Consider the following 57,671-nt stretch of genomic DNA (forward strand, 5'->3'; position numbering starts at 1 on the left):
ACGCGTTATGAAATATCTGAGAGGCGAGACTTTGGATGTGGAGGATCTTGTGAAGCCGAAAGACAAGGGATGGTATCTGATCTGTGTGGATGGATATCCGCTTGGTTTTGGAAAGCTTGTGAATCAGATGCTTAAGAATAAGTACCTTCCGGGATGGCGGTGGAACTCATGAAACTGAGATTGGATAAATATCTGGCAGACATGGGAATCGGAACACGTACAGAAGTGAAGAAAGCAATCACAAAAGGACAGGTTCGAGTTAATGAAGAGACGGTAAAACGTCCGGAAATCAAGATTGACACAGAAAAAGATCATGTGTTTTACCAAGGACAGATGGTTGCTTATGCAGAATATGAATACTACATGTTAAATAAGCCGGCCGGGGTGGTTTCTGCAACGGAAGATAAAAACGACAGTACTGTATTAGATTTGATTGATGAAAAGCAGAGAAAGGATCTCTTTCCTGTCGGAAGATTAGATAAAGACACAGAGGGACTTTTGCTGATCACAAATGATGGCGAACTTGCACATCAGCTTTTGTCACCGAAGAAGCATGTAGATAAAGTCTATTTCGCCAGAATCGATGGAAAAGTTACGGAAGAAGATGTGAGAAGATTTGCAGAAGGACTTGAAATCGGGGAAGAGAAACTGACACTTCCGGCTCATCTGGAAATTCTGAAAAGTGAAGAGATTTCCGAAATCCGACTGACGATCAGAGAGGGAAAGTTTCATCAGGTGAAACGAATGTTCCATGTAGTCGGAAAAGAGGTTATTTATCTGAAACGCCTGCAGATGGGAAGCCTTGTACTTGATCCGTGGCTTGCATTAGGAGAATATCGAGAATTAACAGGACAGGAACTGGAAGCATTGCGTGACTGTTCATTATTACGTTAAACAGGGAGAAAGCATGAAAGAAAATTTTTTACCAATTACCAGAGAAGAGATGAAAGAGAGAGGATGGGATCAGGTAGATTTTGTCTATGTATCAGGAGATGCCTATGTCGATCATCCATCTTTTGGTCACGCAATCATTACACGTCTTCTGGAATCCAGAGGATATCGTGTTGGGATTATTGCACAGCCGGACTGGCGTAAGCCGGAGAGCGTGCAGGTGTTCGGAGAACCAAGACTTGGATTTCTTGTCTCTGCAGGAAATATGGATTCTATGGTAAATCATTATTCTGTATCCAAAAAGAGAAGAAAGACAGACGCCTATACACCGGGCGGCGAGATGGGAAAACGACCGGACTATGCCTGCGTAGTATATGGAAATCTGATTCGTCAGACTTATAAAAAGACACCGATCATTTTGGGCGGTATCGAAGCAAGTCTTCGAAGAATGGCACACTATGATTACTGGTCAGACAAGCTGAAACGTTCTGTACTGCTCGATTCGGGTGCAGATGTGATTTCTTATGGAATGGGCGAACATTCAATCGTAGAGCTTGCAGAAGCACTGGATGCCGGGATACCGGTTGAGGATATCACGTATATAGCCGGTACGGTTGTAAAAACGAAATCATTAGACAGTATTTATGATGCGGAAATCCTTCCGTCCTTTGAAGACCTCAAAGCGGACAAGATGAATTATGCCCGCAGCTTTTACACACAGTATCTGAATACGGATGCATTTAACGGAAAACGTCTTGTAGAACCGTATTCTGAACATCTGTATGTAGTACAGAATCCGCCGGCAACACCACTGACACAGATGGAGATGGATGATGTTTACTCCCTTCCTTATCAGAGGACTTACCATCGTCTTACGAGGCAAAAGGCGGAGTTCCTGCAATCAAGGAGATTAAATTCAGTCTGATCAGCAACAGAGGATGTTTTGGAGGATGCAGTTTTTGTGCATTGACGTTCCATCAGGGAAGAATTGTCCAGGTAAGAAGTCATGAATCTCTGATTGAAGAAGCAAAAGAAATTACAAAAGATAAGGACTTTAAAGGATATATTCATGATGTTGGCGGTCCGACAGCAAATTTCCGGCATCCATCCTGCAAAAAGCAGATGGAGCATGGCGTTTGTAAAACGCGTCAGTGTCTGTTCCCGTCCCCGTGTAAGAATCTGGACGCAGATCACAGAGATTATGTCAGTCTGTTGAGAAAGTTGAGAGATATTCCAAAAGTTAAGAAGGTGTTTATCCGTTCAGGATCCGCTTTGATTATCTGCTCGCAGATAAGAAGCAGGAGTTTTTAAGAGAGTTGTGTGAATATCATGTCAGTGGACAGTTGAAGGTAGCACCGGAGCATGTGGCAGGGCCTGTCCTGTCTCTGATGGGAAAACCGGAGCACAAAGTCTATGAAGAGTTTACAAGACAGTTTTATAAGATGAATGAGAGAATCGGGAAAGAACAGTATCTGGTTCCGTATCTGATGTCCTCCCACCCTGGTTCTACTCTGAAGGAAGCAGTAGAACTTGCAGAGTACTGTCGTGATCTTGGCTATATGCCGGAGCAGGTGCAGGATTTCTATCCGACACCATCAACTCTTTCCACCTGTATGTATTATACCGGGGTAGATCCGAGAACGATGCAGAAGGTTTATGTTCCGAAGAGTCCGCATGAGAAGGCAATGCAGAGAGCGTTGATCCAATATCGTAATCCGGAGCTGTATGATTTGGTGATTGAAGCACTTCATAAAGCAGGAAGATCTGATCTGATCGGATTCGGACCGAAATGTCTTGTGAGACCGAGACAGATGCGTGGTTCAGGAAATGATAAAAAAGCCGGCAGAAAGGAACCGAAAAAAGGATCAAAAGGTTCGAATGGTCAGAAAAGACAAAACAATTCTGAACACAGAGGAAGAGTTGAAGGGAAAAATAAGAAGAAATCTATCAGAAATGTTCATTCTAAGAAGAATAGAAAATAGGTACATTTAAGTATCTGACAGACAGGATTCAAGAAAGGAAGCAGGATGAAAATTGCAATCGTAACCGGAGCATCTTCGGGAATGGGAAGAGAATTTGTACGTCAGCTTGGATATTTTTATAAAAATCTGGATGAGATCTGGGTGATCGCCAGGCGCAAAGAGCGTCTGGAAGCGCTTGCGAAAGAAAGCAGAGTTCCTCTTCGGATTTTTGCGGGTGACCTTCAGAAGAAAAAGGTATATAAGGAATTGAGAGATGCACTTGAGAAAGAACAGCCGGATTTACGAATGCTTGTGAATTCAGCAGGATTTGGCAAGTCAGGAAGTGTAGAAGAGATTTTGTCTGAAAAATTCCGGATCCAGACAGATATGGTGGATGTAAACTGCCGGTCTCTTACAAGAATGACATTGCTGTGTCTGCCATTTCTGCGTGCTGGCAGCAGGATCGTCAATCTTGCGTCCGCATCTGCATTTTGCCCACAACCGTATTTCTCAGTATATGCGGCAACGAAGTCTTATGTCTTAAGCTTCTCCAGATCATTGGGAGAAGAACTGAGAAAAAAAGGAATTGTCGTCACAGCAGTCTGCCCGGGTCCGGTTGATACAGAGTTTTTCAAGTTTTCCGGGAAACCGCAGAATATCTTGAAGAAACTGACAATGGCGAAGGCAGACAGAGTGGTTCATCAGGCGTTGAAGGACTGCAGATCCGGGAAGTCAGTCTCCGTTTATGGAATCCCAATGAAATTAACTTACTTTGGAACAAAACTGCTGCCGCATGGATTTCTCGTGCGTATGCAGCAAATATGAATTTAGAATAGGATGAAAAATGAAGAAAATACAAAAAGGAAAACCAGGTTATTTGAATTATAAAAGAAAAGTGGAGATTTTAAGAACGGTTATTTATTTTGTAATCGTTCTGGCAATTTTTGCTCTTGGTTACTGGCAGACACATACGAGGCTAAATCTTCTGACAGTTGTTGCTATCCTTGGATGTCTTCCGGCATCAAAGGCACTTGTAGGTGTGATCGCACGTTATCCATATCAATCAATTGAACTGTCACAGGCGAAGGAAATCGCAGGAAAATCAAAACATTTAACAGTTTGTTATGATCTTATAATTACAAGCAAAGAGCATATCATGCCAACAGACTGTATCGTAATTTCGGGACACAACATTTACGGATACACACATTATGAGAAAGTAAATACAGATGAACTTGGAAAGCATATCAAGACAATCCTTGCGCAGAATCAGTACACAGGTTTTACTGTTAAGATCTTAAATCAGTATACACCGTTTCTGGCCCGCGTGGAGGGACTTGAAAATATTGCTGTAGTAGAGCAGGAAGATACGAAAGCAAGAGAACAGGAAATCCGTAATCTTATTCTGAATATATCAATGTAAAGAGGAAAAGACGATGAGAGAGATCAGCATCCAGAAAAATGAGGCAGGACAGCGCATGGATAAATTCCTTGCAAAGTATCTCAATAAAGCGCCAAAAAGTTTTTTCTATAAGATGATGAGAAAAAAGAATATTACCCTGAATGGAAAAAAAGCAGTTGGAAATGAACAGCTGAAACAGGGGGATGTGATTAAGTTATTTCTTGCGGAAGAGACGATTGAGAACTTTATCGATCATTCACAGTTTTCGAAGAAAAAAGCGTCCTCTGCAAGAAAACAGACAGCGGGAAAGAAGGTACAGTTAGATATCTTATATGAAGATGAGGCTGCTGTATTTATCAATAAACCGGTCGGAATGCTCTCCCAGAAGGCATCCCCGACGGATACTTCTCTTGTGGAGTATTTTATTGATTATCTGTTGGAAAATGGGAAAATCACGGAAGAAGAACTGCATACATTTCATCCATCTGTCTGTAACCGTTTAGACAGAAATACAAGCGGAATTGTGGCAGCAGGAAAAACACTGCAGGCATTACAGGGATTAAGCGAGATGTTCCGTGACCGTACACTTAAGAAATATTATCTTTGTCTGGTAAAAGGGCAGGTAAAAGAGAATCAGAGGATTCATGGTTATCTCGTCAAGAATGAAAAGACAAATAAAGTTACGGTGAGTCAGAAAAAGCCGGCTGAACAGACAAAAGATGGGAAAGAAGCATCAGCGATCGATACCGAATACAAAGTACTTGCACGAAATAGAGAAACAACACTTCTTGAAGTGCATCTGATCACCGGTAAGACACACCAGATCCGTGCACATCTGGCATCCATTGGGCATCCGATCGCAGGGGATTACAAATACGGGAACCGGCCATTTAACGATGCTTTGAAAAAGGAATACGGACTTCGTTCCCAGCTTCTGCATGCTTACCGTCTGGAATTCCCGGAGAACTGCGAGGGAGATATCAAACAGCTTTCAGGAAAGATCATCAAAGCACCTGTCCCGGCCTTATTTGAACAAATCTGTAAAGCGCAGGGAGTGATGTGAGATGGCAACATGGAACTCGAGAGGACTTAGAGGTTCGACACTGGAGGAATTTATCAATCATTCGAATGAAAGATACAGTGAGATGGGACTTGCACTGATGCAGAAAATCCCGACACCGATCACTCCGGTACGTATGGATAAAGACCACAGACAGATCACACTTGCGTATTTCGACAGAGCAAGTACGGTAGACTATATCGGAGCAGTGCAGGGAATTCCGGTCTGTTTTGATGCGAAAGAGTGTAATGTAGATACCTTCCCACTTCAGAATGTACATGAGCATCAGATGGACTTTATGGAAAAGTTTGAACGGCAGGGCGGGATTGCTTTTTTTCTGATCTATTATACAGCAAGAAATGAGCTTTATTACATGCAGTATACACAGATCCGTAAGTTCTGGGACCGCGCGCAGAGTGGGGGACGCAAGAGTGTCCGGCTGGAAGAATTAGATCCTGAATGGTTTTTTCAACTGAAAAATGGCTATTTTGTGCCGTATCTGGATTTAATTCAGAAAGATTTGGAAACGAGGGATTGACAGAATCCTACAAAGTCCGTATAATTACAAACAGGTTTTAACGTGGTAGCACACTAAAGTGAAAAACCAAGAAAAGACAGGAAGGTGAACGAGCCATGGAGCAGAAGTTACATACCCCGGAAGGCGTTCGGGATATTTATAATAGAGAATGTGCCATTAAGTTGGCATTGCAGAAAAAGCTGAATACTGTATTGCATTTATATGGATATCAGGACATACAGACACCGACATTTGAATATTTTGATGTATTCCGCAAGGAAATCGGTTCGACATCGATTAGAGATCTTTATAAATTCTTTGATAGAGAGGGGAATATTCTGGCGTTGCGCCCGGATATTACACCGTCCATTGCAAGAGCAGTAGCAACACTGTTTGAGACAGAGAATTTTCCAATTCGTCTGTGTTATGCCGGAAATACATTTATCAATCATTCCAGTTATCGTGGACGCCTGAAAGAAAATACGCAGCTTGGTGCAGAGCTGATCGGTGTGGATTCTATCGAGGCAGATGCAGAAATGCTCGCAATGGTTGTGGACGGACTTAAGAAAACCGGACTAAAGGAATTCCAGGTAAGTATCGGACATGTTGATTTTATTCAGAGTCTTTTCGAGGCAACGAATCTGGAAGATGAACAAAAAGAAGAGATCCGTACATTGATTGCGAACAGAAACTTCTTTGGTGTGGAAGAGATTCTCGATCATTATGAGATTGCCGATCAGGTGAAAGAAGCGTTCCATCAGCTTCCGGAACTGACAGGTGGACCGGAGATTCTTGCAGATGCAGGACGCATTGCTCCGGGTGAAGCAGCAAGACTTGCGGTAGAACGTCTTCGCCAGATTTATGATCTGCTGAAGATTTACGGAGTAGAGGATCATGTAACTTTTGATCTGAGCATGAGCGGAAGTTATGGATATTATACAGGAATCATTTTCCGTGCCTATACTTATGGTACCGGAGATGCAGTTGTACGTGGAGGACGTTACGATCACCTTCTTGAGAAGTTTGGAAAGAAGACACCGTCGATCGGATTCGCAATCATTCTGGATGAACTTATGAGTGCACTGGATCGTCAGAAGATCAAAGTAGAGACAGGACACCGTAATCTGCTTGTTTATACGGATGCAACGGAACAGTGGGCAATTTCTCTTGCGAGGTCATTTCGTGCAAAAGGAAAAAATGTCGAGATGATGAAGAGAAACTCCTGGGATGAAAGAGAGACTTTTGAAGCGTATGGAAAGCGTTCTTCTGTTGCAAGTATGCTTTACTTAAGAGAGGACCGGAAGATTGAAGTGATCAATCTTCAGACAGGAGAAGGGAAGCTGGTCAATACAAAAAAGAAAACAAAGCAGCAATAAAGGAGCAGATCAATGAGATATTTAACATTTGCCCTTACAAAGGGAAGACTTGCAAAGAAGACACTGGAGATGTTGGAGCGTCTTGGAATCACGTGCGAGGAAATGAAAGATAAGGATTCCAGAAAGCTGATTTTTGTAAATGAAGAACTGGGATTGAAATTCTTTCTCGCAAAAGGACCGGATGTGCCGACTTATGTAGAGTACGGAGCAGCAGATATAGGAGTTGTCGGAAAAGATACGATTATCGAAGAGGGACGTAAAGTCCATGAAGTCCTGGATCTTGGATTCGGAAAATGCAGGATGTGTGTGTGTGGATATGAAGAGGCAGCAGAAAAACTGAAACATCATGAACTGATCCGTGTGGCAACGAAATATCCGAACATCGCGAAAGATTATTTCTACAACAAGAAACATCAGACGGTAGAAATTGTGAAATTAAACGGTTCGATCGAACTTGCACCGATTGTCGGCTTATCTGAAGTCATCGTAGATATCGTAGAAACCGGTTCTACATTGAAAGAAAACGGACTGGTTGTGCTTGAAGAAGTGTGCCCGCTGTCAGCGCGAATGATCGTCAATCCGGTCAGCATGCGAATGGAAAATGACAGAATCAAAGAGCTGATCACAAATTTAAGAAATCTTCTGAGGGAGGAATAGACAAATGCGTATAGAGAAACTGAATGAGAATACGAAGAAGAATCTTCTGGATGACCTTTTAAAGAGAAGCCCGAATAATTATGGGAAGTTTGAAGCAAGTGTTCAGGAAATATTGAATGCGGTGAAAGAAAAGGGAGACGAGGCTGTATTTGAATATACAGAGAAATTTGATGGAGTCAGACTGGATGCAGAGCATCTTCTTGTAACGGAAGAAGAGATCGCAGAAGCATATGAGCAGGTAGATGATGAACTGATCGCTATTATCAGAAAAGCACTGGTGAATATCAGAGACTATCACCAGAAACAGATGCAGTACAGCTGGTTTGACAGTAAACCGGACGGAACAATTCTTGGACAGAAAGTGACAGCACTCCAGAGAGTCGGTGTTTATGTTCCTGGCGGAAAAGCAGCTTACCCATCTTCTGTACTTATGAATATCATGCCGGCGAAGGTTGCAGGTGTAGATGAGATCATCATGGTAACACCTCCAGGAAAAGATGGAAAGGTAACTCCGACAACACTGGTTGCGGCAAAAGAGGCCGGTGCAGATAAAGTTTACAAGGTTGGTGGAGCTCAGGCAATTGCAGCACTTGCATATGGAACAGAGTCTATTCCGAAGGTAGATAAGATCGTAGGACCTGGAAATATCTACGTAGCTCTTGCTAAGAAAGCGGTTTATGGATTCGTAAGCATTGACTCAATCGCAGGACCAAGTGAGATCCTTGTTCTTGCTGATGAGACGGCAAATCCACGTTTCGTGGCAGCAGATCTTCTGTCTCAGGCAGAGCATGACGAGATGGCATCTGCAATTCTAGTTACAACAAGTATGGAACTTGCAGAGAAAGTATCTGCACAGACAGATGCATTTGTAAAAGAGCTTTCCAGAGGCGAGATCATTCAGAAATCCTTGGATAATTATGGACATATTCTCGTTGCAGTGACAATGGAGGATGCAATCGATGCAGCAAATTCTATTGCTTCCGAACATCTTGAGATCGTGACAGCGAATCCGTTTGAGGTGATGACAAAGATCCGTAATGCCGGAGCTATTTTCATCGGAGAATATTCCAGTGAGCCGCTCGGAGATTATTTTGCAGGACCGAACCATGTCCTTCCGACAAACGGAACAGCAAAATTCTTCTCACCGCTATCTGTAGATGATTTTATTAAAAAATCAAGCATTATTTCTTACTCAAGAAATGCACTTGAGAAGATCCACACAGATATCGAGAAATTTGCAGAGGCAGAACATCTGACAGCACATGCAAATTCAATCAAAGTAAGATTTGAAAAATAAGAGAAAAGGAGCTGTGAGTGTAATGCAGAACAGAATCGGAAGCTGCAAAAGAAAGACAAAAGAGACAGATATTGAACTGACGATCAATCTGGATGGTCAGGGAAAGAATCAGATTGATACGGGAATTCCGTTTTTTGATCATATGCTGGATGGATTTGCAAGACATGGACTATTTGATTTAAATGTTAAAGTGCGTGGGGATCTTGAGGTGGATTCCCATCACACGATCGAAGATACAGGAATCGTACTGGGACAGGCGATTGCGCAGGCGCTTGGAGATAAGGCCGGAATTAAGCGATACGGATATTTTGTACTGCCAATGGATGAGGTTCTTGCTCTTGGAGCTGTTGATCTTTCCGGAAGACCGTATCTGAACTTCCAGGCAGATTTTACAGTACCGGTGCTCGGAACAATGGATACAGAGATGGTGCGCGAATTTTTCTATGCAGTTTCCTATAGTGCGGCCATGAACCTGCACCTTAAGATTCTTGATGCAGGGAATAATCATCATATGGCAGAGGCTTTATTTAAAGCATTCGGAAAGGCTCTTGATATGGCGGTATCGGAGGAGCCAAGAATAAAAGAAGTATGGTCTACAAAGGGAAGCCTTTAATGGCGTGACAGGAGGAGTAAGAAGAAATTATGTATAAAAGACTGACCCCTTGTATTTTTATAGAAAGAGGGAAAGCGGTGCAGTGGTTCGATGACAGAACTGTGATCGCAGATGATGTGATGGAACTTGCACGCCACTACAATGAAAGAGGAGCGGATGAACTGATTATTTTCGATCTGTCAGACTCAGATGAAGAACATGATGAGACGATCAATCTCCTCAAACAGATTAATCGTGCGATCAGCATTCCGATGGTTGTCGGAGGAAATATTCGCCGTGCAGAGGATGTGAAGAAGATTCTTTATGCCGGAGCAAAACGTGCAATGCTGAATTTTTCGAAGGCATTGTCTATTGAGTTGATCGAAGAAGTATCCAAGCGTTTTGGAAAAGAAAGAATCGCTGTATCATTAAATGATTTCGATGCATTGTTTAAACAGCAGCATCTGATCGAAGCATATAGTACAGAGATGATATTTATGCATCGCCTGGATCTGAATTCTGTTGTAAATGTTACAGAAACGCAGTGTGTTGTTGTCACGGATACGATGGATGAAAACGAGATCCTTAATATTTTAAAGAGTAATGGTGTAAAAGGTGTATCAGGAAGATTCATCAGTCGTCTGGATATGGACTTTAACAAATTTAAAGAAGTTTGTGCAGAAAATGGAATTCAAATGACTTCCTTTGAAAGCCAGATGGATTTCGGTGAGTTTAAATTGAATTCAGACGGATTAATTCCAGTGATTGTTCAGGATTATAAGACAAATGAAGTCTTAATGATGGCATATATGAACGAGGAAGCATTTGAGCATACTGTGAAAACCGGGCGCATGACTTACTATAGCAGAAGCAGAAAATGCCAGTGGATCAAAGGTGAGACATCCGGGCATTTCCAGTATGTGAAATCTCTTGCAATCGACTGTGACAGAGATACAATGCTTGCAAAGGTAGAACAGATCGGAGCAGCATGCCATACGGGAAACCGCTCCTGTTTCTATACAACAATTGTTGGAAATGATTACGATGCCAAGAATCCGGTTCAGATTTTTGAATCCGTATATCAGACAATTGCGGATAGAAAAGAGAATCCAAAAGAAGGTTCCTATACGAACTATCTTTTTGAAAAAGGTCTGGATAAGATTCTGAAAAAGGTTGGAGAAGAGGCGACAGAAGTTGTGATCGCTGCAAAAAATCCAAATGTCGAGGAAGTGAAGTATGAATTATCTGATTTCCTTTATCATGCAATGGTTCTCATGGTAGAAAAAGGGATTACCTGGGAAGATATTACAGGAGAACTGGCTGACCGGTAGAAAACGCTGTATCAGATTTTCCTGGAAGAATAAAGCAGAAGAAACTTTCATAAACTAGAAAAAAAGAAGATGGAGAGGATCTTTCGTGCAGGAAAAAGAATCAGAAGTCCGTAGGCGTAGATTGTGGGAAGAAAATCGCAGACGACAGCGGAATACCGGTATGATAACACCGGCAATTCATCCAAGATATGGTCGTTTATATCGGGAATTATATCCGGATGGTCTGGAGCAAAGTGCAGGAAATGGAGCAGAAGATCTGGATAAGAAAGAAAATAGCAGAGGAAGCTTTACTACCAGATTGATCCTGTCCACTTTTCTGTTTCTTGTGTTTCTTTATGTCAGTCAGAACAGTGTAGAACTTCAAGGGGTAAGCAGCCATGAGATTATAGAGAAGATTCAGGAAAACCATGATATTTTCTTGATAGACTAAAAGTGTAATCTTGACACGGAAACAGTAGGTTGATAAAATATTATTGACGTTTATTTTATAGTATATGAGAGGCGTTGATTGGATTCAGCGCCTTTTTCATTGCATGAGAAGGAGGAAATGAGAGATGATTAAAGTATGGATAGCCGGCTCAAACGGCCAGATCGGCCGAGCACTGAACGACATTCTGGATCCATTAGAGATCGAAGTGCTGAATACAGATCTGGATGATCTGGATATTACAAACACAGAGGAAGTTCTTAACTTCGGTATTGTGAACCGTCCGGATGTGATTATCAACTGCTGCGGTGTTACAGACACCGATCTGTGCGAAAAAGAACCGGAACATGCTTACCGGGTAAATGCACTTGGAGCAAGAAACTTAAGTATCGTCGCAAGAAAGAATGGCGCAAAGATCGTCCAGCTTTCAACAGATGATGTATTTGACGGACAGAGCAAGAAACCGTATACAGAATTTGATGATACGAATCCACTGACTGTTTATGGAGCATCCAAAAGAGCTGGTGAGAATTATGTGAAAGAATTCACACACAAGCATTTCATTATCCGCAGTAACTGGGTTTACGGAAAAGGTGGAAATAACTTTGTTAACCGTGTGCTCGAAGTGGCAGAACAGGGAAAAACACTTTCTGTAGCAGGAGATCAGTTTGGTTCCCCGACAAGTGCCAAAGATCTCGCAAGAATGATCCTGTATCTGATCAGTACGAATGAATATGGTACTTATCATGTAACTTGCAGTGGAGTCTGCAATCGTTACGAATTTGCTCAGGAGATCTTGAGATTGTCAGGGAAAAACGTTGAATTAAAGGCAGTTCCGACAGAACAGTCAGACCTTTCTTCTGTCAGACCACCGTATGCGGTATTGGACAACTTCATTCTCCGTATTATTGATATGTATGATATGCCGGATTGGAAAGAGTCATTAGAAGAGTATATGAAAGAAAGAACGGAGAATTAGAATGAAAAATAAGAATGTGAAAGATGAAAAGAAAGAGAAGAAAATTGGTCTGACGACCAAGATTTTCATTGCTCTGCTTTTAGGTGCTGTTTTTGGAATTGTACTTTGTTATTTGATTCCAGACAGCAAGGTAAAAAATGATATTATTGTAGAAGGAATCCTCTATGTGATCGGACAGGGATTCATCCGTCTGATGAAGATGCTTGTTGTACCGCTTGTATTTTGTTCCCTTGTGTGCGGAAGTATGGCAATCGGAGATACGAAGAAGCTCGGAACAGTAGGTGTCAGAACATTGGTATTCTACCTCGCAACAACAGCTCTTGCTGTAACAGTTGCTTTATCAGTTGGTAATCTGATCAATCCGGGTATCGGACTTGATATGAGTGCAATCAAGACAAGTGCGTCCACAGTTGAGACAATGGAAGCAACTTCCCTGACAGATACAATCCTAAATATCATTCCGGACAACCCGATCAATTCCCTGGCAAGTGGAACAATGCTTCAGGTTATCGTATTTGCGCTGATCATTGGTGTTATCCTTGCGAAGATGGGTGAACGTGCAGAGACAGTTGCGAACTTCTTCAGCCAGTTCAATGACATTATGATGGAAATGACAATGATGATCATGAGCCTTGCACCAATCGGTGTATTCTGCCTGATCAGCCGTACTTTTGCTACAATCGGATTCAGTGCATTTGTTCCGCTGGCAAAATACATGATCGCAGTACTTTTGGCACTTGCGATCCAGTGTCTGGGAGTATATCAGATTCTGTTAAAGATTTTCACAGGACTGAACCCGATCCGCTTCATCAAGAAATTCTTCCCGGTTATGGCATTTGCATTCTCTACAGCGACATCAAATGCGACAATCCCGCTTTCTATTGAAACACTTTCTAAGAAAGTCGGAGTTTCCAAGAAGATTTCTTCCTTTACGATTCCGCTTGGAGCAACAATCAACATGGATGGTACTTCCATCATGCAGGGTGTTGCAGTTGTGTTCGCAGCACAGGCGTTTGGAATCCATTTGAGCATGGCAGACTATATTACAGTTATCGGAACAGCAACACTGGCATCTGTCGGAACAGCCGGAGTACCAAGTGTTGGTCTGGTTACACTGACAATGGTATTTAACTCTGTCGGACTTCCGGTTGAAGCAATCGGTCTGATCATGGGTATTGACCGTATCCTTGATATGACAAGAACAGCTGTTAATATCACAGGTGATGCCGTGTGTACAACAATCGTTGCACATCAGAATAAAGCTCTGGATAAGAAAGTCTTTTATGAGACGGAGTAAAAGTGAATAGATATTATATGTACTGTCTATGGTATAGAATGATATAAGTGAAACCCCTGGTTTACGTCTGGAATGATGTGAAACAGGGGTTTTATGATATGGTTGATTAGTGCATAAGAAGCGATGGAATGGTATAATTCTATTATTGATAGATTTTAATAGCAGGAGGTTTATACAATGGAACGAGTAGTAAATTTTTTAAAAGAAGCAGAGACATATTATTTGGCAACAGTGGAAGGAGATCAGCCAAGAGTTAGACCTTTTGGAACAGCGCATGTTTTTGAAGGAAAACTGTATATTCAGACCGGAAAGGTGAAGGATGTTTCAAAACAGATTCACGCAAACCCAAAGGTGGAAATCTGTGCATTTAAAAATGGCGAGTGGCTTCGTGTAGCCGGAGAACTTGTAGAAGATGACAGAAGAGAAGCAAGACAGTCTATGCTTGATGCTTATCCATCTTTACAGAATATGTACTCAGCAGATGATGGAAATACAGAGGTGTTCTATTTTAAGAATGTGACAGCTACATTTTTATCATTTACACATGAACCGGAAGTAGTGAAGTTTTAAGGACAACATAAAATGGAGAAAAGTAAGAAGAAAAAAATATATAAAAAGATAGATGTGGTCAGTTTTTATAAGAGCATTGTTGATCAGGATAGGGCATCCGTTGTTATATGCAATCTCAAGCATGAGATTATTTACATGAATCCGGCAGCTGTTATCAGCTATGCGAAGCGAGGCGGCGATAAACTTATTGGAAGAAGTCTGTTAGATTGTCATAATCCGGAATCAAGGGATAGAATACAGCAGGTAGTGGACTGGTTTGCAGTAGATGAAAGCCATAATATCGTTTATACTTTTCACAATGAGAAACAGAATAAGGATGTTTATATGGTGGCACTCAGAGATGAGGGAAAGTTGATAGGATATTATGAGAAACATGAATATCGAAATGCAGAGACTATGAAACAATACGATTTGTGGTGATGGAGTAGGCAGAAAGGAAAATAAATGAGAAAAGCAATCGTATATGCATCTGTACATCATGGAAATACAGAAAAATTAGTAAAAAACATAGCAGAAGAGTGCCAAGTTGATTTGATTGATGCTGTAAAACAGCCAGATGCAGATCTGAGTAGTTATGATATAGTTGGGTTTGCATCAGGAATCTATTTTTCAAAATTTCATCAGTCGATATTGGAATTTGCAGAGAAGAATCTACCGGACGATAAAAAGGTATTTCTGATCTGTACTTATGGTGGAAGTGCGAATTACAAATCCATAGAACAGATTTTGGACAAGAAGCGTTCTAAAGTGATAGGAAAATTCGGATGCAAGGGCTATGACACATTTGGTCCATTTAAACTGGTGGGTGGTATTGCCAAAGGGCATCCAGATGAAGAAGATATAAAAAACGCAGTGGAGTTTGTAAAAGTATTATGAAAAACTGAAGGATAAGGGCGAGAATGTGTATATAGATTCTCTTACCTATGAGCAGTTTATGGTGCTTGGTGATGCGGAATTAAGCAGAAGATTCTCCATGCAGGATGAAGTAGAGCAGAAAGAGGAAGTGAAGAAAGCATTGGCTGCAGGAGTTCCGAAAGCAACGATTCTTACTTACTTCTATCCGGAGGTTTCTGTGGAGAGGATGAGTTCATATCGGAAGAAGCATTAAATGATATAGCATAGGCACAGGAAATGTGGTATACTGTGCCTATGTAAAAGAATGTGTTTTACAAATCGGAAGTTGGAGGATACACGCATGAAAATTGTAATCATTAATGGAAGTGCTAGAAAAGGAAACACGCTGACAGCAATCAATGCATTTATAAAAGGAGCATCAGAAAAGAATGAAATTGAAATCATTGAACCTGACAAACTCAACATTGCACCATGCAAGGGATGTGGTGTCTGTCAATGCTCTAAGGGATGCGTCGATAAGGATGATACAAATCCTACAATTGATAAAATTGCTGCCGCAGATATGATTCTTTTTGCTACACCAGTTTATTGGTGGGGAATGTCAGCACAATTGAAACTTATCATTGATAAGTGCTACTGCCGTGGATTGCAGTTAAAAAATAAAAAAGTTGGCACGATTGTTGTAGGCGGTTCTCCCGTAGACAGTATCCAGTATGAGCTGATTGATAAGCAGTTTGACTGTATGGCAAAATATCTTTCATGGGATATGCTTTTCAAAAAATCATATTACGCAACAGCCAGAGATGAACTTGAAAAAAACAAGGATTCCATGAACGAACTTGAGGGGATCGGAAAAAATTTATAAAGCACGTTCCAAATTCCAGTTTGGAGAATTAGAGTTTGAGAAACTCGGTGTTTGTCTTGATGAAAAATAGATAGTTTATAGTGGAACATCTGTCAGAAGCGGCAGATGTTTTCTTTTGGCTCTTGTTGTTCCTGAAATCATGAGCATACACTTCTAATAAAGGGTGATGGGAATTTTGTAAACCATAAAAATAAACATTGACAATCATCTATGCATAATGCATAATAGAAACATAGACAATTATCTATGTAAAGGAGGACAATATGAATACAATAGATGTAGCACTTATTTGTAAAGCATTGGGAGATAGTAATAGATTGCAGATTATCCAAATGCTCTCCGACGGAGAAAAATGTGGTTGTAAACTATTGGAGGCTTTTGAGATTACACAGCCTACACTTTCTCATCATATGAAAATCTTAAATGAATGTGGGCTGGTGAATGATTGGAAAGAAGGTAGATGGCATCATTATTCATTGAATTGTGAGACCTTGAATGCCTTTAAAACTTTTATTGAAGGATTATCCTGCTGTAAAGAGGAAAGTGGGTGCTGTCAATAATGATTCGGGAGTTTATTCAAAATCAGATTTTGGGAATGAAATGGATGAGTACATTAATTGGAAATCTTCTTGAGAAAATTGGTTTGGATACTTCAAGTAAAATGGGTGGAAGTGTACAGTTTTTCCTATATGATGTTTTGAAGATAACGATATTGCTTTGTATCCTGATTTTTATGATTTCCTATATTCAAAGCTACTTTCCACCAGAACGAAGTAAGAAGATTATGGGGCGTTTTCATGGAATCTGGGCAAACTGTATTGCAGCATTACTTGGTACGGTGACACCATTCTGTTCTTGCTCGTCCATTCCACTGTTTATTGGATTTACCAGTGCAGGACTTTCATTAGGTGTGACATTTTCCTTTCTGATTTCTTCTCCAATGGTAGATTTAGGAAGTCTGGTTTTGCTGATGAGTATCTTTGGATCAAAAGTTGCTATCATATATGTGATTGTAGGGCTTGTTATTGCGGTAATAGGTGGAACAATTATTGAAAAGCTTCATTTGGAGAATGAAGTGGAAGCGTTTATTCGAAAAGCGAATGCAGTCGATATTGATATGGATGAACCAACGCAAAAAGAAAGACTTTCTTTTGCAAAACAACAGGTTATAGACACCTTTAAGAAAGTATTTCCATATATTTTGATTGGTGTCGGAATAGGAGCTGTTATTCACAATTGGATTCCAGAGAGCTGGGTAGAAAAGATTCTTGGCAGTGATAATCCATTTGGTGTAATTCTGGCAACGTTGGTCGGCATTCCTATGTATGCAGATATTTTTGGTACGATACCAGTAGCAGAAGCATTACTTGCAAAAGGGGCACAGCTTGGAACAATCTTAAGTTTTATGATGGGTGTGACTACACTTTCGTTACCGTCAATGATTATGCTTAGAAAGGCAGTGAAACCGAAGTTACTAGGAATTTTTATTGTAATATGTGCAGTTGGAATAATTATTGTTGGATATTTCTTTAATGCAATTCAGTATCTACTGGTTTAGAAAAAGAAAAAAGGAGATTGAAATTATGAGCTTATTTGGAAAGAAAAAGGACGAAAAGGAAATGGTTAAGGAACAATCAGGTTGTTGCTGTGGTGGAAATTGCAATGAAGAAAGCGTTGAGGCAGCAAAGGAAACTCTTTCATCAGGAGCAAATGTGAAAGTTCTTGGTGGCGGTTGTGATAAATGCAATGCATTGGAGAAGAATGTGAAGGAAGCGCTTAGTGAGCTTGGCATGACGGATGAGATTGACCATGTTACAGATTTTGGCCAGATTGCGGCAATGGGAGTTATGAGTACACCTGCTCTGGTTATTGATAATAAAGTAGTCTCAATGGGGAAAGTATTAAGTAAGGATGATGTGATAAAAGCATTAAAGAAAGTTAGGGGATAGGTATGAAGAAGGTAGCGTTCATTTGTGTCCATAATTCATGCAGAAGTCAGGTTGCAGAAGCATTGGGAAAGCATTTTGCATCCGACGTATTTGAAAGTTATTCTGCTGGAACGGAAACGAAGCCACAAATAAATCAGGATGCAGTTCGTATTATGAAAGAAATGTATGGCATTGATATGGAGAAAGAACAGTATTCAAAGCTGATTTCGGATATACCAGAGCCAGATATTGCTATTTCTATGGGATGTAATGTTGGATGCCCGTTCATTGGAAGACCATTTGATGATAACTGGGGATTGGATGATCCGACAGGAAAATCAGACGAAGATTTCATCAAAGTAATTAATCAGATAGAACTGAAAATAAAGAATATGATAGATAGGATGAAATAGACAGATTCAAGTTTGTCTGACTCACAACAATTTAATAGCAAACAAATACAAGCACTTTAGCCAATAAGGTTAAGGTGCTTTTTTGCGCCTTGAAAAGAGGTGGTTGAAGCACACCACATCTATCAGCAGCAGGATTCATCTACCATGAACTCCGCTCTGAAAGGAATTGTAGCAGGTGTCATGATGGCTGGTATTTCAACAGTTCTGACATTCTTAGGCTTCTAAGATGGGGAAAAAGAGTTCCCCTTGAGTTTGTAAAATAAGAATAGCAAAAAGAGAGAAGAGGATGCCATGGAATCGTTGATTTGATGATTCCGTGGCATCCTCTTTTGGAGGGAAAACTGGATTTATGATATTGTGGATTTTAGAACTTGTTTCTTATCTTTCGGTACTCTCTTGGGGAATATCCTTTCAGCTTGTGGAAAAGCCGGCTGAAATAAAGCTGATTATCATACCCGACGATTTTAGAAATTTCATTGATGGAATAGGTTGTTGTTTCAAGTAACATCTGGGCATTGTTAATTCGGATTCCCACAATAAACTGCATTGGTGTAGAACCTGTGTATTTTTTGAAGTTTCGGATAAACCAGCTGACACTCATTCCACGTGAGGCAGCATAATCATCTATGCTAATATTCTGGTTATAATTTTCACTGAAAAAGGTAACTGCGTTATCCATCTCGTGATCCAGGTATTCATTTTTCGAGATATGTTCCCTGGTCAGTTCCCGATGAAAGATGATAAGAAGATGACGGAGCAGAAGGACAAGCATTTCCTCATAATTATCTTGGCAACGCTGAAGCTCGATGATAATACGCTTGAAAATCTGTTCGTATTCCATAGAGGTTCCGACCTGAAATACACGCTCTTTATCCGGGAATCCATATTGCCGTAGGATATTTTTTACATTGTTGCCTGTAAAATGAATCCAGTATACTTCTGTCTTATCTTTTCCATAATATTCATATTTCTGAAGTTCCTTCGGTCTGTACAGTACAATATTACCGGCGGGGACAATCGTTTCGTTATCCACATTGTCAAAATGAAAATGCCCACAACCAGCAGTGATATAGATAATCTGATAATCCAGGCGTCCCCTTGGACGGTAGGTTGGTAACTTTGGATGGCTGGAAAGGCGGTAAGTACCGCAACTTCCTACAACCAGCGGGCGACTTTTGTCTTTGAAATCCATATGGGAGTGGTTTAAATAACCGGTATTCATATACATATGGTAGCACCTCTTTTCCTTTTTTGTTATTGTATCATTTAGTGCATATTTTGTCTAATCCAATCCATAGACATATTTTGCGGATTAGGATAAGATATATATAGCAAAACAGAGAAGCGTAAACATAAAAGTAAAAGACAAGGTTTGCTGTGGAAAAACAAAGTGCAAAAAAATGTATATGTATTAAAGGAGAGTTATTTATGATTGTACCACGTTATTATGAGGATTTAAGTGTACTGCATGAAAATACAATGCCAGCCAGAGCCTATTTTATTCCGGCATCCAAAAGAATGGATAACCTGGTGGAGCACAGGGAAGAGTCAGACCGAATGCAGTTATTGAACGGAACTTGGAAGTTCCAGTATTTTAACAGTATCTATGATGTTCAGGAACCCTTCTTTGAGAAAGATTATGATACAGAAAATTTTGATGAGATTCAGGTTCCGAGTGTATGGCAGATGGCAGGATATGACACACATCAGTATACAAACATCAGGTATCCGTTCCCATTTGATCCACCGTATGTACCACAGGATATTCCATGTGGAACATATGCACATACCTTTGTTTATCACAAAGATGAAAATGCACCAAAAGCTTTCTTGAATTTTGAAGGAGTAGACAGTTGCTTTTATGTATGGATCAATGGCTCTTATGTAGGGTATAGCCAGGTTTCTCATATGACCAGTGAGTTTGATATCACCGACCTCCTTCGGGACGGAGAGAACAGCATAGCGGTTCTGGTCATGAAGTGGTGTGATGGTTCCTATTTGGAAGATCAGGACAAATTCCGTATGAGTGGTATTTTCCGGGATGTGTACATTTTGAAACGCCCAAAACAGGCAATCAGTGATTATCATATTAAAACAAGAATTGAGGATATGCTTGCGAAAGTAGAAATTGAAATGAAATTCTACTCTCCGTTAAATGTAAAAATTTCGATTGAAGATAGAAACGGAGCAGTTGTAGCACTAGGAAGTATTGCTGAAGAAGGAACAGCTGTATTAGAAATCGCAAGTCCGGAACTTTGGAATACAGAAAATCCATATCTATATAAACTGATTCTTGAAACAGAGAATGAAGTAATTGTAGATCACATTGCATTAAGAAAGATAGAGATTAAAGACCAGGTTATTTATTTAAATGGACAGAAGATTAAATTCCGTGGTGTCAATCGACATGATTCTGATCCGGTTACTGGATTTACAATCAATCTGGAACAGATTACAACCGATCTTACGTTAATGAAGCAGCATAATTTTAATGCGATCCGTTCCAGCCACTATCCGAACGCACCATTTTTCTATGAAATGTGTGACAAGTATGGATTCATGGTAATAGATGAAGCAGATATTGAAGCTCATGGTCCATTTATGATCTACAGAAAAGAAGACACCGATTACAATCGGTTCAAACGATGGAATGAGAAGATTGCAGATGATCCGGTATGGGAAGAGGCAATCGTTGATCGAGTAAAACTCATGGTGGAACGTGACAAAAACCGTTTCTGTATTGTTATGTGGTCAATGGGAAATGAGAGTGCTTATGGCTGCAACTTTGAAAAAGCACTGGAATGGACAAAGAATTTTGATCCAGACCGTATCACACAATATGAGAGTGCAAGATACCGTAATTATGATGAAACATATGATTACAGCAATCTGGATGTGTATAGCCGGATGTACCCAGCGCTTTCCGAAATTCAGGAATATCTGGATAAAGATGGAAGCAAACCCTTCCTTTTGGTAGAGTACTGTCACAGCATGGGAAACGGACCTGGAGATTTTGAAGATTACTTCCAGATGATTCAGGATAATGATAAAATGTGCGGCGGCTTTGTCTGGGAATGGTGTGACCATGCGATTGCTCATGGAACTGCTGAGAATGGAAAGACTATATATGCTTATGGGGGCGACCATGGCGAAGAAATTCATGATGGCAACTTCTGTATGGATGGATTAGTATATCCGGACAGAACGGTACATACAGGACTTTTGGAATACAAGAATGTTTATCGCCCGGCAAGAGTTATTTCCTATAACAAAGAAAGCGGAGAACTGGTGCTTCATAACTACATGGATTTTGATGACTTGAAAGATTATGTGAAGATTAGTTATGAGCTGACACAGGATGGTCTTGTGATCAGCAAAGGCATACTTCCGGAGTTTTCTGTGGCACCACACGGGGAAGGAAAAACAAACCTGAAGATCAATGTTCCAGAGAATGGGAAATGTTATTTAAAACTTATTTACCATCTGAAAAAAGAATTGCCACTGTTGGATGAAGACCATATTCTTGGATTTGATGAAATTGAGGTAAGTAAAGAGGATACAAAATGTAAACTTGCAGAGAAATGGATACCAAAAACAGTAGTGGACTCTGAATTACAGGTAAATGAAAATGATACACAGATTCATATCAAGGGGCGTGAATTTGCTTATACCATAGACAAACGTACTGCACTCTTTACAGAGATGAAATTCGCAGGGCGGGAATACTTGAACCATCCGATGGAATTAAATATTTGGAGAGCTCCAACAGATAACGATATGTACATCAAGTCTGAATGGAAGAAAGCCCATTATGATAAGGCTTACACAAGAGCTTATACGACAGAGGTTGTGCAGGGAAAACATGGTGTGAAGATTACAAGCCATGCTTCCGTTGTGGCAGAGACAGTACAGAAGATACTTGATGTGACGATTACATGGAAAATAGAAGCTGCTGGAAAGATTGATGCAGATATTGCAGTAACAAAAGACGATGAATTCCCGGATCTTCCGAGATTTGGTGTGAGGATGTTCCTGGATAAAAAACTTTCAGCTGTAAGATACTTTGGAATGGGACCACAGGAAAGCTATTGTGACAAACATCAGGCTGCGAGCCACGGTTTGTATCAGGCAAATGTAGATGATTTGCATGAGGATTATATTCGCCCACAGGAAAATGGAAGCCATTATGATTGTGAATATGTAGAGCTTAACAACAGCCGGTATGGAATTGTGGTCTCTGCGGAAAATGCCTTCTCATTCAATGCTTCTTATTATACGCAGGAAGAACTTGAGGAGAAAACGCATAATTATGAATTAATAGAATCAGATAGTGTAGTATTCTGTGTTGACTACGCATTAAATGGCATTGGTTCTAATAGTTGTGGTCCAGTTGTATTGGAGCAGTACCGATTTGATGATGTATTATTCCGGTTTCAGTTTACACTGATACCGTATGTAAAGGGATAATAAGGTTTCATGTAACCCGTAAACAAGGAAAGAGAGTCTGATTGTAATGTAAAGTCCGGATATACAGAGCAATCAGACAAAATCAGAATTAGATATCATACGGTTAGCCATATTGAGATTCTAAGTGCGATGAAGATGAGGAGCAAAGAAATTCGATGGAAGAAAAAAAGTATTTGAAATGGTATAACAAAATTGGATACGGATCAGGTGATATTGCAGGTAATGTAGTCTATGCGTTCCTGACATCTTTTATGATGGTCTATCTGACGGACTCGGTAGGACTTGCTGCAGGTGTCGTAGGTACCCTGATTGCCGTATCAAAACTATTTGATGGTTTTACGGATATATTTTTTGGATCAATGATTGACAAAACACACAGTAAAATGGGAAAAGCGAAACCCTGGATGCTATATGGATATATTGGTTGTGCCATTACGCTGATCTGCTGTTTTGCAGTACCAGTCAGCTTGGGAACAACGGCTAAATATGCATGGTTCTTTATCTCTTACACACTGTTAAATGGTGTGTTTTATACAGCAAACAATATTGCTTATTCAGCACTTACGTCACTGATTACAAAGAACAGCAAAGAGCGTGTGCAGATGGGATCTTACCGTTTTATTTTTGCGTTTTCAACAAGTCTTCTGATTCAGGCAATTACAGTTGGATTTGTAGATAAATGTGGTGGAGATGCTGCAGCATGGAGAACGGTTGCTATTATCTATGCAATCATTGGTCTTGTCGTAAATACGATTTCAGCACTTTCTGTTAAGGAACTTCCTGAGGAAGAACTTAACGAAGGAGAAGTAAAGGATGATAATGAAAAGTACGGAATGGTACAGGCATTCAAGCTTCTTGTTAAAAACAAATATTACATGATGATTTGTGGAACATATATTTTACAGCAGTTATATGGTGCCATGATTGGAGCCGGCATTTATTACATGACATGGGTACTGAAAAATAAGAATTTGTTTGGACAATTTGCATGGGCAGTAAATATTCCACTGATCATTGCCCTGATTTTCACACCGACATTAGTTGGTAAGTGGAAAGGTATGTATAAACTGAACTTAAGAGGTTATGTCTTAGCAGTCATCGGTAGAGCACTTGTTGTTGTTGCAGGATATATGGGCAGTGTTCCGCTGATGATGGCATTTACAGCTCTTGCAGCCTTAGGTCAGGGACCATGGCAGGGAGATATGAATGCAGTTATCGCATCCTGCTCTGAGTACACTTATCTTACACAGGGAAAGAGAATTGACGGAACGATGTACTCTTGTACTTCTCTTGGCGTAAAAATCGGTGGAGGTATTGGAACCGCTGTTGTTGGATGGCTGCTTGAGTTCAGCGGATATATCGGAACAAATGCAACTCAGCCGCAGTCTGCACTTGATATGATGCAGTTTATGTATCTTTGGCTTCCGTTAATCTTTGATGTATTGATTATGTTTGTACTTTCAAGAATGAATGTAGAAGATGCAAATAAAAAACTGAAAGCAGAAAAAGGAATTGTTACAGATGAAGTAACAGATGCATCAGACATAAATTAAAATTAACAGGAGAAAGCATTGTCTAGTCATTGCTCGATGAGACAGTGCTTTTTTCTATATATAGACAAACGTTGCAAAGGGGAGTGTTTCATGCAGTTAAAATATGTTGACACAAAAGAGGAGATCATAGCAATAAATAGGAAGTCAAAACATATTGAACCACATCTTCATAATGCACTGGAGATCGTTTGTGTAACAAGTGGAGCATTAGAACTTGGTGTCGGACAGGAACTATACCATATGGAAAAAGGAGATATAGGCTTTGTATTTCCAGATGTTATTCATCACTATCAGGTACTGACACCCGGTGTAAATAAAGCGACTTATCTGATTGCATCGCCATTTACGATAGCCAAATTTGCAGATATCATGCAATCCATGGCTCCTGAATACCCAATCATCAAAGCGGAAAAGGTTGAACCGGAGGTATATAGGGTTATAAATGCAATTTTAGAGACAGAACAGTCGGATATTACTGTTGCACAGGCATATCTTCAAATTGTGTTGGCACGCTGCATAGGAAAATTAAATTTGGTAGAAAAGAGCAGTGTGGGGAGCAACGATCTTATTTACCAGACAGTTTCCTATATATCAGCAAATTTTAAGAAGAAGTTTTCTCTGGAAGAGATGGCAAAAGATCTGGGGGTGAGCAAATATGTTTTATCCAGACTCTTTTCCAAAACATTCCATAGAAACTTTAATCAATATCTTAACGATGTAAGGCTGAACTATGCATGCCAGCGTTTGGAAAATACGAGTGATTCTATTACAAATATTTGTCTGGATAGTGGATTTGAAAGTCAGAGAACATTTAACCGAGTATTTAAAGAAAGATATAAAATATCACCGAGCGACTACCGGAGTACATGTCTGAAAGATATGACTGCAACAAGCTTAGCAAGTTAACAATTACATAAAAAGAGAAAATAGGTTGCTTTTTTTATCGTCAAAAGATATGATGTTAAAAGTAGCATTTACAATTTTGTAATATAAATGCATAAGTACAAAATACAAGGAGAAATCCATGAGAAAACTAGCATTAGATGATGATATTTTATTAGAAATTGAGAAACCTGCCCGTTATATCGGCGGAGAGGTGAATGCGGTGATGAAGAACGTGGAAGACATCGACGTGCGTTTTGCGATGTGTTTCCCGGATGTCTATGAGATCGGTATGTCTCATTTGGGGATTCAGATTCTTTATGATATGTTCAACCGCAGAGAGGATGTGTGGTGTGAGAGAGTTTACTCTCCATGGCATGATCTGGATAAAGTGATGAGAGAACAGAAGATTCCGCTTTTTGCACTGGAGTCCCAGGATCCGATCAAGGATTTTGATTTCCTCGGAATCACAATTCAGTTTGAGATGTGTTATACGAACATTCTGCAGATCCTTGATCTGAGTCAGATACCACTGCATGCAAAGGACAGAACTTTAGACGATCCATTTGTGATTGGTGGTGGTCCGTGCACATACAATCCGGAGCCGATTGCAGAGTTCTTTGATCTCTTTTATATCGGAGAAGGAGAGACAGCTTATGATGAGCTGCTTGACGCTTATAAGGAATGGAAAGGTTCAGGAAAGAGCCGCCGGGAGTTCTTAGAACGTGCAGCGCAGATCGAGGGATTGTATGTACCGCTTTTTTACGATGCTGAATATAATGAAGATGGTACTTTGAAATCATTTACACCGAATAATGAATATGCACCGGCAACAGTTAAAAAACAGATCGTTATGGATGTAACAGATGCACCGTATCCGATGAAACCGGTTGTTCCTTTTATTAAAGTAACACAGGACAGAGTTGTTCTTGAGATCCAGAGAGGATGTATCCGTGGGTGTCGTTTCTGCCAGGCGGGAATGCTTTACCGTCCGGTCAGAGAAAGAAATGTTGAGCGATTGAAACAGTATGCGCATGATATGTTGCAGAATACCGGTCATGAGGAGATTTCTCTTAGTTCATTAAGTTCCAGTGATTATTCTGAATTGAAAGAACTGGTAACATATCTGATCGATGAGTTTAAGAATAAGGGAATTAATATTTCTCTTCCGTCTCTTCGAATCGATGCCTTCTCTCTTGATGTAATGAGTAAGGTTCAGGATATCCGCAAGAGCAGTCTGACATTTGCACCGGAAGCCGGATCACAGAGAATGCGTGACGTGATCAATAAAGGTCTGACAGAAGAAGTGATCTTAAACGGAGCAGGCGAGGCTTTCGAAGGTGGCTGGACGAAGGTAAAACTTTACTTTATGCTTGGACTTCCGACTGAGACTGAGGAAGATATGAAGGAAATCGCGCATCTGGCAGAAAAGGTTGCCCGCAGATATTATGAGATTCCAAAAGATCAGAGACATGGAAAATGTCAGATCACGGCAAGTTCTTCTTTCTTTGTACCGAAGCCGTTCACACCGTTCCAGTGGGCTCCGATGTGCAAGGCGGAAGAATATATGAGACGTGCACATCTTGTGAATGATGAATTTAAAGAACAGTTAAACCGTAAGAGTCTGAAATATAACTGGCATGATGCGAAAGTTACGGTTCTGGAAGGTATTATGGCCAGAGGTGACCGTAAGATCAGCAAGGCGATCGAGGAGGCATATCGTCTAGGATGTCTGTTTGATTCCTGGACAGAGAGTTTCCACAATGAACTTTGGATGCAGGCATTTGAGAACACGGGTGTTGATATTGATTTTTACAATCTGCGTGAGCGTGGAGAAGATGAATTGTTCCCGTGGGATTTCATCGATATCGGTGTGACAAGAAAGTTCCTGCGCAGAGAATGGGATCGTGCAATGGAAGAAAAAGTAACTCCGAACTGCCGTATGCAGTGTTCCGGATGTGGCGCAGCGAAATTTGGAGGAGGTGTCTGTTATGAAGGCAAGAATTAAATTTAGAAAATATGGTTCTCTCCGATTCATCGGACATCTTGATGTGATGCGTTTCTTCCAGAAAGTGATGCGTCGCGCGGATATTCCGATTGCATTTTCAGGAGGATATAGTCCGCATATGATTATGTCATTTGCTAACCCGCTTGGAATCGGACTAACAAGTGACGGAGAATATTTTGATATTGAATTGACGGAAGCTGTCAACAGTGCAGATGCTGTGAGAAGGATGAATGAAGCATGTCAGATTGAAGGAATCGAGATCGTAAGCATCCGTAGAATTGCTGAGGAGAAGAAGATGACCGGAATGACAATCCTTGCAGGAGCAGATTATCTGACATCTGTGAGAAAGGGAGCATTTCCGGAGGGTTGGAAAGAACGATTTTCAGAATTTATGGAACAGCCGGAGATCCGAATCGTAAAGCAGACAAAACGAAGCGAGAAGGAAGTTGACATTAAACCATTGATCTATGCATGGGAACTGCGAGGCGATTCTGTTTACCTGAAAGTGGCAGCAGGAAGTGTAGAGAATCTGAAACCGGATCTTGTGATGGAAGCATTTTGTCAGTTTCTTGGAATTGAACCGGACAGCGTGAAATTCCAGCATCACAGACTGGAAATGTATACAGATCGCAGTGAAGATGGATCCCTGATTCCATTAGAGGCAATGGGTGTTGATATGACAGGCGATGAGGAATGAGAAGAAACAGATGAAACGAAAAGTTTTGATAGAGAAAAAAGAAAATCATGTGTGGACCTTTTTTCTGGAAGAGGATCAGATTGCTGAGATTCACTGTACAAAGTCCGACGAACAGGAAAAGGTGCATCAGATTGGCGATATATATGTCGCCAAAGTGCAGAATATTGTACAGAATATAGGAGCCGCTTTTCTTGAGATTGAGCCGGGCGTTAATTGTTATTTTGATTTAAGAGATGCACAGAATGCATTTTTTACGCATAAGATTGGGAAGAAGCCACTTTGCATCGGTGATGAACTGGTAGTTCAGATCAGCAGGGAAGCTGTAAAGACAAAGGTGCCGACTGTGACCGGAAATCTCAGCCTGACAGGCAGATATGCTGTTTTGACGCATGGGAACACAAGAATCGGTGTGTCTTCCAAAATTGCGAAAAAGGACAGAGAAGCCTATAAGGAGCGCCTTCAGGAATATCAGAATGATCAGTATGGTCTTATTATCAGAACAAATGCGAAAGATGCTGCATTCGAGGATGTTCTTACAGAGATTGAACAGCTGAAAGCGGAATATGAACATCTTTTAAAATATGCTGCTTCCAGAGTGTGTTTCTCATGCCTGAAATCTGCTCCGCCGTCCTATATTACAGATCTGAAAAATGTCTATATGGATGGCATGGAAGAAATTCTTGTGAATGATAAAGAAATCTATGAAAAGATTTGTAGTTATTTCAAGAAAGAAATGCCGGAGAATCTGGAACTGGTCCATTTCCATGATGACAGTGGTTATCCACTTGGAAAGATTTATAGTACAGAAACAGCGGTTGAACATGCCTTGTCAGAAAGAGTCTGGCTGAAACATGGAGGATATCTGGTGATCCAGGTGACAGAGGCACTTACCGTGATAGACGTAAATTCCGGGAAAAACGTCCGTAAAAAGGGTGATGATGAGTCTACATTGAAGATGAATCTGGAAGCAGCGAAGGAAACAGCCAGACAGATACGTCTTCGAAATCTGTCTGGAATTATTCTGATCGATTTTATAAATCAGGATGAGGAGAAGAACGAGGAAGTTTTATTAAAAGAATTCCGATATTTTCTCTCAAAAGATCCGATCCAAACAACATTAGTTGATATTACAGCACTTGGACTTGCTGAGGTGACGAGAAAGAAAGTGCGTAAGCCGCTGCATGAAGCAGTAAGAGAGATGGAATAGCAGATGCATTTGCAGGCAGAGACAACAGAGGAGATGCTAATATAATGAGTAAGAAAGAACTAAAAACAAATGCAATGAGAATCTTGGACAGGAACAAGATCCCATATGAATATGAAACCTATGAGTGTGATGAATTTGTCGATGGAATCACAACAGCAGATAAAATCGGTCTTCCGCATGAACAGGTATATAAGACGCTTGTGACAGTTGGAAAAACAGGCGGACATTATGTGTTTGTTATTCCGATCGCGGCGGAACTTGATCTGAAAAAGGCTGCGAAGTCAGTTGGGGAAAAATCAGTAGAAATGCTCCATGTGAAGGATATTACTGCGGTGACCGGTTATGTGCGTGGTGGCTGTACGGCAATCGGAATGAAGAAGCAATTTCCGACTGTGATCGATTCCAGTGCACAGCATCAGGAATACATTTATGTAAGTGGCGGGAAGATTGGAATGCAGATCAAATTGAAACCGGATGATCTGAAAAAGGCTGCACGGGCGGAATATGGAGAGATCACGTTTTGATTGATGATTATTAATGTTTATAAGAAATTCCTATAAGTTTTCTTATTTAAAAGTTTACAAGAACTGTGGAACACTGTATAATAATGAACCGATAATGCAGAAAGCAGTATTGTTACTGTTCACGGGAAACTCGAAACAGCAACGCAGAATTACATTGGAGGAATAGCGAGAATGAAGAAAGTAGTAAAGTTCGGCGGAAGTTCTCTTGCGAGCGCAGAACAGTTTAAAAAAGTTGGAAATATTATCCGTGCAGAAGAATCCAGAAGATATGTTGTACCGTCTGCTCCGGGAAAGCGTTTTTCAGCTGATACAAAGGTAACAGATATGCTCTATGGCTGCTATGCAGCTGCTGAGAACGGTGAAGATTTCACAGAGAAGCTTGCAGCAATTAAAGATAGATATCAGGAAATTATTAATGGACTCGGTTTGAAGTTCTCCCTGGATGAGGATTTTGAAGTGATCCGCAAGAACTTTGCAGAAAAAGCTGGAAGCAACTATGCAGCATCCAGAGGAGAATTCCTGAATGGTAAGATTATGGCTGCATATCTTGGATTTGAATTTATTGATGCAGCAGAGGTTGTTCGTTTTGACGAGAATGGAGATTTCCAGTCCGAGATCACAAATGAAATTATGTCTGCACGACTTGAAAAGGCTAAGAATGCTGTTATCCCGGGATTCTACGGAGCAACAGAGGAAGGACGTGTAGTTACATTTTCAAGAGGTGGTTCTGATATCACAGGTTCTCTTGTAGCTCGTGCAGTCAATGCAGATCTTTATGAGAACTGGACTGATGTATCAGGATTCCTGATTGCAGATCCAAGAATCGTAAAAGGATCAAAATCAATTGAGACAATTACATATAAAGAGCTTCGTGAGCTTTCTTACATGGGCGCAAGTGTCCTTCATGAAGATGCAATCTTCCCGGTAAGAAGAGCAGGAATCCCGATCAATATCCGTAATACAAATGCTCCGGAGGACAAAGGAACACTTATCGTAGAAGCAACATGCTGTCAGCCGAAGTACACAATTACAGGAATCGCCGGAACAGATGGATTCGCTGCGATCACAATTGAAAAAGCGATGATGAACTCAGAAGTTGGTTTCTGTCGTAAAGTACTTCAGGTATTTGAAGATAATGGTGTTTCTATCGAGCATATGCCATCTGGAATTGATACAATGACAATTTTTGTCCACAAGGATGCGTTTGAAGAAAAAGAACAGCAGATTCTTGCAGGTATTCACAAAGCTGTAGATCCAGATCACATTGAACTTGAGTCCGATCTTGCACTGATCGCAATTGTGGGTCGTGGAATGAAGTCTACAAGAGGTACGGCAGGAAGAATCTTCTCTGCACTTGCTCACGCACACATTAATGTCAAGATGATCGACCAGGGATCCAGTGAGCTTAATATCATCGTTGGTGTACGTCATGATGATTTTAAAAATGCGATCAAGGCATTGTATGAGATTTTTGTATTGACACAGATTTAAAACCAAGAAAGGCTGAAAAGAGATGAATATCTTATTTTTTCTGAAACCGAAGAGCGAGGTCGCTTTTATTTATGATTACAGTACATTACGTCAGGTTTTGGAAACAATGGAATTTCATAAATATGCATCAATTCCAATGCTGAATAAGGCAGGGGAATATGTCGGAACAATGACAGAAGGAGATATCCTCTGGGGAATCAAGAAGTATACGAATCTGAATCTGAAAGAGGCAGAGACAATTTTTATCCAGGATTTTCCAAGAAAAGCAGATTATGAGGCTGTATCGGCAGATGCTGATATGGAGGATCTTCTTCAGAAAGCGATGAATCAGAATTTTGTTCCGGTTGTGGATGACCAGAAGAAATTCATTGGAATCATAACAAGAAAAAGTATTATTGAATACTGTTATGAAAAAATAAAAAAATTAGATGAACCCTATTGACAAATCTAAATTCGCAAGTTAATATATATGAGTATGCCGCACAACGAGGTATTTAAGTTCTGATTTCAGACACCATAGTTGGCGAGTAATGATAATAGGAGGTGCCATATGTACGCGATTATAGCAACAGGTGGTAAACAGTACAAAGTAGCTGAAGGCGATATCATTAGAGTAGAGAAACTTGGGGTAGAAGCTGGTGAGACTTATACATTTGACCAGGTACTTGCAGTTAACAACGACAAGATGGTTGTTGGTAACCCGACAGTTGAAGGTGCAACAGTTACAGCTTCTGTAATCGGTGACGGTAAAGCTAAGAAAGTTATCGTTTACAAGTATAAGAGAAAATCTGGATACCATAAGAAAAACGGTCACAGACAGCAGTACACAGAAGTAAAGATCGAAAAGATCAACGCTTAATCTGTTTCTGATGATTAAGGTAACCATTTATAAGACCGAACGGCAGGAATATGCTGGGTTTGATATGGAGGGTCATGCGGGATATGCAGAGGCCGGTGAAGACATTGTCTGTGCCGGAGTATCCGCTCTCGTGATCAATGCGCTGAATTCGATTGAGCGTTTTACAGATGATGAGACAAGCTGCGTTTCGGATGAAGATACCGGAAGTATTGAGTTCCGTTTTGACGGAATACCATCACATGATGCCACATTATTGCTGGATTCCATGATTCTTGGTCTGGAAGAGATAGAAGACAGCAATGACTACGAGAAATATATCGACATAATTTTCAAGGAGGTGTAATTACCATGATGAAAATGAATCTTCAGTTTTTCGCTCATAAAAAAGGAGTTGGTTCTACAAAGAACGGTCGTGACTCCGAGGCAAAGAGACTGGGCGCTAAAAGAGCAGACGGACAGTTTGTAAAAGCTGGTAACATTCTTTACAGACAGCGTGGAACAAAGATCCATCCAGGACTTAACGTAGGACGCGGTGGAGATGACACTCTGTTTGCACTTGTAGACGGTGTAGTAAGATTTGAAAGAAAAGGAAGAGATAAGAAACAGGTTTCTATCTATCCAGTAGCTGAGTAATCAGTTTTGGCTGGAAAGTTCCGACGGAATCTTTTCACTCGCATACATGGCAAAAGGAAGCCTCAGACGTTTTTTAAGGTCTGAGGCTTTTTCTTTCAAAGAAATCTTTTATTGTCAGATGATGAAGAAATTTACGCATATATGATGTGAATAAAGATACAGAAACAGTTGTTGATACAAATTAAGAGGAGAATAATATGTTTGCAGACAGAGCTAAGATATTGATCCGTTCCGGTAAAGGCGGAGACGGTCACTGCAGCTTCCGCAGAGAACTGTATGTACCAAACGGCGGACCGGACGGTGGAGACGGTGGACACGGCGGAGACCTGATCTTCGAAGTAGATGAAGGGCTGAATACTCTTGTTGACTACAGACATAAGAGAAAATTTGCTGCCGAAGATGGGGAACAGGGCGGAAAGCGCCGCTGTCACGGTAAGGACGGAAAAGACCTTGTTCTTCGTGTGCCGGAAGGTACAGTAATTAAAGAATCTGTTACAGGAAAAGTTATCGCTGATATGTCCGGAGAGAACAGACGTCAGGTTGTCTTAAAAGGCGGAAGAGGCGGACTTGGAAATCAGCATTTTGCTACTTCCACCATGCAGGTTCCGAAGTATGCACAGCCGGGACAGCCGGCAAGAGAGCTGGAAGTGAATCTGGAATTAAAGGTAATCGCAGATGTTGGTCTGATCGGTTTCCCGAACGTTGGTAAATCTACATTGCTTTCCCGTGTTACAAATGCGGAACCGAAAATTGCGAACTATCATTTCACAACATTGAATCCGAATCTTGGTGTTGTTGATCTGGATGGAGCAAAGGGATTTGTTATGGCTGATATTCCTGGATTGATCGAGGGTGCATCCGAAGGTGTAGGCTTGGACATGAGTTCCTTCGCCATATAGAGAGAACAAAGTTAATGATCCATGTTGTAGATGCAGCAGGAACAGAAGGAAGAGATCCGGTTGATGATATTCATAAGATCAATGCAGAGCTTGCTGCTTACAATCCGGAAATTGCGGAACGTCCGCAGGTAATCGCAGCAAACAAGACGGATCTGATCTATGATCCGGAAGATGATCCGGTTCAGCGCTTGAAAGATGAATTTGAGCCAAAGGGAATCAAAGTATTTCCTATCTCCGGAGCTACAGGAAAAGGAATCTCCGATCTTCTCTACTACGTAAGTAACGAGCTTCAGAAGCTGGATCAGAAACCGGTAGTATTCGAGCAGGAATACTTCCCGGATGATGAACTGATCTATGAAGATCTTCCTTATACGGTAGAACAGGCAGATGGAATGTATGTAGTTGAAGGTCCGAAGATTGAGAAAATGCTTGGATATACGAATCTTGATTCAGAGAAGGGATTTGCATTCTTCCAAAAGTTCTTAAAAGATTCTGGTATTTTGGCAGATCTTGAAAAAGCAGGTATCCAGGAAGGTGATACAGTTAGAATGTATGGACTTCAGTTTGACTATTATAAATAAGGAGAATATTATGACTACAAAACAAAGAGCCTATTTAAAAGGACTTGCAATGACAATGGATCCGATTTTCCAGGTTGGAAAAGCAAGCATGAATCCGGGACTTACGGAGCAATTGCCGAGGCACTGGAAGCACGTGAGCTGATCAAGATCAGTGTTCTGAAGAACTGCATGGATGATCCGAGAGAAATCGCAGAGACACTTGCAGAGAGAACACAGTCTCAGGTTGTTCAGGTGATCGGAAAGAAAATCGTTCTTTACAAAGAAGGAAAAGACGATAAAAAGAAAATTCAGCTTCCAAAATAATTATTATTCAGCTTCTGAGTTTATGATTCGGAAGCTGAATTTGAATATAAGAAACTCGCAAAGCGTGTTTCTTACAGTAGAAAAGGAACAGGTACAGACAATGAAGATTGGTATTATGGGCGGAACCTTTGAACCAATTCATATAGGACATCTTCTTCTTGGTGAGTTTGCTTATGAAGATTTTGGGCTTGATGAGATCTGGTTTTTACCGAATGGAAATCCTCCACACAAAGAGACACTCGATACAGAAGAAGCAATGCATCACAGGATCGAGATGGTTCGTCTTGCAATAAAAAGTAATCCGAATTTCTCATTGAATCTTTCAGAAGCGGATACGAAGAAGCATTCTTATACGTATCAGACAATGAGGCATTTTAACGAGATCTACCCAAACGATGAATTTTATTTTATTCTCGGAGCGGATTCTCTGTTTGCTTTTGAAGAGTGGAAAGATTTCAGAAAAATTTTTACGACCTGTACGATTCTTGCAGCAATGCGTGACGACAAAGATGCTTCAGCAATGAAGGGACAGATACGATATCTCACGGAAGCATACGGAGCGCATATAGAACTGCTTCGCGCACCGTTGGTAGAGATTTCCTCCACTACAATAAGAGAAAGGGCAGCAAAGGGGCTCAGCGTGCGTTATATGGTGCCTGATGTTGTCGCGGATTACATCAAAGAAAAGAAACTATATATTTAAAGCATATTTTATCTGCACCTGCCAAAACGGCGGTGAACAGTAACCAGAGAGGAGACAGAATACGATTATGAAGGAAGCTTTCGTTGACATTAGAAAACAACTGGAAAAAAAGCTGAAAAAAGATCGTTTTGAACATACAATCGGAGTTATGTATACAGCAGCATCTCTTGCAATGCGTTATCATGAAGATATCGATGATGCTATGATGGCAGGACTCCTGCATGATTGTGGAAAGTATGGTTCTGTGCAGGAACAGGTTGAGAGATGTCAAAAACACGGTATTCTGCTTACACAATCAGAACTTGAGATGCCTGCATTGGTTCATGCGAAACTGGGAGCATATTTCGCAGAGAAAGAGTATGGTGTGATCGATAAAGGCGTTTTAAGCGCAATTACATGGCATACAACAGGACGACCGAAGATGACAATGCTTGAGAAGATTATTTATATTGCTGATTATATCGAACCGAACAGAAAGATAATTCCTGGTCTTCAAAAGATCCGTGAAACTGTGTTTGTCGATATTGACCACGCAATCTGTCTTTGTGCAGGGAATACGGTTAATTATCTGCGTAAGAATGGTAAGCCGGTAGATCCGATGAGCATTGAAACTTATCAATATTATAGCGATAAAGGAGAATAATGATGAATCAGTCAAAAGAAATGGCAAAGCTGGCATATACAGCCCTCAGTGATAAAAAAGGAGAAGATATCCAGATCATCGATATCTCAGGCGTGTCTGTACTTGCAGATTATTTCCTGATTGTAAATGGTAACAGTGACAGTCAGGTGAATGCTCTTGTGGACAATGTGGAGGAAGAACTGCATAAAGCAGGATATTCTCTGGTACAGAGAGAAGGAAATGCATCCGGAAGATGGGTGTTGCTTGATTTTGGTGATATTATTGTACATGTATTTGACAGAGAGAACAGACAGTTCTACAATTTGGAGAGAATCTGGAAAGATGGACATCATGTGTCTGTTGAAGATCTTGAAGCATAAATAATGAGAGTTATAAAAAACTGGCAGAAGAGTAGTGGAGTACTACACTCTGCCAGTTTTTTATACTTTGAGTTCTAATTAAAAATCCTATATCCAGTAATGAGATTTAATACATACGGATAACACCGATTACCTTACCCAGGATAGTGACATCTGTAAGAATGATCGGATCATATGCATCATTTTCCGGCTGCAGGCGGATAATACCTTCTTCACGATAGAAAGTCTTGACTGTAGCGCCATCTTCAATCAGTGCAACTACCTGTTCCCCATTTTCAGCAGATGGAGTCTGCTCAACAATAACATAATCCCCACTCAGAATTCCTGCATTGATCATACTTTCACCTTGTACCTGAAGCATAAATGTCTGCTTGTTTGGCATATATTCTACAGGAATAGGAAAATAATCTTCAATATTCTGTTCTGCAAGAAGCGGTTCGCCGGCAGCGACACGGCCTATGATCGGAATATTCACCATCTCTCTTCTTGTCAGGTTGAAATTATCATCCAGAATCTCAATTGCACGGGGCTTGGTAGGGTCTCTTCTTATGTAACCATTCTTTTCCAGCGTCTCCAGATGCGAATGAACGGAAGAGGTAGACTTTAAATTCACAGCCTCACAGATCTCACGAACTGCCGGCGGAAAGCCTCTTGTTAAAATCTGGTCTTTTATATATTCTAAAATCTCTTTTTGCTTAGGAGTAATATTCCCTTCTGACATATTGTTCCCTCCGAATCTACTATAATCATAAGAACATAATAACACAGCATTTTTTAGAAAGCAAACATTTGTTGCGAAAATATGTTCGGTTTTATGAAGTAAAATGCTTGACAAACATTTGTTCGAACGATATAATAAAAATACAAAAGAACAGATGTTCGATACATAGCAATAACAGAAGATAAGTATACAGTAAGCGAAAAGAGAGGAAGAGGATTATGAAAAAGTATTCAGGAAATCATTCAGTAAATTCAAAGAAGAAACATGGTGTTATTCGTCATTCTGGTTTGGTAATATGCAGTATTCTTTTATTCTCTGCAGCTGTATGTACTTTGGAATGTTCCGAGTTTCGGCAAAGGAAATAGATCAACAGAGAACTTCAGATGCTATTGAGATCTGTTACACAAGCAGATTAATTGAACCAGGTGACAGCCTTTGGAGCATTGCAGAAGAAACAATTACAGACGGATACGGCTCCGTAAGCGAATATGTAGAAGCACTTAAGGTGATGAATCATCTTGATTCAGATACGATTCATGCAGGTCAATACCTGATGATCGCTTACGAAAAATTATAAATGGTATCAATATACACCCTATGTATTGATATATACACTCCCTGAATCCGAAGAAGATTGCTATCTGCTTTCCAGAAATAGCGCTTTAAATAGCAGCAGATAGTCTCTTCGGATTTTATTAACAGAAATCAATCTATACGACAAATACCGATTTTTCCAAAAGATATAGACGAAAAACAGTACTTATGTTAAAATATATAAGAAATATGGGGTTTTCAGTAAATTTGAATCTATAAAGGAGCTTTTAATATGGCAGAAACTTCTAACAGAAAAACATATCACGAACAGACATATATAGATAACACATTACGTCTCAGAGAGATCCTGAAGACATTACCTCCATTTGCAAAGGATTATTTTCGTGCCGTGGAACCAACGACATCTGCGCGGACCAGGATTTCTTATGCCTATGATATTCGTGTTTTCTTTCATTTCCTTATGGAGAATAATCCGGTTTATAAAAATTATACGATCGAACAATTTGAGGTACATGATCTGGAACGCCTGGAGCCAGTAGATATTGAGGAATACCAGGAATATCTGAAGGTCTATAAGAATGACGAAGAAAAATGTATCACGAACACAGAAAAGGGACTTGCAAGAAAGATGTCTGCGCTTCGTAGCTTTTATGGATATTATTTTAAGCGTCAAATTATCAGTAAGAACCCTACGTTGCTTGTGGAGATGCCAAAGATGCACGAGAAAGCGATTATACGGCTCGATACGGATGAGATCGCAATGCTCCTGGATTATGTTGATCATGGAGGGGATAATCTTACAGGTCAGCGGAAAGCCTATTTTGAAAAGACAAAAAATCGAGATCTGGCAATTCTGACGCTTCTGCTTGGAACAGGAATCCGTGTATCAGAATGTGTTGGACTGGATCTCCAGGATATTGATTTTAAGAATAACGGAATTACTGTAACACGAAAAGGTGGGAATCAGATGGTTGTGTATTTCGGTGAAGAGGTTGAGAATGCATTAAAGACGTATCTTTACACGACCAGGAAGCAAACTATACCACTCTCCGGTCACGAAAACGCACTGTTCCTGTCTACCCAGCGAAAACGTATGGGCGTTCAGGCAGTTGAAAATATGGTAAAGAAGTACGCCAGGGAGGTCACTCCGAATAAGAAGATAACTCCACATAAACTGCGCAGCACTTACGGAACAGCACTTTATAAAGAAACCGGAGACATTTATCTTGTCGCAGATGTTCTGGGGCATAAAGATGTCAATACAACAAAGAAACATTATGCAGCAATCGATGAAGACCGACGCCGTCAGGCGGCAGGTGCTGTAAAGCTTCGTGAAGTATAGGAAGTAAAAAGAATAAGAATAGATAAAAAGGATACAGAAAGAATGCACTACTGCTCTTCTGTATCCTTTGCACTATACATTTTAATAAATAAGATTAAACAATATTTCTGGCTTCTTTTTCAATACTTTCTTTTAAAAGAATATACTGTTCAATTGCTTTCGCTGTACCTTGTACTCCGAGTTCAGAACTGTTTAAGCAAAGCTCATAGCTGGCTGCCTCGCCCCACTTCTTGTTTGTATAATAATTGTAATAGCTTGCTCTCTTTTTATCCGTCTTATTGATCAGATCTTTTGCTTTCGCATCCGTAAGATCAAGTCTTGTTGCTACACGACGAATACGATCTTCCATATCTGCACGAATGAAGATGCTGACAACATTTGGATAGGATTCAAGTGCATAATCTGCACAACGGCCTACCAGGACACATGGTCCCTCATCTGCAATCTTTTTAATTGCATCAAACTGTGCAAGAAAAACTTTGTGATTGATAGGCATCTCCGTGTATGTGTTGCCGGCATATCCCATAGAATATGTATCCATCACAAGAGAATATAGAAAACTGTTCGTTGGCTTTTCGTCATGAGTCTCAAATAATTCCTCACAGATACCACTTTCTTTTGCTGCACGTGCAAGCATTTCTTTGTCGTATAATTTAATTCCAAATGCCTCGGCAACGAAATGTCCGATCTCTTTTCCACCACTTCCGTACTGACGTCCGATTGTTATAATAGTATTTGTCTTCATAATAAGTCACACTCCTTTTCAAGTCTATGCGAAATCTTATGTATATTATAACCAAAAAGATGAAAAAAGACAATGTCAATTCACTATTTCCTATACTATTTCCTATACTTAGTTTTGTTTTCTTAATTTATTTAATAAATCTTTAAAATAGTCTGGCAAAGGTGCGTCAAATTCTATGTATTCTCCTGTAGATGGATGAGTGATACCAAGGATTTTTGCATGCAAAGTCTGTCCCTGGAGTTTATAAGGACATTTTGCAGGACCATAAATCTCATCGCCCAGAATTGGATGTCCGATACTGGACATATGAACGCGGATCTGATGTGTCCGACCGGTTTCAAGCTGGCACTCAATGTAGGTAAAATTACCAAATCTTTCCAATACACGGTAATGAGTGACTGCATGTCGCCCATTTGGTGCTTTTGTACTCATCTTCTTACGATCTGTAGGGTGCCGACCAATCGGAGCGTTTACAGTGCCTGTATCCTCCTTCAGATTGCCATGTACGATAGCGTGATACTTTCTTGTGATAGAATGTTCTTTCAATTGTTCTGCAAGAATCTGATGGGCTTTATCGTTTTTACAGATCAGAAGGGAACCGGTTGTATTCATGTCAATCCGATGGACGATTCCCGGACGGATTACACCATTGATTCCTGACAGGTTTTCTCCACAGTGATATAGAACCGCATTGACCAGCGTATGGCTGTAATGTCCCGGTGCAGGATGTACAACCATTCCTTTTGGTTTGTTAACGACGAGAATGTCATCATCTTCATAGAGAATATCCAGAGGAATATTTTCGGGCTGAATATCAAGTGGTTCCGGGTCAGGGATCTGAAGAATGATAGTATCCCCTGTTGTTAACTTGTAATTCGCTTTAACCGGTAATTGATTTACAAGAATTTTTTTTTCTTTAATTAATTTCTGGATATAAGAACGGGAAAGGCTCTCTATTCTCCCGTCAAGGAATTTATCGATCCTTTCCCCTGTAATATCCGCATTAAAATGAAGTTCTTCCATAAGCTTTCAGAATCCTTCCTGTTGTGGGTTTTTATCTGTTTTTAAAATTTAAAAACTCAAAATCGTTGTCGTCCTTATAATAAAATAAAATGAGAACAACAAATAAAATACATGCAATTACAACATAGCAGTCTGCAACATTAAAGATTGGAAAATCAATCAGTCGGAAATAGAAAAAGTCAACAACATAATCAAGTTTCACACGATCGATCATATTTCCCACGGCTCCGGATGCAAGCAGTACAGCACAGATACGCAGTGGTCTGTAATGTGGTGTAAATGGCATCTTCTGGTACAGATACAAAATAACAGCGAGTATAATAATACCTCCGACCACAAATACAATCTGTCGATTCTGCATAATACCAAATGCAGCTCCGCGGTTCTCAAGATAGCGAAGTTCAAAAACTCCGGAAATCAAAGAGAAAGACTCGAGACGGCGTAAAATAGTAGATGCAAGATATTTGGTCCATTGGTCAAGTGCTAATGTGAGCAGAAACCCAATGGCAGCGAAAAGATAACTCTTTGTCTTTGTTTTTGTATTATTCATGAGTCGATAAGCTCCTCTTTTCTAAGCTTTTTAGATTATACATATTTCTGAATAGTTACACTGATCCGATTCTTTTTAGTGATTTTCCCTGCTTCCTCAAAACGGAACTTACCTAATCCGCGTACAGAGATAAGATCTCCTTCTTTTACCTGATATCCATTGCTTGTAATCAATTTGCCGTTTACAAAGACCTTTGCGCCTTCAATGAGTCCGGACAGTTTACTTCTGGAAGAAGAAAATGCAAGTGGAAGTAGACTGTCTAAGCGAACAGATGAAACAGTTCCTTTTATCTGCTGGAAATCAGGTGTGTAGTTTATCATATCTAAGTTGATGACAGAACTATCTATAACAGTGTGACGAACCCGGGTTAAGTCTTCTGTTACAACAGATGCAAGGTCCTTGTTGATAAAAAGAAGTGCTGAATCTTCTGTCACAAGAATATCCCCGGTTTTTGAACGGTCAATCCCAAGATTTAATATGGAACCAAGAAAATCTCTGTGAGTCAGGTCTTCGGAAAATCTTTTATTTTTTGGTTCTATTTTCACAGCACAAAACGGATAATCAATCTCTTTCGGAGTAATATCAGATACCCCATAACGCAAAGAAAGAGCCTCAGGGATAAATGCAGCCATCTGACGCTCCGCCATATCATACCCGCCAAAGAGGACATATCTTGAATAAAGCTTGTTCTTTGGCAGGGTATGCAGGATATTCTGATCATTCAGGTTAAGAAAATCCGAATATGTAACAATTTCACGTTCAAAAGCAATTCTGGAAAGTTCAATAAATCTGTGTTCCAAAAGCTTTGTTTCTTTTTTCTGATTTTCTTTTATCATAATAATTCTAAAATCCAGTTCCTATAGTTGAAGTTAAATTCTAGTATCTTCCACGAACACTTGGTGTTTCCATAGATCCACTGAGAAGATCCTGAAGATCACCGGAAATATCAACATTTGTAGGTGTAACAAGGAAGATATAGCTGGAAATCTTCTGAAGGTTTCCGCTGATCGCAAATGCTGCTCCGGAAATAAAATCAATAATTCTCTGTGCGATCTCAAGATCCATACCTTCTAAGTTAAGGATTACAGTACGGCCTGCAAGTAATGTCTCTGTGATCTCACGGGAATCATCTACAGAAGTTGGTTTTACAACGCATACTTCCATGTTTCCGCCGTGTTTTGCAGCAGGACGCATTGGTGTAACCTTGCTGGAAGCGGAAGGCTGAAACGTCTTACCTTCATCAGCATCAAAGTCATTGAAAGATTCCTCTTTATTATTCTTCTTACCGAAGAAAGAACGACGCGGTTTTTCCTCAAAATCACCGTCATCTGCAAAATCATCATCATCATAAAATTCATCGTCATCATAATCGTCATCATTTAACTTCATGATGTCAAGAAATTTATCAAATACACCCATTTTTACACTCCTATCTTGTCCCCTTTTTCAGGTGGCGCTCTTTTTTATTCATACAGTCCAACGAAAAAATGATACTATTCAATTACTGTTCCAAAAATACTGTAAACAGTAACTCATTCTTCAGGTTAATAGATTAAGTCAGATATTATAGTTCCTTGCACCAAAGATACCAGTTCCAACTCGAACCATAGTTGCTCCCTCTTCTATGGCAACCTCGTAATCATTGGTCATTCCCATTGAAAGTATGTTCACATAAACATTATCAATGTTTTTCTCATTAATGTCAACAGATAATTTATGTAAATTTGCGAAAATATGACGATTTTCTTCCGGGTTATCGACAAAAGGTGCAATTGTCATCAGTCCGCAGACCTTGATATGTTCGAAATTTGCAATCTTTTCAATAAACGGGAGAACTTCTTCTGTTTTAAGTCCAAACTTACTTTCTTCCTGAGCAACATTTACTTCAATTAAAATATTAGCTGTAAGATTATGTTTTGCAGCTTCCTTTTCAATTGTCTCTGCAAGCTTGACAGAATCGACAGAGTGGATCAGATCTACTTTATCAATAATATATTTTACCTTATTGGTCTGCAGATGTCCGATCATGTGCCAATGGATATCATCAGGAAGTGCATCGTATTTGGCTGTGATTTCCTGCACTTTATTCTCACCAAACACACGGACACCGAGATCGTAAGCTTCCTGAAGCATTTCTATCGGTTTTGTCTTACTTACGGCGATCAATGTAACTTCTTCCCGCTTGCGTCCGGCACGGTCACAGGCTGCCTGAATCTTTGCTTCTACTTCTTTTAACTGTGTTTCTAGCATAAGTTATCTCTCCTTTTTTAAATTTGATTATCCTCTTTTTGATTTTGTATCCAATTTTCAAAGGGCTACAAAATCAAATCACTGAAATACAACATCATCAGAGGAAACACCGGCTCCGTTTTGTACGATATGATCGTAATTTGAAAGTCCGTAAGAATCTCCTTCCTGAACAATGTAATATTCGTCGCTTTCACATAAAATGGATACTTTTTTGAAAATAGCGTATCCTTTATTGATATTGTAGACTCCCTTTAATGGCTTTTGGGTATCAATCGTATAAGTATCAGAAGAATCCGGTTTTACAATCACTGTTCCGGATTTCAGCTGATCTCGACTTAAATAAACTTCTCCATCATCGGAGGTGTCATAGATATCAACAGCCTGAAATGAGGCAGTTCCTTTTGAATCCAAAACCATAACACCTTCTAAAGAGCTGTTACCTCCGTTTGTAATGTAATCATGAGGAATTACAAAGAACTGCTCTTCTACTACGGCAGATTTTGGAATCTTCAGGCCACACTCATCTTCTAAGATAAGTTCTATGTTCAGAAAACGCTCTGATGCATAACGAATCATAGAGTTGTCAAAGGTCAGAACACCATAGAAATTCCCATCTCGTTCAAGAACAGAGAAAGCGGACCACATCTTTTCACTGTCTTTATCTATGCGGACCTGCACATTCTGTAAATCAGATTTCTGAAATTCTTTTGCGGTGTCTTCTTTTAAAGGTATCACTACGTACCAGTTTTCACTGGTAATCAAGCGGTAAGCCGGTGAACCGCTTGATATCTTCATCTGATCGGTAAGCTCAGTTACTTTATAATTTGTTTTATTAAAATTATCTGCTGTAAAATTGTCAACAGTTAAGGACTCTAAACCATCAATCGTATAGGAAACAATTCCGTCCTGTCCGGCAGAAGCTGTTGTGACAGTTTGTCCGCTGCTCTCAATTACAGATGCAAGCTGCGCAGTTTTAGTTGTGCGGTATGCATTTTGCAATGTATTTTGCAGCTCATTCTTTAAGGTATAGATACTTGAAAAGTTGGAATTGTCATAGTTTTCATTGAATGTCTGAAGTTGTGTCACAAGTCCTGATTGAACATCAGGACTAAGATCTGCAGTTGAAGATGATTCCGTAGATGAATCATCAAAATTCAAAGCATTCTTTGAAATTGCATAAACAGGTGCGCCATATTTGACTTTGCTGTTCCCATTCTGATAATAATTAATGTAGCCGTCTGATTCTGCATTTACAGTTGTTTCCTGGCGGATGATCAATCCAGTATAGGTATTATCCTTCACAATACTGCCCTCCCGCACTTCATAAATAGAAGGCTTATCTTCTAAAAGATATGCGGTAATAGTAACAATAAGATAAATAAATACAACGGCAAACAGAAACATTCCAATATTAAATTCTTTTTTTGCCTTATATCTTTTTATATTTACAGACTTGTTTTTTTTTCTTTGCCAAGATAAAAATATTACCTCCTGTCATTTCTGCTTTAACTTTGTTAGTATATCATTTTTTTGTGTATATTCCAGCCTTTCAGGGGAAGAATACATATTAATAAATCAAAAGAGCGTTACTGAAAACAGGAAACGGTAAAGGAGAATATTACATGAAATAAGATAGAAAAAAACCATGCGGACAGATTAAAAATGAAAGCTTCTAATTTGTTGCTCTGTGCCACATGGCTTTTTCGTATCGGTTTTTCTTTATTCTGTTTTAGTTGTTTCTCCAGCCTCAAGAAGCCGGTTCATCTCCTGGTAAAGAAAACTCTTATCTTCAGCCCCCATAATAATGGAAATATAAGGATTCTTTTCCAGATCTTCGCTATAAAGGATCACACAGCACCCTGCTTCATCTGTGGTACCGGTCTTACCGCCAAATACACGAATCCCTTCAGGGGCATTGATCTTCCCTGAGGAATAATAGTTGGTTGGGACTACATCAAATGTTCTTGTTGTACCATCTGCTCCGGTAAGATTCATTGTATAAGAATCCATGGAAATAATGTCCATAAATCTCTGATCCTGAATGCAGGCATTAAAGATCAGATACAGGTCATATGCTGTTGTATAGTGGTTTTCATTATGAAGTCCGTGAGGATTCACGAAATGACTGCCAGTGGCACCAAGAGCTTTCGCTTCTGAGTTCATAAGCTCAGCAAAAGCTTCTACACTTCCGGAAATATGTTCAGCGATAGCAACACCACAATCATTACCTGAACGAAGTAAAAGACCACATAATAAATCATAAAGTGTCACTGTATCACCAGGCTGCAGGTTGCAGACTACTTCATCAGAGGCAAAGCTTGAAACACTGTCAGAAACAGTTACAATGTCATCCATATTACCGTACTTAAAAGCAAGGTATGCAGTCATAAGCTTTGTTGTACTTGCAGGATATAATTTATCATAAAGTTTATATCCATATTCAACTGTTTCATCATTTAGATTGAATAATCCTGCGGCATGAAGAGAATCCTCATCATCAAATCCAGTGAGAGCCACATCATCAGCAGCGACGCATAAATCATCAGCAAACAAACTTCCCTGGTATAAATTAGAGTTATAAGTGGCTGTCTCATATGTCCGGACAGGATCACCACCATATTCTTTGTAATACCAGACTCCGCCGACAGCTCCGGACAATACAACAATAAGACATATGACAGGAATAAGTATGCGGCTGACAGAATGCCGTTGCTTTCTTCGTCTTCTCTTCTTTTTATATGGTTTACTCATATTATCGATACATCTCCCGCCAGTCAAGGTCGCCTCTGTCAAGAGCAAGGATCAATGCTTCAGCAGTTGCGATATTTGTTGCGATCGGAATGTTATAAATATCACAAAGCTTAACAATGTCATTAACATCCGGTTCATGTGAGTGAGGTGTCAGTGGATCACGGAAGAAAATCAAAAGATCCATCTGATTGTGTTCAATCTGTGAGCCGAGCTGCTGTTTTCCTCCGAGATGTCCAGCAAGATATTTGTGAATGCTTAAGTTTGTTACATTCTCGACCAGTATACCGGTGGTTTCTGTTGCATATAAATTATGCTTACTGAGTATCCCACGGTATGCAATGCAGAAATTCTGCATCAATTTTTTCTTCGCATCATGCGCTACTAATCCGATATTCATAGTGGTATCCTCTCTTTACTGATATTTATTAGGCTGTAAGCCTACATTTAATACAAAACCGATTCCCATGAAAAAACATACTACGGAAGTCAGTCCATAACTGACAAATGGGAGGGACAAGCCTGTATTTGGGAAAATCATTGTAGCTACACTGACGTTAATAAAGCTCTGGATTCCAATCAGTGAAGCAACGCCTCCGCAAATGATCCGCCCTCCTGTATCTTTGGCCTTCAAACCAATTAAGATACACTCTATCACAATTAATAATAACAAAATTATGACTCCACAACAACCCACAAATCCTAATTCTTCACCAATTATTGCAAAAATAAAGTCTGTTTGCGGCTCAGATACGAAATTTCCGTTCTTAACGGATGTTGTTGCGTCATTATCATACCCTTTTCCGGTTAGCTGTCCGGACCCAATTGCCATAACGGAATTTAACTGCTGGTAAGATTCGTCGTCGGCATACTTTTCAGGTTCCAGCCATGCAAGGATACGTTCCTGCTGATAGTCTTTTAAGAACGGCTGGTTTGGCTGTATTGCAACAACAAGCAGTATAATGATCGTCGGTATTGTGATTACAAGAACGGTTCCAATGAGTTTGTAGCTTAATCCTCCAAGGTAAAGAAGGACAGCAAACAATGCGGCAATACAAATTGTTGTAGACAAGTTTGGCTGCTTGTAAATCAATGCAAGTGATGGAAGGATTAAAGCAATTGCCTGAATAATCGTTTTGGGTTCTTTAATCTTCTGCTCTCGTTCCATTAAGAATTTTGCAAAGAACAGAATCATAAGGATTTTTGTAAGGTCGGAAGGCTGGAATTGTGTAAATCCAAGGTTCAGCCATCTTCTCGCGCCATTTACTTTTGTTCCAAAAACCAAAACAGCCAGGAGCATAACAATATTCAGAGCATAAAGCGGCCAATATAGGTTTAAAATCCATTTATAATCAATGAAAGAGATAATAAACATAACAATCAGACCAAGACAAACGCCCATAATCTGACGATTCATTAAATCAGGTCTTGCACTTCGGACCATAAGGATTCCGACCAGTGAAATCAGAGTGACCAGAAAAACCAGACTGATTTTATAATCTCTAATATTATAACGCTGTTTCAAATTAGTAAAAAATGATTTCAATGTTTTTCTCCTGTATATTTTATATGTATATCCGTGCGTGTTATTTTGACATCAAATTGTTCCGGGGAGATTTCTATGTATTTAGAAATCGTCTGATATAAATCCGATGTCAGAAATTCTATCATATCGGGTGTACATTGAATTCTGTCAGTAATTAGCAAATTTCGCAACCTGTCTTTTGCAATTGTAACAGAAGGTACACTCATAATGTGACCTCCTAGTTCTTATGAAAAAGACTGGAGAGTTTACTGCGAAGTCCGGGTTTATGATTAAAATCGGAAATCGGGACTTCTTCTCCTAACAGACGTCTACAGATATTCTGGTAACATTTTCCGGCTAAGGAATCTTCGCCGACTACCGGTTCTCCCTGATTGGTTGCAACAACAACAGACTCATCATCCGGGATGACTCCAAGCAGATCAATCGCTAGAATCTCTGTGACATCCTCTACAGACATCATATCACCTCTGCGAACCATGTCAACGCGCAGACGATTGATCAGAAGTTCATTTTTCCGGATGCCGGAAGCTTCAAGCAGTCCGATAATTCTGTCAGCATCACGAATTGAGGAAACTTCAGGTGTTGTAACAACAATGGAACGCTGTGCGCCTGCAATTGCATTTTTAAAGCCCTGTTCAATTCCTGCTGGACAATCTAAAAGAATGAAGTCATAATCATCTTTTAGTTCGTCAATCAGTTTTTTCATCTGTTCCGGTGATACGCTTGTCTTATCTTTTGTCTGGGCAGATGGGAGCAGGTACAGATTTTCAAATCGCGTATCTTTGATCACTGCCTGTTTCAGACGACATTTGCTTTCAATGACGTCAACAAGATTGTAGACAATGCGATTTTCAAGTCCAAGAACAACATCCAGATTTCGAAGTCCGAGATCTGTATCAATTACAAGAACTTTTTTTCCTGCTGAAGACAGACCAATTCCAATATTCGCTGTTGTTGTTGTTTTTCCAACACCGCCCTTTCCCGATGTAATGACGATTACTTCACCCATGTTGAATATTCCTCCTATTTCCCATGCTTATGTCTTTCCAAAGATTTATTCTATCAGTGGATCAAGGTAAATTCTTTTTCCGTCAACAACTGCAATTTGCGGTCCGTTGATGGAAAGGCTGTCCTGATAGATCAGTTGACGTTTTGCTTCAATATCTCCGATTACAAGTCGCTGCGGCTGCATGGAGAGAGCAATGATAAAAGCATTCCTGTCACCGGCAGCTCCCGCATGAACAGATCCATAGAGAGTACCGAGAATGATAATATTTCCTTTTGCAACTACTTTAGCTCCGAATTCAACATCTCCTAAGATCACAATGCTGGATTCGGATTCAAGAAGCTGTCTTCGCTTTAATGTTCCGCGATAGAATTGTCCATCTGATTTTTCACGTTCAGATAAACACTGTGCTACCGCTTTTTTGTAGATCAGTTCCTTGCGTTCATCATGATCAATGATACAGATAATCTCAAGGTTTGTCGTCTGCGTAATAACCTGTATTAACTGCTCCTCTTCGCTGATGGAAAGTGTCCTTCCGCTAAATGAAACTGCCATCTTTGCATTCTTGAAAAAATCAGCAGATTGTCGGAATTTCTCTTCTACAGCTTTTAAAAGATCCGGGAATGGGAGTTTGGCATTAAGCCGCAGCTCTATACCGGAATGACTGCTTTTTATTGTTACCAGTTCACTCATGATCCCATCCCCTTTCGTTATCTTAATTAATCACCGGCTTCTGCAGTTCCTAAAGAAGAAGCATATCCTTGAAGCAGTTCATCGGCGGATTCTGGATTGAAGTACACTTTTGTGATATCTCTTCCAATTTCAGCTGCATAGGTAGACGCATATCCATTTGCAATGCGGACAGCAATTGAAATTTCAGGTGAATCTGCCGGCGCATAACCGACAAACAGAACATTATCTGCATGTATCTTACTATACTGGGCAGTTCCGGTTTTTCCTCCCATGGAAATATCCATTCCGGCGAAGGTGGAGCTGCTTTTTACCATGCTTTCCATTCCATTGTGTACCAGATCCCATGTACTTGAGCTGATCTCATCCATCTGATTTACAACTTCCGGAGTATAATCTTTAATCAGTTTTCCATTCGAATCGGTTGTTTTATCAATGAGAGAAAGACTGTAAACAGTTCCTCTGTTTGCAACAGCTGTCACATAACGGTTGATCTGGCTGACAGTATAGTTGTTGGTACCCTGTCCAATGGCAGATCGAACAGAGTCAGAATCAGAAATCTGAGGTTGTGATTCAGGAATTTCGATTCCTGACGTCTGGTCAAATCCAAACATTTTTGCATATTTTGCCAGTTTTTCAAGACCGGTATTACTGTCATAGTTACCATTCGAGTCTTGTCCAAGACGATAACCAACTTCATAGAAGAAATCATTACAGGAATGCTGCAGTGCACCTACTACATTCAGACTTCCATGAGCACTTGGATAAATCCAGCATTTTGGACTTGGTGTGATCTTGTCAAATACACCTGAACAACTGATATAGGAGTTTCCGTTAATTACCCCTTCTGTCAGACCGGCTACAGAAGAAAGCATTTTATAAGTAGAACCTGGTGCTGTCTTCTCCTGGGTCGCTCTGTTGTAGAAGGTACGTGACATACCCATGCTCAACTTCACATAATAAGAACGATCCATTACGTTTGAGAGACGATTATTGTCATATCCAGGGTAAGAAACACATGCTAAAACTTCTCCGGTATTTGGATTTGTTACAACTGCACCAGCAGAACATGGCTCAAGTGCCAGTTCACCAGGTGTAAGTTCAAGGTTTTCCAGCTTGCTCTTGATCCAGGAAAAAGCATTTGTCTTTCCGTTGAGTAATCCGTTATAGGTCGAGTCATCCATAGGAAGAATACCCTGTTCATATACGATAGCACAAACTTGTTCACCAGTAACACTACCTGATTTTATAAGATATTTGTAGAGAAGTTTGTCGAAATTACTGTCATCTGCTAAATATTCTTTTAAATATTTTAAAATCTCCTGATAAATCTCTTCTGAACTGGAATAAGAACTGCTTCCAAGTTTGGAAGTATCGATCCAGTTTTTAGAAATCGCATAATTCAGGTAAGTATATAAATTGATTGTCTCATCTTTTGCCCATGCAATATAAGTAGCATCATTCTTATCAATCTGATCTGACATAAGGATGCCTGTATCCTTTGTCAGCAGGGTATCACAGATGTAATCCATATATGCTTTCATTTCATTGGAAAGATCTGTATACGCACTGGCCTGTGAGTTCTGAAGCTCTGATTCGAGCTCGGAAATCGTCGCCGTCTTCTTTTCCTGAAAAATGGAATAAACCTGCTGCTCGGCAGTTTTTGCATCACTGCTTGAAAAGTGTCCGGAATCGATGACGGAATTTCCAATCAGATTATAATATGCATCACTGACCGGGATGATCAGATTCTTAGAGTCATCTACACTGGATGTATCGTATTCCAGAACATTCTGTAGTTTGGATAAAACAATTCCGGCAATCTTCTCTTCCAGAAGTTTATAAGTACTTTCCTGAAGATTTTTATCAATCGTCAGATATACATCATTTCCGGCTTCAGGATCTTTCCGGCTGACAGTATCAGTTACACGTCCGAGGTTATCTACATACACGGTTTTTTCACCTTTTGTGCCCTGAAGGACATTGTCCATGCTTTGTTCAATGCCGGCCTTTCCTACAATATCAGACAGAGAGTACTTTTTCTTTTCATCCTTGTCCAGCGCATCGTATTCATCCTGGGAAATCTGTCCGGTATATCCGATAATAGATGCAAAATACATTCCATCGGTATATTTTCGGATAGAATCTTCTGAAATGTCAACACCGGTAAGAACGTCCTTATTCTCCATAATTGCTGCTGCTGTTTCGTCACTTACATCGGATGCAAGAACTGTATCAATATACTGCTGATATGCATTTAATGCCATTGCATAACGCATGTTGATGATCTTTAAAATATAAGCAGGTTCTAATGTGCTGTCATCAAGGCCATATCCATATTTTTCATCAGTACAAAGATAATGAATGATATCTGCTGCACTTTGGTTCTGTTGCTTTTCTGTAAGCTCATCTATTGTTCTTTTTCCATAGACATCTGCAATAAAACGGAGCTTCTGGGTATCGCTTGACTGTGTAAACTGATAGGTTCCGGAGGATCCAGGATGATACCAAAACTTGAAACAACAGAATCTCCATTTGATTCTACGATAGAAAGAACCTGATCCAGGATTTTATTTAATGCCGCATTTTTTTCAGAACGTTTATCTGTTGTGATGGAGTTTTCAACGGTTGACAGATTAATTGTCACGGAATAAGCCAGCTGGTTATAAGCCAGCAGATTTCCATTACGGTCATAAATATTTCCGCGTGTTGCTGCAACGGATGTCGTCCGGCGGATAGAATATTCGTAGTTTTCAAGATAATCAGACCCTTTTACGATCTGAAGATAGAATAATCTTCCGATCAGGATGGAAGAACTGACACAAAATATAATGATCAAAGTAACGAGTCTTGACTGCATCAGGTAAGCTCCGGCTTCTTTCAGACGGTCTAAAATATTTCTAAACAAATTTACTTGCACTCCTTTTTTCTTCTGCTTCAAGTTTGTGGTTAATAAATAAAATCAGTGGGTATAATCCCAGTGTGATCACGATTGTGTAAATCAGTTCAGGAACGATGATGCGGTTGAGATAATATAAAAAGTTAAAATCACTTCGCAACATGAACATGAGCAAATAAATGATGATACCGTAGAGAAATTCGCTGACAGAAATCAAAAATAACGGCAGCTTGATATCTTCATCAAAATAAAGCTGTTCAAATAATCCGTTTACAAAACCGATTACCAGGTAAAGTAATGCATAAAATCCCAAAATTGTACCAAACTGAATATCTGTGATAAGGCCAGCAAAGAAACCGACCAGCATTCCTTCTTTCTGCCCACGCATAAAACCAAAGGATGCTGTGACAATCAGAATCAGGTTAGGTTTAATTCCGGCAAGTTCCAGATGATTGAATAAGGTACACTGGAGCAGATATGCTGCAAGTACGATCAGTACAGTTACAGCAGCTCTTTTAAATTTCATTAATTTCATGAGTATTCACTCCTATTCGCTCTGATTGGATCCAACCAAATCCGCTTTCGTTGTTGTGATAACAAGAACTTCCTGAAGATTTTTAAAATCTACAGCCGGTGTAATATATCCGGAACGAGTCAGATTGTTAGAGTCGACCGTTACTTCACTGACATATCCGATCAGGATTCCCTGCAGGTATTTATCACTAATATAAGAAGTGACGATCTGGTCTCCGACGGAAACCGTATTATCATTGTTTTCCATCTGACCAAAACGAATCTGGTTATCACTCATAAGTGACAGATCTCCACTTACGATACAACGGTCAGAAGTAGAAAGTACCATTGCACTTACATTACTTGAATCATCGATAATAGAACGGACTTTTGCCCAGGTTGGACCAACTTCTGTGACAATGCCGACAAGACCGCTTCCGGCCATTACGTTCATATCTGCGGCAATACCGTCTTTACTTCCTTTGTCAATGGTAAATGTACTGAACCAGTTTCCGGAATCTTTCCCGATTACATGCGCAGCAGTTTTTTTGTAATCCGCATAGTTCTTGTCCAACTGATATAATTCCTGCAGTCTCTGAAGCTCATAACGTTCTTGTTGCAGATTGTTATTTTCTGTAATCAGAGAGTCAACCTGTTTTTGAAGCTTTGTATTTTCTGCGCGTACCTGTTTCAGAGTTTGGAAATTGTCTTTCATATCTCCCATCCAGCCACCAATCTGATTGATTCCCTGCTGAAGAGGGATAACGGTTACATTTGCAACAACTTTAAATGGACCTCCTACTTTGTCTGAAAAGGAAGATAACAGCATCATAAAAATGCAGAAAACAGAAAGTCCTATAAGTAAATATCTGTTCATAACAGAAGTCTGATTCTTCTTTTTTTTCATATTATCTTAACCACCTATAATCTTCGTCTAACATGGAGTAACTTAATTTTCTATACAAGGTCTTATTCAGTATGATCCTCTGCAGACCTTTGACGGCACAGAGTTCAGGGTCTGTTTTCATGTGAACCGGCAGACCGATACTTTCTTCCAGATAAGTAGAAATCCCTCGCAGATTAGCAAGTCCTCCAGTAATATAAATCCCGTTTTTATTAATATTTCTCCGGACATCGGGAGGCGTACGGTCGAGCATGGAATGAATGGCCTGTACACATTCTCTCAAAGGTTCTTTGATCGCTGCCCGTACAAGACTGATTGGAATGTCAATGTGCGACGGACCGCCGCGCATCATATCTCTGCCGTATACAGTAAGAAAGCTTCCGGTGGACTGGTCAAAAACTCCAAATTCTTTTCGCAGCCGTTCGGCAGTCGGACGGCCAATTATAAAATCTTTAGAATGACGGACAAGATTGGCAATTGCACTATCCAGCTGTTCGCCACCGATCTTAAGCAGACGGTTCATAACAATACCACCGTAGGAAAGAATGGAAAGTTCTGTTGTTCCTCCACCTAAATTGGCGATAAAAGCTCCTGGTTCTTCCAGAACATCAATCCCAAGTCCAAGTCCGTCTGCAAGACCGCGCTCTACAATTCTTACTGATTTTGCTTTCGCTTCAGAATGAAGCACAAGATCATAGAAAGCCTTCTTTTCTACTTCTGTGACATCTGTAGGAACAGCGATCACATATTCTGCCCCACGGATAAACGGACGCTCTTCCTTCAAAAGATCTCCGAGAAGATATTGCATGTCATCAAAACGGGCAATGACACCATTCTTCATCGGAAATATGATCTGTATATTTCCCGGAGCCTTTTCATACATCTCATAAGCATCGTCTCCGACAGAAAAAATATATTTTTTATCTTTCATGGCAATTACATTCTTGGCATGCCATATGCGGTCTTTTTTCTTATCAAAAATCTTGATATCATAAGTTCCAAGATCTAACCCATATACATTCCTGGCCATAAATACACTCCATTCCCTTATCTATTTGCAGATTCTTGAGAAAAGAATCCTTTCTCCCTTAAACTGAAATAACAATTATCTCCAATAATGATGTGATCGAGAAGTTCTATACCGATCAAAGCCCCTGCTTCACGGACGCGCCGGGTTGTCAGAAGATCTTCTTTGCTTGGTGTCGGATCTCCACTCGGATGATTATGCAAAAGAATAATGGATACAGCATTCTTCTGCAAAGCTTCCACAAACAGTTCCCGTGGAGAAACAAGTGTGGAATTTATAGTTCCTGTTGAAACATCCATCTCACTGATCAGCCTGGATCTGGTATTCAGAAGCAAAAGCTTCATTACTTCCCGTTTCTTATGCCGAAGATCCTCCATATAATAACGTGCAATACTGTCCGGGGAGGAAAAATCCAATCCCAGTGAGGCTTCTGCTTTCGCCATACGTCTTGCAAGTTCTGCCAGACAAAGAATCTGGATGGATTTTACCTTTCCGATTCCTTTGATCTTCAGCAGTTGTTCCATAGACCACTGTGGGATGCTGAGAAGTCCTTCAGAGCCAAATGGTGGATGCAGAATCTTCTGGGCAAGCCGAAGCGAATTCTCCCCTTTCGTTCCGGTACGAAGTAAAACAGCTAAAAGTTCCACATCTGTCAGATGTTCTGCACCGTACTGCTCACATTTTTCATAAGGACGGTCTTCAAGATACATCATTTTGATTGTTTCTGTATTTCTATTTTCCATGTGAATCATATCACTGCGATGACATAATACAACGATTTATTTTAGCACAGTTTCAAAAAAGTGTATAGAGAAGATACCAAAAAACCACAAATTTCATAAATGATTAAGATTTATATTTTTGAATGATTGCCTCGGCGACCTTCATTCCGTCCATCGCTGCGGAAGTGATTCCACCGGCATATCCGGCCCCTTCACCACATGGATAGATCCAGTCACAGGAAGCACAGACAAAGTTCTCATCCCTTTCAATTCTTACAGGGGAAGAAGTTCGGCTCTCTACACCGGATAATAATGCATCATTATCTGCAAAACCATGAATCTTATGATCCATTGCTGTGATTCCATCCTCAAGCGACTGTGCGATTTCTTCTGGAAAGATACCACGTACATCCCCAAAGACAGAAGCTCCTTTCATGCAAGAATGAACCATACCATAAGAAGTTGTGATCTGATCTTCTTTAAAGTCGCCAAAACGTTGGACAGGAATTTTTCCCTGTCCTGCCTGATAAGCTTTTTCTTCTAAGCTGCGCTGGAAAGAAATCCCGGCAAGCGGATGGTCAGAACCGAAGTCATCCGGAGTAACTGTAACAATCACAGCACTGTTTGCATTTTCTCCGGCACGGTCGTGATAGCTCATTCCATTGACTGCAAGACGATGCTCTTCAGAAGAAGCATTTACAACATATCCGCCCGGGCACATACAGAAAGTATAGACCCCTCTTCCATTGTCCAAGTTCTCGGTCAGTTTATATGCTGCTGCCGGAAGATCATTTCCCCGATCTCTTCCATATTGAGAATGATCGATCAATGTTTGTGGGTGTTCGATACGGACTCCGACGGCAAATGATTTTGCGCGCATCGGAATCTGATGCTTATAAAGCATTTCAAATGTATCACGGGCGCTGTGACCGATCGCAAAAACGGCTGCTCCGGCAGATACTTCTTCTTCTGCGGAATTCTCTGAGAGGTGAACAAGTTTCAGTGTTTTTGATGTCAGATCAACATCTGTGACCTGTGTATGAAAACAGAATTCACCGCCAAGCGAAATGATCTCCTGACGCATCTGGCTTACAACATCAATCAGGACATCCGTACCGATATGTGGCTTATGTGCATATAAAATATTTTCGTCCGCTCCGAATTTTACGAAAGTCTCAAGAACGAAACGGTTACGTCCTGTCTTATCTTTTACAAGTGTATTTAACTTTCCATCTGAAAATGTACCAGCGCCGCCTTCACCGAACTGGACATTGGAAGAAGGGTCAAGCACACCGGTCTCCCAGAAACGATCCACATCCTTCTTACGTTCTTCTACACAAGCACCACGTTCAAGAACCAAAGGACGGTATCCTTCCAGTGCAAGCAGATAAGCGCAGAATAGTCCGGCAGGACCGCTGCCGATGACAATCGGACGGGCATTCAGAATCTCTGTTCCGTGAGATGGAATCTGGTAATGCTTCTCTTCTACTTTCTGGATGTTTCCTTTACAATGCTTTAAAACAGCATTCTCATTGGAAACAGTGACATCAACCGTATACACATAGAACAACTCCGGTTTTCTGCGTGCGTCTAATGACTGACGGTGAATCCGATAAGTAAAAGAGTCCCCTTTCTTTAGATGAAGTGTCTTTTGTATCTTCTTTTCAAGAGCTTCTTCCGTGTGTGGAATCTGCAGTTTCAGCTGATTAATTCGTATCATTTATCTATCCTTTCTTTCAGGAAATCTAATATTAAAGTATATCATCCAGATATTGGTTACAAGTTAGCAGCAGGCAATTATGCAGATGCGGCGGAGCGTCCTGCAACATAACCGCTTGCCCACGCCCAGGTGAGATTATACCCACCGCAGATTGCATCTACATCGACCAGTTCTCCGGCAAAATAAAGCCCGGAAACAAGTCTGGATTCCATTGTTTCTGGATTAATCTGTGTCGTATCAACACCGCCACAGCAGATCTGTGCCTGTTCATAAGAATTTGTCTTAATTACAGGTGATTTGAATTCCTTGATCATCCATGCCAGCCTCTGAATATCTGCATCTGTGAAATTGCCGCATAGCTTCTCTTTTTTGATCTTGGCAAATTTCAGCCATACAGTGGCCAGTTTTTCATGAAACAGGCCGGTAAAGAATTGCTCTGCTGTTTTTTCCGGCTGGCGGTTGGCACGTTCTTTCAGAAGAATT

At 40.2% G+C, this 57,671-nt stretch carries 63 protein-coding genes and 4 pseudogenes (2 of these 67 cut by a window edge); 44 read left to right on the plus strand and 23 right to left on the minus strand.

The genetic code is table 11. The features are described from left to right. The 25 genes and pseudogenes from DXB52_RS01935 to DXB52_RS02055 form a co-directional block, all read left to right on the plus strand. Positions 1–172, plus strand: the end of a protein-coding gene (locus DXB52_RS01935; RefSeq protein ID WP_117960358.1) for an RsmF rRNA methyltransferase first C-terminal domain-containing protein. 1,211 nt of this gene lie to the left of the window's left edge; only the last 172 of its 1,383 coding nucleotides appear in the window; the start codon falls outside the window, past its left edge; the stop codon is at positions 170–172. Further along, positions 169–894: a pseudouridine synthase gene (locus DXB52_RS01940; protein WP_117960360.1), complete on the plus strand. Its 726-nt coding sequence runs from the start codon at positions 169–171 to the stop codon at positions 892–894. The genes DXB52_RS01935 and DXB52_RS01940 overlap by 4 nt, the downstream gene beginning before the upstream one ends. 13 nt (positions 895–907) lie before the next feature. Continuing rightward, positions 908–2,873, plus strand: a pseudogene (locus tag DXB52_RS01945) (YgiQ family radical SAM protein). A 45-nt stretch (positions 2,874–2,918) separates the two neighbouring features. Continuing rightward, positions 2,919–3,677 carry an SDR family NAD(P)-dependent oxidoreductase gene (locus tag DXB52_RS01950; RefSeq protein WP_015529169.1) on the plus strand — a complete coding sequence of 253 codons (759 nt, stop codon included), beginning with the start codon at positions 2,919–2,921 and terminating at the stop codon, positions 3,675–3,677. Between the two features lie 19 nt (positions 3,678–3,696). Further along, positions 3,697–4,275: a hypothetical protein gene (locus tag DXB52_RS01955; RefSeq protein WP_015529170.1), complete on the plus strand. Its 579-nt coding sequence runs from the start codon at positions 3,697–3,699 to the stop codon at positions 4,273–4,275. 13 nt (positions 4,276–4,288) lie between these two features. Beyond that, complete coding sequence (locus DXB52_RS01960; protein WP_117960362.1) at positions 4,289–5,317, plus strand: RluA family pseudouridine synthase; 1,029 nt, start codon at positions 4,289–4,291, stop codon at positions 5,315–5,317. Position 5,318: 1 nt separating this feature from the next. Further along, entirely contained in the window at positions 5,319–5,852 is a 534-nt protein-coding gene (locus DXB52_RS01965) for a Holliday junction resolvase RecU (protein ID WP_117960364.1), read from the plus strand. 95 nt (positions 5,853–5,947) lie between these two features. Continuing rightward, positions 5,948–7,207: an ATP phosphoribosyltransferase regulatory subunit gene (gene hisZ / locus DXB52_RS01970; RefSeq protein WP_117568204.1), complete on the plus strand. Its 1,260-nt coding sequence runs from the start codon at positions 5,948–5,950 to the stop codon at positions 7,205–7,207. 12 nt (positions 7,208–7,219) lie between these two features. Next, positions 7,220–7,864, plus strand: coding sequence for an ATP phosphoribosyltransferase (gene hisG, locus DXB52_RS01975; RefSeq protein ID WP_015529174.1), 645 nt, complete (start codon positions 7,220–7,222; stop codon positions 7,862–7,864). 4 nt (positions 7,865–7,868) lie between these two features. After that, entirely contained in the window at positions 7,869–9,161 is a 1,293-nt protein-coding gene (gene hisD, locus DXB52_RS01980) for a histidinol dehydrogenase (RefSeq protein ID WP_117568205.1), read from the plus strand. 22 nt (positions 9,162–9,183) lie between these two features. Next, positions 9,184–9,774, plus strand: a complete 591-nt coding sequence (gene hisB, locus DXB52_RS01985) for an imidazoleglycerol-phosphate dehydratase HisB (RefSeq protein WP_015529176.1) — start codon at positions 9,184–9,186, stop codon at positions 9,772–9,774. Positions 9,775–9,803: 29 nt separating this feature from the next. Then, on the plus strand, positions 9,804–11,084 hold the full coding sequence (gene hisIE / locus DXB52_RS01990) for a bifunctional phosphoribosyl-AMP cyclohydrolase/phosphoribosyl-ATP diphosphatase HisIE (RefSeq protein WP_330677883.1): 1,281 nt from the start codon (positions 9,804–9,806) through the stop codon (positions 11,082–11,084). A gap of 121 nt (positions 11,085–11,205) precedes the next feature. Continuing rightward, positions 11,206–11,514, plus strand: coding sequence for a hypothetical protein (locus DXB52_RS01995; RefSeq protein WP_181989146.1), 309 nt, complete (start codon positions 11,206–11,208; stop codon positions 11,512–11,514). Positions 11,515–11,638: 124 nt separating this feature from the next. Then, positions 11,639–12,490: a dTDP-4-dehydrorhamnose reductase gene (gene rfbD / locus DXB52_RS02000; protein WP_015529178.1), complete on the plus strand. Its 852-nt coding sequence runs from the start codon at positions 11,639–11,641 to the stop codon at positions 12,488–12,490. Position 12,491: 1 nt separating this feature from the next. Next, positions 12,492–13,787 (plus strand): dicarboxylate/amino acid:cation symporter, encoded by a 1,296-nt coding sequence (locus DXB52_RS02005; RefSeq protein WP_015529179.1) that lies wholly within the window; start codon positions 12,492–12,494, stop codon positions 13,785–13,787. 177 nt (positions 13,788–13,964) lie between these two features. Then, positions 13,965–14,357, plus strand: coding sequence for a pyridoxamine 5'-phosphate oxidase family protein (locus DXB52_RS02010; RefSeq protein WP_117960366.1), 393 nt, complete (start codon positions 13,965–13,967; stop codon positions 14,355–14,357). 12 nt (positions 14,358–14,369) lie between these two features. After that, positions 14,370–14,777 (plus strand): PAS domain-containing protein, encoded by a 408-nt coding sequence (locus DXB52_RS02015; protein WP_055145516.1) that lies wholly within the window; start codon positions 14,370–14,372, stop codon positions 14,775–14,777. Positions 14,778–14,801: 24 nt separating this feature from the next. Beyond that, positions 14,802–15,233 carry a flavodoxin family protein gene (locus DXB52_RS02020; protein ID WP_055145513.1) on the plus strand — a complete coding sequence of 144 codons (432 nt, stop codon included), beginning with the start codon at positions 14,802–14,804 and terminating at the stop codon, positions 15,231–15,233. Between the two features lie 25 nt (positions 15,234–15,258). Continuing rightward, entirely contained in the window at positions 15,259–15,465 is a 207-nt protein-coding gene (locus DXB52_RS02025; RefSeq protein WP_055145510.1) for a hypothetical protein, read from the plus strand. A gap of 87 nt (positions 15,466–15,552) precedes the next feature. Then, positions 15,553–16,077 carry a flavodoxin family protein gene (locus tag DXB52_RS02030; RefSeq protein ID WP_008119059.1) on the plus strand — a complete coding sequence of 175 codons (525 nt, stop codon included), beginning with the start codon at positions 15,553–15,555 and terminating at the stop codon, positions 16,075–16,077. A 263-nt stretch (positions 16,078–16,340) separates the two neighbouring features. After that, on the plus strand, positions 16,341–16,637 hold the full coding sequence (locus DXB52_RS02035; RefSeq protein WP_117541312.1) for an ArsR/SmtB family transcription factor: 297 nt from the start codon (positions 16,341–16,343) through the stop codon (positions 16,635–16,637). Beyond that, positions 16,637–17,635, plus strand: a complete 999-nt coding sequence (locus DXB52_RS02040; RefSeq protein ID WP_181981400.1) for a permease — start codon at positions 16,637–16,639, stop codon at positions 17,633–17,635. Before DXB52_RS02035 ends, DXB52_RS02040 begins: the two co-directional genes overlap by 1 nt. A gap of 25 nt (positions 17,636–17,660) precedes the next feature. After that, positions 17,661–18,026, plus strand: coding sequence for a thioredoxin family protein (locus DXB52_RS02045; protein ID WP_117568210.1), 366 nt, complete (start codon positions 17,661–17,663; stop codon positions 18,024–18,026). 2 nt (positions 18,027–18,028) lie between these two features. Then, on the plus strand, positions 18,029–18,418 hold the full coding sequence (locus DXB52_RS02050; RefSeq protein ID WP_202030722.1) for an arsenate reductase ArsC: 390 nt from the start codon (positions 18,029–18,031) through the stop codon (positions 18,416–18,418). Between the two features lie 114 nt (positions 18,419–18,532). After that, positions 18,533–18,643, plus strand: a pseudogene (locus DXB52_RS02055) (electron transporter RnfA); the annotation flags it as partial. A gap of 139 nt (positions 18,644–18,782) precedes the next feature. On the opposite strand, the gene DXB52_RS02060 reads toward DXB52_RS02055, so the two are convergent. Continuing rightward, entirely contained in the window at positions 18,783–19,646 is an 864-nt protein-coding gene (locus DXB52_RS02060; protein WP_022220923.1) for an AraC family transcriptional regulator, read from the minus strand. 200 nt (positions 19,647–19,846) lie between these two features. Here DXB52_RS02060 and DXB52_RS02065 point away from each other — a divergent pair, with 200 nt between their 5' ends. The 17 genes and pseudogenes from DXB52_RS02065 (at position 19,847) to rsfS (ending at position 36,227) form a co-directional block, all read left to right on the plus strand. Further along, positions 19,847–22,885 carry a glycoside hydrolase family 2 TIM barrel-domain containing protein gene (locus tag DXB52_RS02065; RefSeq protein ID WP_117960368.1) on the plus strand — a complete coding sequence of 1,013 codons (3,039 nt, stop codon included), beginning with the start codon at positions 19,847–19,849 and terminating at the stop codon, positions 22,883–22,885. A gap of 155 nt (positions 22,886–23,040) precedes the next feature. Further along, positions 23,041–24,438 carry an MFS transporter gene (locus DXB52_RS02070; RefSeq protein WP_015529186.1) on the plus strand — a complete coding sequence of 466 codons (1,398 nt, stop codon included), beginning with the start codon at positions 23,041–23,043 and terminating at the stop codon, positions 24,436–24,438. Between the two features lie 90 nt (positions 24,439–24,528). Continuing rightward, complete coding sequence (locus DXB52_RS02075; RefSeq protein WP_117960370.1) at positions 24,529–25,344, plus strand: helix-turn-helix transcriptional regulator; 816 nt, start codon at positions 24,529–24,531, stop codon at positions 25,342–25,344. A 118-nt stretch (positions 25,345–25,462) separates the two neighbouring features. Then, entirely contained in the window at positions 25,463–27,328 is a 1,866-nt protein-coding gene (locus DXB52_RS02080; protein WP_117960372.1) for a TIGR03960 family B12-binding radical SAM protein, read from the plus strand. Continuing rightward, positions 27,312–28,025, plus strand: coding sequence for a TIGR03936 family radical SAM-associated protein (locus DXB52_RS02085; protein ID WP_015529189.1), 714 nt, complete (start codon positions 27,312–27,314; stop codon positions 28,023–28,025). The genes DXB52_RS02080 and DXB52_RS02085 overlap by 17 nt, the downstream gene beginning before the upstream one ends. A 10-nt stretch (positions 28,026–28,035) precedes the next feature. Beyond that, complete coding sequence (locus DXB52_RS02090) at positions 28,036–29,232, plus strand: ribonuclease E/G (RefSeq protein WP_117861631.1); 1,197 nt, start codon at positions 28,036–28,038, stop codon at positions 29,230–29,232. A gap of 44 nt (positions 29,233–29,276) precedes the next feature. Continuing rightward, on the plus strand, positions 29,277–29,756 hold the full coding sequence (gene ybaK / locus DXB52_RS02095; protein WP_015529191.1) for a Cys-tRNA(Pro) deacylase: 480 nt from the start codon (positions 29,277–29,279) through the stop codon (positions 29,754–29,756). A 171-nt stretch (positions 29,757–29,927) separates the two neighbouring features. Beyond that, complete coding sequence (locus tag DXB52_RS02100; protein ID WP_117568214.1) at positions 29,928–31,247, plus strand: aspartate kinase; 1,320 nt, start codon at positions 29,928–29,930, stop codon at positions 31,245–31,247. A gap of 22 nt (positions 31,248–31,269) precedes the next feature. After that, positions 31,270–31,689 carry a CBS domain-containing protein gene (locus tag DXB52_RS02105; RefSeq protein ID WP_015529216.1) on the plus strand — a complete coding sequence of 140 codons (420 nt, stop codon included), beginning with the start codon at positions 31,270–31,272 and terminating at the stop codon, positions 31,687–31,689. 108 nt (positions 31,690–31,797) lie between these two features. Next, positions 31,798–32,106 carry a 50S ribosomal protein L21 gene (gene rplU / locus DXB52_RS02110; RefSeq protein WP_015529217.1) on the plus strand — a complete coding sequence of 103 codons (309 nt, stop codon included), beginning with the start codon at positions 31,798–31,800 and terminating at the stop codon, positions 32,104–32,106. A 10-nt stretch (positions 32,107–32,116) separates the two neighbouring features. Continuing rightward, the gene (locus DXB52_RS02115) at positions 32,117–32,449 is read left to right on the plus strand and encodes a ribosomal-processing cysteine protease Prp (protein WP_117497006.1); all 333 of its coding nucleotides are present in this window, start codon (positions 32,117–32,119) and stop codon (positions 32,447–32,449) included. Between the two features lie 5 nt (positions 32,450–32,454). Continuing rightward, positions 32,455–32,739: a 50S ribosomal protein L27 gene (gene rpmA, locus DXB52_RS02120; protein ID WP_015529219.1), complete on the plus strand. Its 285-nt coding sequence runs from the start codon at positions 32,455–32,457 to the stop codon at positions 32,737–32,739. Between the two features lie 197 nt (positions 32,740–32,936). Then, positions 32,937–34,219 (plus strand): annotated as a pseudogene (gene obgE / locus DXB52_RS02125) (GTPase ObgE). A gap of 10 nt (positions 34,220–34,229) precedes the next feature. After that, positions 34,230–34,522 (plus strand): annotated as a pseudogene (gene yhbY, locus DXB52_RS02130) (ribosome assembly RNA-binding protein YhbY). A 64-nt stretch (positions 34,523–34,586) separates the two neighbouring features. Beyond that, entirely contained in the window at positions 34,587–35,225 is a 639-nt protein-coding gene (nadD, locus tag DXB52_RS02135; protein WP_472519905.1) for a nicotinate-nucleotide adenylyltransferase, read from the plus strand. A gap of 67 nt (positions 35,226–35,292) precedes the next feature. Continuing rightward, positions 35,293–35,868 (plus strand): bis(5'-nucleosyl)-tetraphosphatase (symmetrical) YqeK, encoded by a 576-nt coding sequence (yqeK, locus tag DXB52_RS02140; protein WP_117568215.1) that lies wholly within the window; start codon positions 35,293–35,295, stop codon positions 35,866–35,868. Positions 35,869–35,870: 2 nt separating this feature from the next. Next, entirely contained in the window at positions 35,871–36,227 is a 357-nt protein-coding gene (gene rsfS, locus DXB52_RS02145; protein WP_015529223.1) for a ribosome silencing factor, read from the plus strand. A gap of 106 nt (positions 36,228–36,333) precedes the next feature. On the opposite strand, the gene lexA is transcribed toward rsfS, so the two are convergent. Further along, the gene (gene lexA / locus DXB52_RS02150; RefSeq protein ID WP_015529226.1) at positions 36,334–36,948 is read right to left on the minus strand and encodes a transcriptional repressor LexA; all 615 of its coding nucleotides are present in this window, start codon (positions 36,946–36,948) and stop codon (positions 36,334–36,336) included. Between the two features lie 325 nt (positions 36,949–37,273). On the opposite strand from lexA, the gene DXB52_RS02155 reads away from it, so the two are divergent. Further along, a complete protein-coding gene (locus tag DXB52_RS02155) occupies positions 37,274–37,525 on the plus strand; it encodes a LysM peptidoglycan-binding domain-containing protein (protein WP_117579089.1) in 252 nt (83 codons plus the stop codon). A 249-nt stretch (positions 37,526–37,774) separates the two neighbouring features. Next, entirely contained in the window at positions 37,775–38,845 is a 1,071-nt protein-coding gene (locus DXB52_RS02160; protein ID WP_117541293.1) for a tyrosine-type recombinase/integrase, read from the plus strand. Positions 38,846–38,939: 94 nt separating this feature from the next. Here DXB52_RS02160 and DXB52_RS02165 read toward each other — a convergent pair whose 3' ends face one another. The 21 genes from DXB52_RS02165 to DXB52_RS02260 form a co-directional block, all read right to left on the minus strand. Beyond that, positions 38,940–39,590, minus strand: a complete 651-nt coding sequence (locus DXB52_RS02165) for a cytidylate kinase-like family protein (RefSeq protein WP_015529229.1) — start codon at positions 39,588–39,590, stop codon at positions 38,940–38,942. A 108-nt stretch (positions 39,591–39,698) separates the two neighbouring features. Further along, positions 39,699–40,613: an RluA family pseudouridine synthase gene (locus tag DXB52_RS02170; RefSeq protein WP_055156504.1), complete on the minus strand. Its 915-nt coding sequence runs from the start codon at positions 40,611–40,613 to the stop codon at positions 39,699–39,701. Between the two features lie 31 nt (positions 40,614–40,644). Further along, positions 40,645–41,163: a signal peptidase II gene (gene lspA / locus DXB52_RS02175; protein WP_020436001.1), complete on the minus strand. Its 519-nt coding sequence runs from the start codon at positions 41,161–41,163 to the stop codon at positions 40,645–40,647. 35 nt (positions 41,164–41,198) lie between these two features. Beyond that, a complete protein-coding gene (locus tag DXB52_RS02180) occupies positions 41,199–41,999 on the minus strand; it encodes a YlmH family RNA-binding protein (protein WP_117834810.1) in 801 nt (266 codons plus the stop codon). Between the two features lie 40 nt (positions 42,000–42,039). Then, positions 42,040–42,582, minus strand: a complete 543-nt coding sequence (locus tag DXB52_RS02185) for a cell division protein SepF (protein WP_117568217.1) — start codon at positions 42,580–42,582, stop codon at positions 42,040–42,042. A gap of 138 nt (positions 42,583–42,720) precedes the next feature. Continuing rightward, a complete protein-coding gene (locus tag DXB52_RS02190; protein ID WP_117541285.1) occupies positions 42,721–43,413 on the minus strand; it encodes a YggS family pyridoxal phosphate-dependent enzyme in 693 nt (230 codons plus the stop codon). 78 nt (positions 43,414–43,491) lie between these two features. After that, a complete protein-coding gene (locus DXB52_RS02195; protein ID WP_181989147.1) occupies positions 43,492–44,817 on the minus strand; it encodes a biotin/lipoyl attachment domain-containing protein in 1,326 nt (441 codons plus the stop codon). Between the two features lie 315 nt (positions 44,818–45,132). Then, complete coding sequence (locus DXB52_RS02200) at positions 45,133–46,164, minus strand: D-alanyl-D-alanine carboxypeptidase family protein (protein WP_118106374.1); 1,032 nt, start codon at positions 46,162–46,164, stop codon at positions 45,133–45,135. 1 nt (position 46,165) lies between these two features. Beyond that, positions 46,166–46,561 (minus strand): methylglyoxal synthase, encoded by a 396-nt coding sequence (locus tag DXB52_RS02205; RefSeq protein WP_015529236.1) that lies wholly within the window; start codon positions 46,559–46,561, stop codon positions 46,166–46,168. A 15-nt stretch (positions 46,562–46,576) separates the two neighbouring features. Next, positions 46,577–47,686, minus strand: coding sequence for an FtsW/RodA/SpoVE family cell cycle protein (locus DXB52_RS02210; protein WP_472519906.1), 1,110 nt, complete (start codon positions 47,684–47,686; stop codon positions 46,577–46,579). 17 nt (positions 47,687–47,703) lie between these two features. Next, the gene (locus DXB52_RS02215; RefSeq protein WP_015529237.1) at positions 47,704–47,913 is read right to left on the minus strand and encodes a cell division topological specificity factor MinE; all 210 of its coding nucleotides are present in this window, start codon (positions 47,911–47,913) and stop codon (positions 47,704–47,706) included. Between the two features lie 11 nt (positions 47,914–47,924). Next, positions 47,925–48,716: a septum site-determining protein MinD gene (minD, locus tag DXB52_RS02220; protein ID WP_015529238.1), complete on the minus strand. Its 792-nt coding sequence runs from the start codon at positions 48,714–48,716 to the stop codon at positions 47,925–47,927. Between the two features lie 45 nt (positions 48,717–48,761). Continuing rightward, positions 48,762–49,406 carry a septum site-determining protein MinC gene (locus DXB52_RS02225; RefSeq protein ID WP_118106376.1) on the minus strand — a complete coding sequence of 215 codons (645 nt, stop codon included), beginning with the start codon at positions 49,404–49,406 and terminating at the stop codon, positions 48,762–48,764. Positions 49,407–49,432: 26 nt separating this feature from the next. After that, the gene (locus tag DXB52_RS02230) at positions 49,433–51,844 is read right to left on the minus strand and encodes a penicillin-binding transpeptidase domain-containing protein (RefSeq protein ID WP_472519909.1); all 2,412 of its coding nucleotides are present in this window, start codon (positions 51,842–51,844) and stop codon (positions 49,433–49,435) included. Beyond that, positions 51,814–52,311 carry a hypothetical protein gene (locus DXB52_RS16505; RefSeq protein WP_472519907.1) on the minus strand — a complete coding sequence of 166 codons (498 nt, stop codon included), beginning with the start codon at positions 52,309–52,311 and terminating at the stop codon, positions 51,814–51,816. The genes DXB52_RS02230 and DXB52_RS16505 overlap by 31 nt, the downstream gene beginning before the upstream one ends. Continuing rightward, positions 52,304–52,837, minus strand: a complete 534-nt coding sequence (mreD, locus tag DXB52_RS02235; protein ID WP_118106379.1) for a rod shape-determining protein MreD — start codon at positions 52,835–52,837, stop codon at positions 52,304–52,306. The genes DXB52_RS16505 and mreD overlap by 8 nt, the downstream gene beginning before the upstream one ends. Before the next feature lie 12 nt (positions 52,838–52,849). After that, positions 52,850–53,722 carry a rod shape-determining protein MreC gene (mreC, locus tag DXB52_RS02240; protein WP_020436008.1) on the minus strand — a complete coding sequence of 291 codons (873 nt, stop codon included), beginning with the start codon at positions 53,720–53,722 and terminating at the stop codon, positions 52,850–52,852. Between the two features lies 1 nt (position 53,723). After that, entirely contained in the window at positions 53,724–54,749 is a 1,026-nt protein-coding gene (locus DXB52_RS02245; protein WP_118106381.1) for a rod shape-determining protein, read from the minus strand. 17 nt (positions 54,750–54,766) lie between these two features. Continuing rightward, positions 54,767–55,459: a RadC family protein gene (gene radC, locus DXB52_RS02250; protein ID WP_472519908.1), complete on the minus strand. Its 693-nt coding sequence runs from the start codon at positions 55,457–55,459 to the stop codon at positions 54,767–54,769. A gap of 133 nt (positions 55,460–55,592) precedes the next feature. Beyond that, positions 55,593–57,188, minus strand: a complete 1,596-nt coding sequence (locus tag DXB52_RS02255) for an NAD(P)/FAD-dependent oxidoreductase (RefSeq protein ID WP_117579026.1) — start codon at positions 57,186–57,188, stop codon at positions 55,593–55,595. Positions 57,189–57,265: 77 nt separating this feature from the next. After that, positions 57,266–57,671, minus strand: partial view of a BaiN/RdsA family NAD(P)/FAD-dependent oxidoreductase gene (locus DXB52_RS02260; protein ID WP_117960380.1) — the end only. It continues 815 nt past the right edge of the window; 406 of the gene's 1,221 nt are visible here — the last part of the coding sequence; the start codon falls outside the window, past its right edge; the stop codon is at positions 57,266–57,268.

Source organism: Ruminococcus sp. OM04-4AA, assembly GCF_003462585.1.
In the GTDB taxonomy this organism is placed as follows: Bacteria; Bacillota; Clostridia; order Lachnospirales; family Lachnospiraceae; genus Mediterraneibacter; species Mediterraneibacter faecis.

Coding starts and splice junctions, on each gene's coding strand:
- DXB52_RS01940 (WP_117960360.1), top strand. CDS start 169: ATGAAACTGAGATTGGATAAATATCTGGCAGACATGGGAATCGGAACA.
- DXB52_RS01950 (WP_015529169.1), top strand. CDS start 2,919: ATGAAAATTGCAATCGTAACCGGAGCATCTTCGGGAATGGGAAGAGAA.
- DXB52_RS01955 (WP_015529170.1), top strand. CDS start 3,697: ATGAAGAAAATACAAAAAGGAAAACCAGGTTATTTGAATTATAAAAGA.
- DXB52_RS01960 (WP_117960362.1), top strand. CDS start 4,289: ATGAGAGAGATCAGCATCCAGAAAAATGAGGCAGGACAGCGCATGGAT.
- DXB52_RS01965 (WP_117960364.1), top strand. CDS start 5,319: ATGGCAACATGGAACTCGAGAGGACTTAGAGGTTCGACACTGGAGGAA.
- hisZ (WP_117568204.1), top strand. CDS start 5,948: ATGGAGCAGAAGTTACATACCCCGGAAGGCGTTCGGGATATTTATAAT.
- hisG (WP_015529174.1), top strand. CDS start 7,220: ATGAGATATTTAACATTTGCCCTTACAAAGGGAAGACTTGCAAAGAAG.
- hisD (WP_117568205.1), top strand. CDS start 7,869: ATGCGTATAGAGAAACTGAATGAGAATACGAAGAAGAATCTTCTGGAT.
- hisB (WP_015529176.1), top strand. CDS start 9,184: ATGCAGAACAGAATCGGAAGCTGCAAAAGAAAGACAAAAGAGACAGAT.
- hisIE (WP_330677883.1), top strand. CDS start 9,804: ATGTATAAAAGACTGACCCCTTGTATTTTTATAGAAAGAGGGAAAGCG.
- rfbD (WP_015529178.1), top strand. CDS start 11,639: ATGATTAAAGTATGGATAGCCGGCTCAAACGGCCAGATCGGCCGAGCA.
- DXB52_RS02005 (WP_015529179.1), top strand. CDS start 12,492: ATGAAAAATAAGAATGTGAAAGATGAAAAGAAAGAGAAGAAAATTGGT.
- DXB52_RS02010 (WP_117960366.1), top strand. CDS start 13,965: ATGGAACGAGTAGTAAATTTTTTAAAAGAAGCAGAGACATATTATTTG.
- DXB52_RS02015 (WP_055145516.1), top strand. CDS start 14,370: ATGGAGAAAAGTAAGAAGAAAAAAATATATAAAAAGATAGATGTGGTC.
- DXB52_RS02020 (WP_055145513.1), top strand. CDS start 14,802: ATGAGAAAAGCAATCGTATATGCATCTGTACATCATGGAAATACAGAA.
- DXB52_RS02030 (WP_008119059.1), top strand. CDS start 15,553: ATGAAAATTGTAATCATTAATGGAAGTGCTAGAAAAGGAAACACGCTG.
- DXB52_RS02035 (WP_117541312.1), top strand. CDS start 16,341: ATGAATACAATAGATGTAGCACTTATTTGTAAAGCATTGGGAGATAGT.
- DXB52_RS02040 (WP_181981400.1), top strand. CDS start 16,637: ATGATTCGGGAGTTTATTCAAAATCAGATTTTGGGAATGAAATGGATG.
- DXB52_RS02045 (WP_117568210.1), top strand. CDS start 17,661: ATGAGCTTATTTGGAAAGAAAAAGGACGAAAAGGAAATGGTTAAGGAA.
- DXB52_RS02050 (WP_202030722.1), top strand. CDS start 18,029: ATGAAGAAGGTAGCGTTCATTTGTGTCCATAATTCATGCAGAAGTCAG.
- DXB52_RS02060 (WP_022220923.1), bottom strand. CDS start 19,646: ATGTATATGAATACCGGTTATTTAAACCACTCCCATATGGATTTCAAA.
- DXB52_RS02065 (WP_117960368.1), top strand. CDS start 19,847: ATGATTGTACCACGTTATTATGAGGATTTAAGTGTACTGCATGAAAAT.
- DXB52_RS02070 (WP_015529186.1), top strand. CDS start 23,041: ATGGAAGAAAAAAAGTATTTGAAATGGTATAACAAAATTGGATACGGA.
- DXB52_RS02075 (WP_117960370.1), top strand. CDS start 24,529: ATGCAGTTAAAATATGTTGACACAAAAGAGGAGATCATAGCAATAAAT.
- DXB52_RS02080 (WP_117960372.1), top strand. CDS start 25,463: ATGAGAAAACTAGCATTAGATGATGATATTTTATTAGAAATTGAGAAA.
- DXB52_RS02085 (WP_015529189.1), top strand. CDS start 27,312: ATGAAGGCAAGAATTAAATTTAGAAAATATGGTTCTCTCCGATTCATC.
- DXB52_RS02090 (WP_117861631.1), top strand. CDS start 28,036: ATGAAACGAAAAGTTTTGATAGAGAAAAAAGAAAATCATGTGTGGACC.
- ybaK (WP_015529191.1), top strand. CDS start 29,277: ATGAGTAAGAAAGAACTAAAAACAAATGCAATGAGAATCTTGGACAGG.
- DXB52_RS02100 (WP_117568214.1), top strand. CDS start 29,928: ATGAAGAAAGTAGTAAAGTTCGGCGGAAGTTCTCTTGCGAGCGCAGAA.
- DXB52_RS02105 (WP_015529216.1), top strand. CDS start 31,270: ATGAATATCTTATTTTTTCTGAAACCGAAGAGCGAGGTCGCTTTTATT.
- rplU (WP_015529217.1), top strand. CDS start 31,798: ATGTACGCGATTATAGCAACAGGTGGTAAACAGTACAAAGTAGCTGAA.
- DXB52_RS02115 (WP_117497006.1), top strand. CDS start 32,117: ATGATTAAGGTAACCATTTATAAGACCGAACGGCAGGAATATGCTGGG.
- rpmA (WP_015529219.1), top strand. CDS start 32,455: ATGATGAAAATGAATCTTCAGTTTTTCGCTCATAAAAAAGGAGTTGGT.
- yqeK (WP_117568215.1), top strand. CDS start 35,293: ATGAAGGAAGCTTTCGTTGACATTAGAAAACAACTGGAAAAAAAGCTG.
- rsfS (WP_015529223.1), top strand. CDS start 35,871: ATGAATCAGTCAAAAGAAATGGCAAAGCTGGCATATACAGCCCTCAGT.
- lexA (WP_015529226.1), bottom strand. CDS start 36,948: ATGTCAGAAGGGAATATTACTCCTAAGCAAAAAGAGATTTTAGAATAT.
- DXB52_RS02155 (WP_117579089.1), top strand. CDS start 37,274: ATGTACTTTGGAATGTTCCGAGTTTCGGCAAAGGAAATAGATCAACAG.
- DXB52_RS02160 (WP_117541293.1), top strand. CDS start 37,775: ATGGCAGAAACTTCTAACAGAAAAACATATCACGAACAGACATATATA.
- DXB52_RS02165 (WP_015529229.1), bottom strand. CDS start 39,590: ATGAAGACAAATACTATTATAACAATCGGACGTCAGTACGGAAGTGGT.
- DXB52_RS02170 (WP_055156504.1), bottom strand. CDS start 40,613: ATGGAAGAACTTCATTTTAATGCGGATATTACAGGGGAAAGGATCGAT.
- lspA (WP_020436001.1), bottom strand. CDS start 41,163: ATGAATAATACAAAAACAAAGACAAAGAGTTATCTTTTCGCTGCCATT.
- DXB52_RS02180 (WP_117834810.1), bottom strand. CDS start 41,999: ATGATAAAAGAAAATCAGAAAAAAGAAACAAAGCTTTTGGAACACAGA.
- DXB52_RS02185 (WP_117568217.1), bottom strand. CDS start 42,582: ATGGGTGTATTTGATAAATTTCTTGACATCATGAAGTTAAATGATGAC.
- DXB52_RS02190 (WP_117541285.1), bottom strand. CDS start 43,413: ATGCTAGAAACACAGTTAAAAGAAGTAGAAGCAAAGATTCAGGCAGCC.
- DXB52_RS02195 (WP_181989147.1), bottom strand. CDS start 44,817: ATGTTTCTGTTTGCCGTTGTATTTATTTATCTTATTGTTACTATTACC.
- DXB52_RS02200 (WP_118106374.1), bottom strand. CDS start 46,164: ATGAGTAAACCATATAAAAAGAAGAGAAGACGAAGAAAGCAACGGCAT.
- DXB52_RS02205 (WP_015529236.1), bottom strand. CDS start 46,561: ATGAATATCGGATTAGTAGCGCATGATGCGAAGAAAAAATTGATGCAG.
- DXB52_RS02215 (WP_015529237.1), bottom strand. CDS start 47,913: ATGAGTGTACCTTCTGTTACAATTGCAAAAGACAGGTTGCGAAATTTG.
- minD (WP_015529238.1), bottom strand. CDS start 48,716: ATGGGTGAAGTAATCGTCATTACATCGGGAAAGGGCGGTGTTGGAAAA.
- DXB52_RS02225 (WP_118106376.1), bottom strand. CDS start 49,406: ATGAGTGAACTGGTAACAATAAAAAGCAGTCATTCCGGTATAGAGCTG.
- mreD (WP_118106379.1), bottom strand. CDS start 52,837: ATGAAATTAATGAAATTTAAAAGAGCTGCTGTAACTGTACTGATCGTA.
- mreC (WP_020436008.1), bottom strand. CDS start 53,722: ATGAAAAAAAAGAAGAATCAGACTTCTGTTATGAACAGATATTTACTT.
- DXB52_RS02245 (WP_118106381.1), bottom strand. CDS start 54,749: ATGGCCAGGAATGTATATGGGTTAGATCTTGGAACTTATGATATCAAG.
- radC (WP_472519908.1), bottom strand. CDS start 55,459: ATGATGTATCTTGAAGACCGTCCTTATGAAAAATGTGAGCAGTACGGT.
- DXB52_RS02255 (WP_117579026.1), bottom strand. CDS start 57,188: ATGATACGAATTAATCAGCTGAAACTGCAGATTCCACACACGGAAGAA.